Raw genomic sequence first — 57,671 nt, 5'->3', positions numbered from 1 at the left:
TGCGACCGAGCTTTCGGGCTATGTGGAATACCGCCAGCCCTCGGGGGCAGGTGGCGGGCGCCTGTATGCACGCATGGCGCGGCTGGCGATTGCGCAAAGCACCGCGCAGGATGTAGAGAGCTTGCTGGATGAGCAACCGGCCAGCATTCCAGCGCTGGATATCGTGGTCGACGACTTCGAGCTGCGCGGAAAAAAGCTGGGGCGCCTGGAGATTGACGCTGTCAACGTGGGTGGTGGTGGCGCGCGCGACACGCAACGCGAATGGCGCATGAACCGCTTCAATATTGCGACGCCCGAGGCCACGCTGACGGCCAGCGGTAGCTGGGTGCCGATCAGCGCGCTGCCCACGGCACCACGCGGCAACATCAAGGAGCGCAGGCGCACCGCGATGAACTTCAAGCTGGACATTGCCGACAGCGGTGATTTGCTGAACCGCTTCGGCATGCCCGGCGTGCTGCGCAAGGGCAAGGGCAAGATCGAAGGCCAGGTGGGCTGGGCTGGCTCGCCGATCACGTTGGATTACCCCAGCCTCACAGGCAGCTTCAATGTGAACGTGGAGAACGGACAGTTCCTGAAAACCGACCCCGGTATTGCCAAGCTGCTGGGCGTGTTGAGCCTGCAGTCCTTGCCGCGCCGCCTGGCGCTGGATTTCCGCGATGTGTTCAGTGACGGCTTTGCGTTTGACTTTTTGCGTGGCGACGTGAAGATTGAGCAGGGCATTGCCCGCACCAACAACCTGCAGATGAAGGGCGTGGCGGCGGCGGCTCTGATGGAGGGCCAGGCCGATATTGCGAAGGAAACGCAGGCGATCAAGGTGGTGGTGGTGCCGGAGATCAATGCGGGCAGCGCGTCGCTGATTGCGTCGGTGATCAACCCCATCGTGGGCTTGAGTACGTTCCTTGCGCAATTGATCGTTCGTTCGCCGCTGATTGATGCGATCACCCAGGAGTTTTATATTGATGGCACCTGGACCGACCCGCGTGTCACGCAAGTGGAGCGCAAGCGGCCCGTTAACCCCACGCTAGAGGCCGCACCATGAAAGTCGCCGCAATCCAGATGGTCTCCACCGGCAGCGTGGAGGAAAACCTCGCTGCTGCGGGTGCGCTGTTGCAAGAGGCTGCCCGCCAGGGCGCTGAGCTCGCTGTGCTTCCCGAATACTTTTGCCTGATCGGCCAGCACGACAGCGACAAGCTGGCGATCCGCGAACCCTTTGGTAGCGGGCCCATTCAGCAATTTCTGTCGGACACTGCGAAAAAGTTGGGCTTGTGGATTGTCGGCGGCACGCTGCCGCTGGAGGCGAACGCACCCGACCGCGTGTTCAACAGCAGCCTGGCTTTCAACCCGCAAGGTGAATGCGTCGCCCGCTACGACAAGATCCACCTGTTTCGCTTTGACAATGGCACAGAGCGCTACGACGAGTCCCGGGTACTGGAGCGCGGCAACAGGCCTACGCAATTTGCGTTGCCATCGAAGGACGGGCATGTCTGGCAAGTGGGCATGAGTGTTTGCTACGACCTGCGCTTTGCCGAGCTGTACCGCGGTTACGCGACATCGGGCTGCGATCTGATTCTGGTCCCTAGTGCGTTCACGCACATCACCGGCCAGGCACATTGGGAAGTGCTGCTGCGTGCGCGCGCGATTGAAAACCTGGCGTTTGTTTGCGCGGCTGCGCAAGGGGGCACGCATCCCAATGGTCGACAGACCTGGGGCCAGTCGCTATTGATAGACCCGTGGGGCGAGGTGCTGGCGCAGAAAGCCCAGCTGGCGGGTGTTGTGTGTGCCGAGCTGAACACAGACGCCTTGGGTACCCGGCGCACGCAACTGCCAGCGCTGGAGCACCGTGTACTCTGAGTTGCCGTTTCGAAATGCTATAAATTCAGTAGCTGCTCACGCACGTTTCATGCGCATTTCAGCCCAATTTAATCACTTTTTTCGTCGGACGGCGGCGTTTCGTCGCGCGGCGGTTCTCCTCCCTTGCGCCCGGCAAACATGGTCCACCAGATGATGGCAACGAAGATCAATCCGGCGCCAAGCGCTTCTAGCAAGAGGAGTGTCATGGGCAGGGTGTGTGCGTGGGCGGGGAGTCTGGCGATTGTAGGAATACTGGCGGCCTGCGCTAGCCCACCTATGCGCCTGCCGCCGCCGGTGAGCGCGCCGCGGCCCTCGGTAGCTCCCCCGGTCCCAGTCGCCAAGCCCGCAGCGCCTGTCCGCACCGATTCGGCCGGCGCCATTCAGCGTGGCTCCAGTCGCTGGATTCCTACATCCTGGGAGGATCTGCCCGGCTTTGCCGAAGACAACCTGTTCGAGGCCTGGAACGCGTGGATCAAGAACTGCGAAAAACCGGTGGCACCGTTTGCCGTACTGTGCAGTGACGTGCGACAACTGAGTATCGCTACCGCCGACGAGCAGCGCGCCTGGTTACAGTCGCGTTTGCAGCCGTACCGCGTGGAGTCTTTGGCGGGTGAAGCCAATGGCCTGTTGACCGGCTACTTCGAACCGGCGCTGGAAGCGAGCCGCCAGCCCACCAGCAGCTTCGCCGTGTCGCTGTACCGGCCGCCGGAAGGCCTGGCCGCACGCAAGCCCTGGTACTCCCGCCAGGAGATGGATACGTTGCCGCAAGCGCAGGCCGCGCTGCAGGGCAAGGCGATTGCGTATTTGGCTGATCCGGTGGACGCTTTATTGCTGCAGGTGCAAGGCTCGGGGCGCCTGCGCATCACGGCGCCTGACGGCAGCGCGCGTTGGGTGCGGGTGTCGTATGCCGGTACCAACGACCAGCCGTTTCGCAGTGTCGGGCGCTGGTTGCTGGACCAAGGCTTGGTGCGCGATGCGTCGTGGGCGGGCATCCGCGCCTGGCTCGCACAAAATCCGCAGCGCCAGCAGGAGTTGCTGTGGAGCAATCCGCGTGTGACGTTTTTCCGGGAAGAGGCGTTGAGCGATCTGGACGCCGCGTTTGGGCCGCGCGGTGCGCAGGGTGTGGCGTTGACGCCGGGGCGTTCGATTGCGGTCGACACCAGCAGCATTCCGGTAGGCACCCCGCTGTGGCTGACGTCTGCTGGGCCGCAGGTGAACCTGCGGCGGCTGGTGCTGGCACAGGACACGGGTGGTGCGGTGCATGGCGCCGTGCGCGCCGATTATTTTGTGGGCTGGGGCGCGCAAGCGGGCGAGACCGCGGGGCGTTTGCGCCAGCCGCTGCAGTTGTGGGTCTTGTGGCCCAAATAGGACGGTAAATTCTGCGCCGAGCAGAGACCGGCGCAGCGTGGGGGAAACAATTTGCCGCCGGGCCGCCCCAAGGGAAGTTACGACCCCGCTGGGGGCAGCGACCCGCGCAGCGGCGGAGCGTGGGGGCAACATCAACTAGGCTAAATCGCGTTACAAAGTCTGCGGAATCACGGTACCATGATTCCCGAGACAAATCCTCGTGCGACGCAAATCTAACGGACGGACCCATGAATACATCAACAATGCGGGATATCGACGAGCGGACAAACCTTGCGAGTAACAGCATGTTCGAGTTGTTGCTGTTCCGTTTGGGGGAAGCGGAGCACACCAACCGGCGTGAGCTGTTTGGCATCAACGTGTTCAAGGTGCGTGAAATCCTGGTGATGCCGGAAGTCACTGCCATGGTCAATTCGCCACCCCAGGTGATTGGCGTGGCCAATATTCGCGGACAGATGATTACCGTGATCGACCTGCCCAAGGTGGTGGGCTGCAAGCCGACCAAAGGCCTGGGCATATTGCTGGTGACTGAATTTGCCCGTACCACGCAAGCGTTTGCCGTGGAAGAAGTCAACGAAATCGTGCGTCTTGAATGGAAGCACGTACTCTCTGCCGAAGGCAGTGGCGGCGGTCTGGTGACCAGTATTGCCCGTCTGGACGGTGCCGCTGAGAACACCCGCCTGGCCCAGGTGCTGGACGTCGAGCAAATCCTGCGCGACGTGTTCCCGGAGGAGCACAAGCCACTGCCGGACGGCGCCAAGATGGACAAGCTGACGCTGCCGCCGGGCACCGTGGTGCTGGCCGCAGACGATTCTGCGATGGCACGTCTGATGATCGAGCAGGGCCTGAAGGCTATGGGCATTCCCTACATCATGGCCAAAACCGGTCAGGAAGCCTGGGATGAATTGGCCAACATCAATGAACGCGCAGTGGCCGAAGGCAAGACCATTCGCGACAAGGTGGCGCTGGTGTTGACTGACCTGGAAATGCCGGTGATGGACGGCTTCACGCTGACCCGCAATATCAAGCAGGACCCACGCTACAAATCCATCCCGGTGATCATCCACTCCTCATTGACGGGGACCACGAATGAGAGCCACGTCAAGAGCGTGGGCGCAGATGCGTACATCGCCAAATTCCACGCGGATGAACTTGCGGCCACGATCCGCAGCGTGTTGACCCGATAAGCAAACATGAACCGACGGCATTTTCTCGTACTACAAACAGCGGCAATGGCAGGCCCCGTATTCGCCGATACGCCCAAGGTGCAGTCGCTGGACGACGTGTTGCACTGGCTGGATCGGCTTGACCAGGCGCCCCGCGTGGCCAGCAGCTCTACCTGGGCCATGCCTGCGGTGTTTTCGCATATGGCGCAAAGCATTGAAATGAGCATGGACGGTTACCCGCAGCAGCGCAGCGCGCTGTTCCAGTCGACGCTCGGTTCCTCCGCGTTTGCCTGGTTCAAGTTCCGTGGACGCATGAGCCATGACCTGGTGGAGCCGATTCCCGGCGCGCCGGCCCTGGTGCAGTCCGGCGAATGGACGCCCCACGCCATGCGACTACGCCACGCGGTGCAACGCTTTCAGGCTCACACAGGCCCCCTGCAGCCGCACTTTGCGTATGGCGCACTGGACTACGGCCAGTACACCGCGGCGCATGTGATGCACATCGCCAACCACCAGGATGCGATCGAGGTGGGCTGATGTGTGTTCGGCAAAACGCCACTACACTTCATGTCTGACCGCCAAAACCGTACCCCGGTTGCCTGGCATTGAGTGCTGCCCACAAGGCGGCCACCTACCCTTTGGAGACTTCACACCATGAACGCCCCGCTCTCTCGGGAATTGCCCGAGCACATCCGTAAATCCCTGGAATCCGTCACGCTCGACGACAAATACGCCCTGGACTCTGGTCAGGCGTTCATGAGCGGCGTGCAAGCCCTGGTGCGTCTGCCCATGCTGCAGCGCACACGCGACGCCATCGCCGGCTTGAATACGGCCGGTTTTATCAGCGGCTACCGCGGCTCCCCCTTGGGCAATTACGACCAGGCCCTGATGCAGGCCAAAAAACACCTGGCCGCACAGAACATTGTTTTTCAACCCGGTGTCAACGAAGAGCTGGGCGCCACCGCCGTCTGGGGCACGCAGCAGCTCGCGCTGTACCCCGAAAAGGCGAAGTTCGATGGCGTCTTCGGTATCTGGTACGGCAAGGGCCCAGGCGTAGACCGCAGCCTGGATGTGTTCAAGCACGCGAACATGGCCGGCACGGCCCAGTACGGTGGCGTGATCGCCATCGCCGGCGACGACCATGTTTCCAAGAGTTCTACCGCGCCGCACCAGAGCGACCACGTTTTCAAGGCCTGCGGTTTCCCGACCTTCTTCCCGTCCAGCGTGCAGGACATTCTGGACATGGGCTTGCACGCGTTTGCGATGAGCCGCTTCGCTGGCGTGTGGACCGGCATGAAGACTATCCAGGAAGTGGTCGAATCCTCCAGTAGCGTGGACGTATCGCCGGACCGCGTGAAGATCATCACGCCGGAAGATTTTGTGATGCCGCCCGGTGGCTTGCATATCCGTTGGCCCGATCCACCGCTGGAGCAGGAAGCCCGGTTGATGGACTACAAGTGGTACGCCGCGCTGGCCTATGTGCGCGCGAACCGGCTGAACTACAACGTCATCGAAGGCCCGAACGACCGCTTCGGCATCGTGGCCAGCGGCAAGGCCTATAACGACACGCGCCAGGCGCTGGCCGATCTGGGGCTGGACGATGCGACTTGCCGCCAGCTCGGTATCCGCCTGCACAAGGTCAACGTGGTGTGGCCGCTGGAAGCGACGATCACGCGCGAATTCGCCAAAGGTCTGCAAGAGATTCTGGTGGTCGAAGAAAAACGCCAGGTCATTGAATACCAGCTCAAGGAAGAGCTGTACAACTGGCGCCCTGATGTGCGCCCCAATGTCATTGGCAAGTTTGAAGACGAAGAGGGCGACAACTCCGGCGGCGAATGGAGCCGCCCCAACCCCAGCGAGAACTGGCTGTTGCGCGCCAAGGCCGACCTGACGCCCGCCATCATCGCCAAGGCCATTGGCAAGCGCCTGAAAAAGATGAACATGCCGGCCGACATCGTCGCCCGCATGGACGAGCGCCTGTCGGTCATCGAAGCTAAGGAGCGCCAGCTCGCCGCGCTGGAACTCAGCACTGGCGATCGCACGCCGTGGTTCTGTGCCGGCTGCCCACACAACACCAGTACCCGCGTGCCCGAAGGCTCGCGCGCAGTGGCCGGCATTGGTTGCCACTACATGGTGACCTGGATGCCCGGCCGCCAGACCAGCACCTTCACGCAAATGGGCGGCGAGGGCGTGCCATGGGTTGGGCAATCTGCGTTCACCAACGAGAAACACATCTTCGCCAACTTGGGCGATGGCACGTATTTCCACTCCGGCCTGCTGGCGATTCGCCAGAGCATTGCCGCGGGCGTCAACATCACCTACAAGATTCTGTACAACGACGCAGTCGCGATGACCGGCGGGCAACAGGTCGGTGAACGTCCGGAAGGCCACTCCGTCGTGCAGATCGCCAACAGCGTGCGCGCCGAGGGCGCTGCGAAGATCATCATCGTGACGGACGATCCCGAGAAGTACGAAGAAGTGACCGGATTGCCCGAGGGCATTGCGATTGAGCACCGTGACGAGCTGGACCGCATCCAGCGCGAGTTCCGCGAGCTCACCGGCACAACCATCATCATTTACGACCAGACCTGCGCGACCGAAAAGCGCCGCCGCCGTAAGCGCGGCAGCATGGTCGATGTGGAAAAGCGCGTCGTCATCAACGAACTGGTCTGCGAAGGCTGTGGCGACTGCTCCGTACAAAGCAATTGCGTGGCCGTGGAGCCACTGGAAACCGAATTTGGCCGCAAGCGCCAGATCAACCAGAACAGCTGCAACAAGGACTACTCCTGCACCAAGGGCTTTTGCCCCAGCTTTGTGACCGTCGAAGGCGGCAAGCTGAAGAAGCCCAAAAAGGGCCAGGGTCCGGCACTGGACCAACAGGCGCCGATTCCGCTGCCCGTCGTGCCAGCGGCGGACAAAGCCTGGGGCATCGTAGTCGCGGGTGTGGGTGGCACCGGTGTGATCACCGTGGGCCAGCTGCTGGGCATGGCGGCGCATCTGGATGGCAAGGCAGTTATCACGCAAGACGCCGCGGGCCTGGCACAAAAGGGCGGCGCCACCTGGAGCCATGTGCAGATCGCCGAGCGGCCCGAAGCCATCTTCACGACTAAGGTAGACACCGCCAAGGCCGACCTGATCATTGGTTGCGACGCCATCGTGGCTGCCAGCAAGACCACGCTGTCGGCGATGCACCCGGAGCGTACCTTTGTCGCGCTGAACAACCACAATACGCCCACAGCGGGCTTTGTGACCAACACTGAATGGGCTTTTCCCGGCGGGGCTTGCGAATCTGCGATTGCCCAAGCGGTAGGTGCCGAGCATTTCGCCAGCTTCGATGCCGAGCGCATTGCGACTGCGGTGCTCGGGGATTCCATCTACACCAACCCGTTGCTGCTGGGTTTTGCGTGGCAGAAGGGGCGTATTCCGCTGAGCCAGGCCGCGCTGATGCGCGCAATGGAACTCAACGGCGTACAGGTTGCCAATAACCAGGCGGCGTTTGAATGGGGCCGTCGCTGTGCCCACGATCTTGCTTCGGTACAGGCGCTGTTCAAGGCCACGCAGGTGATCGAGTTCGTCAAGCGCCCATCGCTGGACGAGACCGTCGCCAAGCGCGTCGAGTTTCTGACGGGTTATCAGAATGCGACCTATGCTGAGCAATACCAGGGCTTTGTGCGCAAGGTGCAGGCCGCGGAAACGCCGCTGGGTGGCGATTTGGCGTTGACCAAGGCGGTGGCCAAGTACCTGTTCAAGCTGATGGCCTACAAGGACGAGTACGAAGTGGCCCGTCTGCATACCGATGGCAGCTTCCGTGCCAAGGTGGAATCCATGTTTGAAGGTGACTTCAAGCTGAACTACCACCTGGCGCCGCCGCTGCTGGCCTCGCGCAACGACAAGGGTGAGCTGCAAAAGTCGCAGTTTGGACCCTGGATGTACCGCGCGTTCAAGGTGCTGGCGCAGTTCAAGGGTCTGCGTGGAACGCCGATGGACATCTTTGGCTACACCGAAGAGCGCCGTGAAGAGCGTGCGCTGGTGCGTGATTACCTGCGCGATGTGGAAAGCATGCTGTCCACGCTGAACGCGGATAACCGTGGCGCGGCAGCCGAGTTTGCCCGTCTGCCGGAGCAGATCCGCGGCTACGGCCATGTCAAGGCCCGCAATCTGCACGCGGCGCGCCTGCAATGGAAGGAATTGCTGGAGCGCTACAGCCAGGGCGTGGTGGCCCTGGACAAGGCGGCTTAGTAGCCTCCACGCTCCACCGTTTTGCGGTGGTCGCTGCCCTCGAGGGGGCCGTCGCGCCTTGGGGCGGCCCGGCGGCGAGAGAGCCTTTACAAACCCAGCCTCAGAGTTTGCGGGGCCATTCCGGGACTCCCGGGTGGCCCACTACAATACCCGGTTGTCTGCCTTGGCCAGGCGCTCTTTCGTGCGCCCGGCTTTTTGGGGCTGATTCCGGTTTGTTTTCCCCTAATTTGTGGAGTTCCCTGTGTTCATTTCTTCTGCCTTTGCCCAAACTGCTCCCGCCGCCGCCGGAGGAAGCATGCAAGATTCACTGATGGGCATGTTGCCTCTGGTGCTGATGTTCGTCGTGCTGTATTTCGTGATGATCCGCCCCCAGATGAAAAAGCAGAAAGAGCACAAGGCGATGATCGAGGCTATCGCCAAGGGCGATGAAGTCGTAACCGCAGGTGGCATCCTGGGTAAAGTCAGCAAGCTGGGTGAAGGCTACGTCGGTCTGGAAATCGCCAATGGTGTTGAAGTGCAAATCCAGCGCAGCGCAGTGGTACAGGTTCTGCCCAAGGGTTCCATCAAGTAAGGACCTTGTGGGACAGATATCTGTCCCCAACTGTTCAGAAGCATTTTTCAGCCTCTTTAGTTAGCGACAGATCATGAACCGTTACCCGGTATGGAAATACGCGATCCTCGTGATCGCATTGCTGGTGGGGGTGCTGTACGCCTTGCCGAATCTCTTTGGCGAAGCGCCTGCGGTGCAAGTGTCGGTCGCGAAGACTGCTCTGAAACTGGACGCCAGCTCGCTGGTCCGCGTGGAAGACGCGCTGAAAGCTGCCGGCATTACCGCTGATGCAGTTGCCTTGGATGGCAACTCCATCAAAGCGCGCTTCTCCAGTACGGATGTACAGCTCAAGGCCAAGGATGCGATCCAGAAGGCGCTGAACCCGGATGGCGGTGACGCCAACTATGTCGTAGCGTTGAATTTGTTGTCGCGTTCCCCCGCCTGGCTCACCGCGATGCATGCATCGCCGATGTACCTGGGGCTGGATTTGCGCGGTGGCGTGCACTTCATGTTGCAGGTGGACATGCCCGCGGCATTGAACAAGCGCGCTGAAGCCCTGGCGGGTGACCTTCGCACTGCGTTGCGCGAGAAGAACGTGCGCCACAGCGGCATCACGCGCAATGGGCAGACCATTGAAGTCCGTTTCCGGGATACGGAAACCATGGAGGTGGCGCGCCGCGTGATTCAGGACCAATTGACAGACCTGGATACGGTGCAGACGCCGGACGGCGCCGAGTTCAAGATGGTTGCCACGATCAAGCCTGTTGCTGCGAGGGAAGTACAGGACCAGGCGATCAAGCAAAACATCACGACGCTGCACAACCGGATCAACGAGTTGGGCGTCGCTGAGCCGGTGATTCAGCAGCAGGGTCTGGACCGCATCGTGGTGCAACTGCCCGGTGTGCAGGACACGGCGAAGGCTAAGGATATTTTGGGACGTACTGCGACGCTTGAAGTACGCATGGTCGACAACAGTGCGGAAGCCAGTGCCGCTGCGACGGGTGCTGGCCCGGTGCCATTTGGTACGGAGCGTTTCCTGGAGCGCAACGGCAACCCGGTGATCGTCAAAAAACAAGTGGTGATCACTGGCGATCGGCTCAACAAAGCCAATGCAACGTTCGATCAGCACCAGCAACCGGCCGTAAGTGTCGAGCTGGACAGTGTTGGCGGACGCGTCATGCGCGACATGACGCGGGAGAACGTTGGCAAGCTGATGGCCATGGTGCTGTTTGACCGCAACAAGGGCGAAGCCATCTCGGTGGCAACGATTCAGGGTGAGTTTGGCAACAGCTTCCAGATTACCGGGCGCTTCACCTCTGAAGAGACCACCAGCCTGGCCTTGCTGTTGCGCGCCGGTGCGCTGGCTGCACCAATGGAAATCATTGAAGAGCGCACGATTGGCCCGAGCCTGGGTGCAGAAAACATTGCCAAGGGCTTTAACAGTGTGACTTGGGGCTTTGCCGCCGTTGCAGTCTTCATGTGCCTGTACTACATGCTGTTTGGCATGATTTCCAGCATCGCTCTGGCGTTCAACCTGTTGCTGCTGGTGGCCGTGTTGTCGATGCTGCAGGCGACGTTGACGCTGCCCGGCATGGCGGCGATGGCGCTGGTATTGGGTATGGCGATTGATGCCAACGTGCTGATCAACGAGCGTATCCGCGAGGAGCTGCGCAACGGCGCTTCGCCGCAGGCGGCAATCCACGCCGGGTACGACCGTGCCTGGGCCACCATCATCGATTCCAACGTCACCACACTGATTGCTGGCCTGGCTTTGTTGGCCTTTGGCTCCGGACCGGTACGTGGCTTTGCCGTGGTCCACTGTCTCGGTATTCTGACAAGCATGTTCTCCGGAGTTTTCTTCTCGCGGGGTGTGGTTAATTTGTGGTACGGTAGGCAAAAGAAGCTCAAAAGCGTATCCATTGGCACAGTCTGGCGTCCGGATTCCGGTTCGCAAGTGGCACCAGACTAAAGGGAAAGAGGCATGGAATTCTTCAAAATCCGCCGCGACATTCCGTTCATGCGGCATGCGTTGGTGTTCAATCTGATCTCTTTCGCCACCTTTGTGGCAGCGGTCTTCTTCCTCTTCTCCCGTGGTTTGCATTTGTCGGTGGAATTCACCGGCGGCACGCTGATGGAGGTGAGCTACTCACAACCGGCCGACCTCAATTCCATACGCGCATCGGTCGCGGCGCTGGGCATTCAGGATGTGCAGGTACAGAACTTCGGTACCGCGCGCGATGTGTTGATCCGCATGCCGGTACAAAAGGGCAATAGCGCCAGCCGCCAAAGTGAACAGGTGATGGCCACACTCAAGGCCGCTGACGCGAGTGCGAATATGCGGCGGACCGAGTTTGTCGGCCCCCAGGTGGGCGATGAACTGGCGACCGATGGTCTGAAGGCGCTGGCCTTTGTGGTGGCCGGCATCATGCTGTATCTGGCGATCCGTTTCGAATGGAAATTCGCCGTCGCGGCCATCATCGCCAACTTGCACGACGTGATCATCATCTTGGGTTTCTTTGCGTTCTTCCAGTGGGAGTTCTCGCTACCGGTGCTGGCTGCGGTGCTGGCGGTTTTGGGTTACTCGGTGAACGAATCGGTCGTGATCTTTGACCGGATCCGTGAGAACTTCCGCCGCTACCGCAAGATGAACACCGAGGAGATCATCAACAACGCGATCACCTCCACCATCAGCCGCACCATCATTACCCACGGTGCCACGCAAATGATGGTGTTGTCGATGCTGCTGTTTGGTGGTGCCACACTGCACTACTTTGCGCTGGCACTGACCATTGGCATCCTGTTTGGTATTTATTCGTCGGTGTTCGTGGCGGCTGCCATTGCCATGTGGCTGGGCATTCAGCGCGAAGACCTGATCAAGGGCGGTGGCGTCAAGAAAGAAGAAGACCCTGCAGACCCGAACGCGGGCGCAACCGTTTAAATTCTCTGCCTGAACCATGGCTACCGCCCGTCCCAACATGACCCCCCGTCTGCAGCTGGGCCGCGCCGTGCGCGAGCGCTTCCTCGCAGAAGCGGCGCAGGCCATGACTGAGGTTGGTGGGTTGGTGCAGGAGCGACTGACTGCCTTGATGGACGAGCCGTCCAATGCCAAGGAAAACCAGGCGCGACGCGACAACTGGATGGCCTACAAGCGCTGCCGTCCGGGCTGGGTGGACAGCACGATCAAGATCTGGCGCGAATGCCTGGAGCCTCCTAAAGGGAAAAAATCCAACGACCAGGATGCGGCTGGCTTGGAGCTGGTCGGCACCGAAGTCGTGGAGAACAAGATTCTGGCGTCCCGCATGGTGCTGGCCGTCAATGACAAGGTGCTGCCACAGCTGGATGACCTTCGGGTGCGTATCAAATTCCTGGAGTCGCTGGAAGACCTGGAAGGCAACGATATTTTTCGTCCGGAAGTGTCCGTCCTGCTGATGGTTGAGCAATGGACCAAGTCGGGTATGCCCGGTGAGTCTTGGGCTGGAGTCAGTGAGGTGGTGCAAGCCAAACTGATTGAGCGCTTCAAGGACGCCTACAAGAATGCCAATGACGCACTGATCAGCAAAGGCGTCATGCCGACCATTGAGTTGAAGGACCGCGTCAAGTCGCCGGTACGGGCGGCCGGACGTGCCGCGCCCATGCCTCCTCTGCCGAATCAACCGCTGGATTTGCCGCAGGGCGAAGGTGACATGGGCAACGGCTTTCAGCCCACGAGTTACCAAGGTTATGCGCCGCAACAACAAGGTCAGCCCATGCCCCAGGGCCGTGGTGGCTCAGCGCCCGGCGGCGGCAACCACGACTCTGGTCAGGGCGGAATAGGCCCAGCACAGGGCGGCTCACCAGGCCCTAAAGGCGGTTTCTTTGGTGGACGACTGGGCTGGGGTGCCGGTGCAGCGCAACCGCAAGGACAGCCGCAAGCGCCTGCGGGTGGGGCACCACAAGGCCCATCGAGTGGGCCTAGCGGCTCCGGTAGCGGGTCAACACCATTCTGGAAGCAATCGGCTGGCGCCCCTGCCAGTGACTCCGGACAAAACTACGGTGCGTCGGAAGAGACGCGCATGTTGACGGGCAACACGCCATTGGCACGCGCGCGTAGCCGTGCCCAGGGCGTCATTGGCCAGATCCGACGCCTGTTTGTCAGTCACGGTGGGGGTGACTTTGTAGGCACTTCCCACCAAGCGCCATCGCCTGCCTTGGCAGCTGCCATCTCGCCACAAGCGATGAATGTGGTGTATGCCGCGGGCGGCACGATGTACGAGGATTACAGCCCCGCGGGCATGGCGCGGGTCGCAGACAACATCCGCGAAAAAACGACTGAGCTGAAGAAAAAGGCCGAAACCAAGGGCGAAAAGGCGACGATTGAGATCGTCGCCTTGATGTTCCAGGCGATTTTGGCGGAAGACCGCATTCCGCCCGGCATCCGTGTCTGGTTTGCCCGCCTGCAAATGCCCGTGTTGCGCGTGGCGCTGGAAGACCCGGACTTCTTCGGTACCACCACGCACCCAGCGCGCTTGCTGATTGACCGCATGGGTTCATGTGTGATGGGCTTTGACTCCTCCGGCGTGCAAGGCAACGCCATGGAGAACGAGATCAAGCGCATCGTGCAGGTGATCGAGCAGTATCCCGAAACGGGCAAGAAGGTCTACCAGATCGTTTACGACGAATTCCAGAAGTTCCTCTCCAAATACCTGACCGGCAAGGACGCAACCAAGAAGGTGGTCAGCGTTGCGCAGCAGGTGGAGCAAAAGGAAACGCTGGCGATCCAGTACACCATCGAGATGCGCAACATGTTGAAAGACATGCCGGTGCGCGACGAGATTCGCGACTTCCTGTTCAAGGTCTGGGCTGAAGTCCTGGCAGTTGCGGCTGTACGCAAAGGCCCACAGCATGCCGACACGTTGACACTGAAGAAATCTGCGACGGATCTGGTCTGGGCCGCCAGCGCCAAACCGAATCGCGCGGACCGCGCCAAGGTGATTCAGGATTTGCCCAATTTGCTGTTGCGTTTGCGCTCCGGTATGACGCTGCTAGCTATGGCACCCAGCGAGCAGGAAAAGAACATCAAGGTCGTCAGCGATACGCTGGCAGATGCCTTCCTGTCCAAGACACAGGCCATCCCGCAGGCCAAGATCGACGCGATGGCGCAACGCCTGGGCAATCTGGAAGACTTTGTGACGGAAGACGGTGTGGGCGACCTGCCGCTGGACTCCGAAACCATCGAAATGATGTTGGGCATCGATGCCTCCAACATTGAAGTGGTGGGCAATGGAGGTTCCAAGCCTACGGCGGCGATGCTGGCCTGGGCGCAGGAACTGCATCTGGGCTCCTGGTACACGCTGGACCACAACGGCCAGATTACGCAAGTGCAACTCGCATGGCGCAGCGACCGCAAGCACCTGAACTTGTTTGCTGCGAACTCGGGCAAGAGTTTCCTGATCCAAGCGGGGCGTTTGGCGGCTTATTTGCAGGCCGGACTGCTGTTGCCACAAGAAGAAGAAGCCCTGACTGTGCGGGCTACGCGGGATGCGTTGACCAAGCTGGAAGCGAATCCAGAGCGGTTACTCGCTTAACTCGGCTTTTGCTCTCTCTGCAAGGGCTTTTTTAACACCCGCTCCCCCCAGCCCCTCGCCCCGTCGGCGAGGGGAGCCTTAACAGCCGATTTGGCGGCTGTGCTCCGAATACGAAATTACTTGCGTAGCGTTGCCACTGCTATTACTCGGAGCGGCATAAACCTACGGTCGGAACTGTCTCCAGCAAGGTAGAGCGGAGCGGTCTGGCGCGCAGCGCCAGCAGCGAGACTTAACACCCGGAATCGTTAAGGGCCGCACTACTCCTCAGGAGGTTGCCCCAACCGCAGGTTCGCGCCGTGGCGTACTACATGCGGTGGCAACGCATCGCAAGTAGTCCCGTAGTCGGCGCGACGTAACAAAATCGGCTGTTGAAAGGCTCCTCTCGCCGACGGGGTGAGGGGCTGGGGGAGTGGGTGTTAAAAAAGCGAGAACTAAAAAAGCAAAAGCTAGTGCGCAACCCGAACCCGGTCGTCATCGTACAACTCATCCAGCACCAGCGCATCAGGCTCCAGCCCAAAACTCCAGTACACCATCAGCACAATCAGCTTGAGATCGTCCAAGGCAACAGGGGCACCGGGCGCCGCCATGGCGCGGTCAATGACAACCTCGCGCATATGCGCAGGCAGCATGCCGCTGGACTCCATGAAGCGGATGAAGCCCAGAGCTGCGGTACCCATATGAAATTGCTCAAGTGCCGGGTAGATGCGCATGCTCAGCGCGCTAGGCTGCAATAGCCAGGGTTGGGGTGGAATCGGGGGCGTGTCGTGGCTGGGCACCGTGATGGCCGCGCAGGCACTTTGGGATGCCAGGTTCAGGCCGGCAAGCCAGCGCATGGCATCGTCCACCTCATCGGGCTCGAAGCCGACGGCTCCGAGTTTTTTCTTCAGATGGGCCGGCTCGGGGCAGGCTTCTCCGGTGTAGTAGTTGTCGTAAACGAAGGCGAGCACTTCAAACATGGGGGCCAATATAGCCCAGATATTTCAGGCTTTTGGCGCGCGCCGGACTTCCCCCCTTTTTCCGGCGTTCAAGCTCTGAACACGCGCTGAAACAGCCCGCCAGGCAGGCGCACCAGAGTGCCTTCCAGTTCCATTGCCATCAGTTGCGCTTGCAAGTGGGCCGTGGTTAGCCCCGTGCGGGCCAGTAGTGCATCCAAGCCAATCGGATCGTGGCCGAGTGCCTGTTCCAATGCAAATTGGGCGTCAAATGTGCCATCGGAGTCCGAGGGCTGTGCGTGAGCAGCTATTAAAAGAGGAGCGTCTTCGGCGACCTCCAGCCCAAATTCCTCCAGTATGTCCTGTGCGTTTTCCACCAGCTTGGCGCCCTGTTTGATCAGCGCATGGCAACCGCGCGCCTGCGTCGAGTGGATAGACCCCGGTATCGCGAACACGTCCTTGCCCTGTTATCACTGCTTTGGAAAGCCTGATTCATGCTAACCCAAAGGCGTAGAAAGGCGCTAGTTCATCTGCAATATTGAATCTCAATATGTATCTATCTGCATGAATTTGGCAGTTGCAGCTAGCGCCGATAAAAAAGGATCCTCGATTCGCATTGAGCAGCTTGAATTGCGTATTCCGGTCTGACTGACCATCTGTTCCGCAAATCATTGACCACTTGTCTTTGATTCTCTGGTGTTGCCCACCTATGGACTGGTCTGCCTCCTTTGGGCCATAAGCCGTCTGTAGCCAATGTCCGCTTACTGGAAAGCCAGCTGGCCCAACCGGATTTCAGCCACGCCAGGGTCATTCAGGGCATTCACGGGCGGTGGGCAACTTCAAGAGATTTAGATAGACACGTAGAACACCTAGATTGACGCGCGAGGTATGAGACAAAAAAAAGCCGATTCACTCCTCAGTGAATCGGCTAATGACCACAAAGTAACGCGGTCAATTCCGACGCCCTAATCGTCGGAAGCAATTAACGGGTGCATTTCAACAAATGCTCGGATCGAACCCCTAGTTCTGAACTCGCTCCAGTTCCTCACAATTGCCATACCTGTGCACTCGTTCATCACTCAATACATTCGGACAGAACTATTGAAACAGCCTATAGGTACAGGTTGCTCAGCTCGCTGATTCCCAACTCACCGGCTTTGCCAATGCTGCCCTGAGTTATCAGTCCACGCACCAACTCCATGTCGGGCGCCAAGCTGCGATCTACCATCATGGCCGGAGACACCGAGCGCACCAGTGCAAGAATGCCCTCCAGCACATCCGAACTCTTAAGAGGGCGTAGGAACTCGATGCCTTGCGCTGCCGCCAGCAGTTCGATAGCGACGATATATTCCGTATTGCGCAGCATCTGTTGCAATCGGCGAGCTGCAAAGGTGGCCATACTCACATGGTCTTCTTGATTCGCTGACGTCGGCAGGCTGTCCACACTGGCTGGGTGAGCCAGTGATTTGTTCTCCGATGCCAGTGCGGCAGCGGTCACGTGCACAATCATGAATCCGGAGTTCAAGCCAGGCTCAGGTGTCAAAAAGGCTGGTAAGCGCGATACCACCGTGTCCACCAGCATCGCTATACGTCGCTCGGTGATGGCACCAATCTCGGCAATTGCGACAGCCAATGCGTCAGCGGCCAATGCAACGGGTTCAGCGTGGAAGTTTCCGCCAGAAAGCAGAGTATTGGTCTCGGCAAATACCAAAGGGTTGTCGGTGACAGCATTAGCTTCGCGCAGCAGAACCTCGGCGGCATATCGCATCTGGTCCAGGCAGGCGCCCATGACCTGGGGTTGGCAGCGCAGGCAATACGGATCCTGCACGCGGTCATCGCCCTCTAGGTGCGATTTGCGGATAGCGCTGCCAATCGCCAGTGCACGATAAGCTGCGGCGCAGGCGATTTGGCCAGGATGACCACGCACGGCGTGAATGCGCGGATCAAACGGGCCGTCGCTGCCGCGGGCTGCGTCCAGCGTCACGGCGCCTGAAATCACTGCTGCTTCAAAGAGACGTTCGGTAGCCAATAGGGCATCAATGGCCAAGCCTGTAGAGACTTGTGTGCCATTGATCAGTGCCAGGCCTTCTTTGGCTGACAGCTTGATGGGCTCCAGCTTGTTCTTCGCCAGTGCTTGGGCAGCAGGCATGCGTTGGCCTTTGAAAAACACTTCGCCTTCGCCAATCAGCGGCAGGCACAGATGAGCCAAGGGAGCTAGATCGCCGGATGCTCCAACTGAACCCTGGCAGGGGATGACAGGTGTGATGCCAAGGTTGTAGAAAGCAAACAGGCGGTCAATGACCACCTCGCGAATGCCAGAATAGCCGCGCGCCAGGCTTGCTGCCTTCATCACCAGAATCAGGCGTACCACTGGCTCAGACATGGGCTCCCCCACACCTACGGCATGGGATCGCAGCAGGTTGAGTTGGAGTGTTTCCAGGTCTGCCTGCGCAATGCGTTGATTGGCTAGCTTGCCGAAACCTGTGTTGACGCCATAGACGGCAGCTCCGCCATGCGCTGCCTTGTGGACTAGATCAGCGCTGGCACGTATGCCAACTCTGGCGGCTGGATCCAACTCTAGAGTCGTCGTGCTGTTGTGCAGGTCACGCAGCTGGGCTAGTGTGAAATGTCCGGGTTCAATGATCATATGTAGCCTCTTGAGTATGTTTTGTTAGTCAAAATGAATTACTTACCAGGCTGGGTCAGCATTGGTAGATTCAATTCGTTTCCTTTGGCGCATTGCAGAGCAATCTCGTAGCCTGCATCTGCATGGCGCATGACACCAGTTGCCGGATCGTTAAATAGAACGCGCCCCAGTTTGTCCGCCGCTTCGGAAGTGCCATCGGCCACGATGACTACGCCCGAATGTTGCGAGTAACCCATGCCGACACCGCCACCATGGTGCAGGCTGACCCAGGTAGCACCACTGGCTGTGTTGAGCAACGCGTTGAGCAAAGGCCAATCACTAACAGCATCGCTACCGTCCATCATGGATTCAGTCTCGCGATTCGGGGATGCGACAGAACCGCTATCCAGGTGGTCGCGACCAATCACAATAGGGCCTTTGAGCTCGCCGCTCTTTACCATTTCGTTGAATGCCAGGCCAGCCAGATGCCGCTGCCCCAATCCAATCCAGCAGATCCGAGCCGGCAGCCCTTGGAATGCAATTCGCTCTTCAGCCATGTCCAGCCAGCGGTGCAAGCCTGCGTTGGTTGGGAAAAGTTCCTTCATCTTTGCGTCAGTCTTTCGGATGTCTTCCGGATCACCGCTCAATGCCACCCAACGGAAGGGGCCAATGCCGCGGCAAAAAAGCGGGCGCACATACGCTGGGACAAAGCCGGGGTAGTCAAATGCGTTTGTCACGCCATAGTCCTGGGCCACTTGACGCAGGTTGTTGCCGTAGTCAACAGTCGGTATGCCCATGGCGTGGAATTCCAGCATTGCCTTGACGTGAACAGCACAGGATTCTCCAGCGGCTTTTGTCAGTGCTGCATGCTGTGAAGGATCCTTCTGTGCGAGCTTCCATTTCTCCACCGTCCAACCTGAAGGTAGATAGCCGTTAATGATGTCGTGTGCCGAGGTTTGGTCGGTGACGATGTCTGGGCGAATGCCACCGGCTTTGGCGCGTTTGACCAACTCCGGAACAATGTCGGCCGCATTGCCGCACAAGGCAATGGAGACCGCCTTTTTCTCGGCGGTGTACTTTGCGATGCGTGCCAAAGCGTCATCCAGATCAGTGGCTTGCTCGTCCACGTATCGGGTGCGCAGACGGAAGTCAATGCTGCTCTGCTGACACTCGATGTTCAGAGAGCAAGCACCGGCAAATGTGGCGGCCAAGGGCTGAGCGCCGCCCATGCCACCCAGCCCTGCTGTCAACACCCAGCGCCCTGCCAAATCACCATTGAAATGCTGGCGTCCGGCTTCTACAAATGTCTCGTAGGTTCCTTGAACAATGCCCTGGGATCCGATGTAGATCCAACTGCCGGCCGTCATTTGGCCATACATCATCAGACCTTTACGGTCCAACTCATTGAAGTGTTCCCAATTTGCCCACTTGGGCACCAAGTTGGAGTTGGCGATCAGCACGCGTGGTGCGCCTTCATGGGTGCGAAACACGCCCACGGGCTTGCCGGACTGCACCATCAGAGTCTCGTTGGGTTTTAGCGTGCGCAGGCTGTCTAATATTGCGTCATATGACGACCAGTTGCGTGCGGCTTTACCAATGCCGCCGTACACCACCAGTTCGTCTGGGTTTTCAGCGACCTCAGGGTCCAGGTTGTTTTGCAGCATGCGATATGCGGCTTCGATTTGCCAGTTGGCACAAGTCAGTTTGGGCCCACGGGGCGAACGCACAGGGCGGGCCTTGCTGTCCAGATAGGACTGGTTGGAAAGATCAGACATTTACGGCTCCGGAAAAGATTGGGTGGTGGATGGAACTTCTTTAATCCCCACGAGGCTGCAATTTAGAGGCTGTGAATGAAGTGTTCCGCGAATGGCAGCCTGCAAATCAATTCGCGGTTCGAAGGGGAATCATCGGCCTCCCCATCTCTTGCGAGACGGGGAGTCGATTCATACTGGGTGCAATAGAACGCTACCGCAACTACCAGTTCAGCAAGTGGTCAGAACGTGTAGGAAATTCCAAAGCCGAAACCGTTAACACTTGCACTGGTGTTTGTCGAAGGTGCGACAAGTGCGGGTGTATTAGTCCAGCCAGAGATTGGGGCAATGCTTCCCAGTGGATTTGCGGGGTCACTGTTCGCAACATTCATGAAACCGACGTAGGCCAGCGCGGACTTGTTGAGCTTGTGGTTATAGAGAACCGTGTATGCGGTGCCCTTTTGCGAAACCTCATTGCCACTCTTCAGTGCAGTGCCAGTCCCAACAGCGTACGAGACAACGACAGTTCCTGCAGAAGTCACTGGGACAGTTGCGCCAATGTGGTTGATACGGGTGTCGTATTGGGAGCTTGTTTTCCGAAGATTTTGGGTAGAAAGAAACATCTTTGCGACGCCAAAATCATAAGTCCCGCCCAGTCCCCAATCATCTTGTCCATCTTTGAACGTCTGAGCACCGGCTGTTGAGCACTTGGTCGCGGTCGTAGCGCTGGCTGCAGTACCGCATACACCTGTTGTATCACTTGCAGATCGAACGACTGCACTTATCGAAATCGGGCCATTGTCATAAGCCACCGAGAGATTATTGACCTTCTGACTGTGATTTGCGGCAACGCCATCGTCAATGTCGGAGTTGGACTCTTTGACAAAAGCCATGTTCGCTTTGACAGTTACACCCGACCAGTTTGGAGATGTCCATTGAATGGCATTGTTGACACGATCAGCAGCGTTGATTCCTGCCCCGGCAGCGGAGGCCAACGCGTAGAGCGAGCTGAAAGCGCCGCCCGATGGGTCATACTGAAATGACCAATCAAATGCTGGCGTTTGATGACGTCCGAGGGTAAGGGTACCCATAGATTGAGACGACAAGCCTACGAAGGACTTTCGCGTTTTCGTCAATCCGTTGCCCGTCGCAGCATTAGTTGTGGTGTCATTCAGAACCAACGGGCCCAACTCCAGAACGAAAAGCGCCTTAAGGTCTGTCGTTACATCCATGTTTCCTTTGAAGCCCAGTCGGCTTGCAGCCCAACCACCAGTACCAACACCAGAAAATGTTGTTTGGTTTGAGGATTCAGTGGCTGTTCCTGCATTGGCCACGTTTTTGCCTGTCATGTTTGCATAGAACAGGTCAGCGACACCATAGACGGTGACACTGGCGTTTCCAACGGTTGCTGTTTGAGCATACGCACCACCGGCGATTCCGGCCAATGCGATTGCGATCAAATGTTTTCTTTTCATGGTTTGACTCCTAAATGTTGAGCTGACGGGACGAGGGGGTTGAAAATTTCAAATTGAATTGGTGACGTTGCGCTACCAATGTTTTGTTGATTCGTTGCTTTTGACAACGGTATTTGCCAAGCACCTTCTTTTGAAGGCATCAAATTGAAGGGTCTATGGCAATTGGGTGAACGAGTCGCGCCGAATGACATCCAGGAGGTACATCTGGATGCGCGCTTTGTTACTCGTGAATCTTGGTCAGCCCCGGCACAACAAGTGGCCAGGTGCTCAATGCCCAGCGACTGCCACACATATAAGTGGTGGTGGCCCGGCGACATATCGCGGGGATCAACGCTAAGTAGCTTAGTTTCGGCTTGGGCTAGTTGAGTGTTCTTGCAACGAGAACATAGCGCCGCAACACCCTCTTGAATGCTCTTCGCAACAGCAAACGAGCGCAACTTGGCGCTCTGTAAGCACAGATCAGTTTCGCATGCATCCAGAAGAGTTCTTGAAACCATTGCTGCCGGCTCCGATACCCGTTACAGGTACCGTCTCAGTGAAGTAATGGCTCGAATCGTACACGAAATTATTCAGACTGTGTTGTTTATGAATAAATAAAACTATTCATTTTCTTTTTTTTGATTTATGATTCTTTCAAGGGCTAGCCGGACACCAGGGCAGATGCACTTCAGTTCAGGTGTCCAGTGCTCAGCAACTTTTGGGCCACAAGGCAAGTTTTAGGGTGCTGCGTATAAATAGCAACTTAGGGCATGCCAAAAGTGCTTGAGAAACGTTTAGGAAGTGTTAGTCATCTAGGGCAATTTGGATTTCATTCGTCATCAAATAGGAGATAGTTATGAAAAAGTACCTGATGGGGTTAGTGCTAAGCGCCATAGCGGCAACCGGGGCAATGGCCCAACCCAAGGAGTTGGTGGTGGCAGCCTTTGGTGGCGCCTACACTGATGCCCTAAAGAAGCACATGGGAGCATTTGAAGCTGCCAATAATGTGAAAGTACGGTTCTTGCCTGCATCTGGTGCAGAAGCCATTTCAAAAGCCAGGGGCAAAGAGGTAGATGTAATCCATGCCGACTTCGCGTGGGCATTCCGAGGAGAGGCGCAAGGGCTGTTCGAAAAACTTGACCCCGCCGTGATTCCCAATCTCGCGACTGTCTATCCAAGAGCGCGGTTCTCGGATTACGGTGTCGTGACGAACTTTGGTGAGTATGGAATTGCCTACAACAAGAAACTCGTCGCAAAACCCCCAACGTCCTGGAGCGACATGCTCGATCCTCAATATAAAGGACGGGTATCGACTGCTGGATTCGACGCAGCAAATGCGGAGATGCTGGTAATGTTTGCCAAGGCGAACGGTGGCAGCGAAGACAACATTGATCCAGGGTTCAAGAAGATGGCGGAGATGTCCAAGAACATCACCGTCTTCTACAGCCAACACCCACAGCTTTTGGATCTCTTTCGATCGGGTGAAGTTGTCATGGCGCGTTGGTTGAGGGGTCGAGTGAAATGGGCAAATGAAAAAGATGTCACGGATGTTCAGTTTGCGGTGCCAAAAGAAGGGGCCATTGCACTTGCGTCGACTGTCCACGTGGTGAAGGGCCGTCAAAACACACAACTTGCGATGAAGTTCATTAACTATCTCTTGAGCAAAGAATGCCAAGTGGAATACGCAAGAGACCTTGGCTACACACCATCGAGGTCTGATTTGGATCTCAAGGCCCAGAACATCAATGTTCCGTATGGAAATGAAATGATTAACAGCCTGATCATTGGGGACTGGCGCAAGATCACTCCCAAACTCGATAGCTGGAAAGAGCGTTGGGATAAGGAAATTGGACGGTAATCATCTAAATCGACAGAAATGTCAGTGGCAACCAATCGCATGGAGCAATCAGACGATATATGTTCGATATAAATATCCGCGGCGTTAGCAAACAGTTTGATGGAACGACGGTCTTGAATGACGTGCACCTAGACGTTCGGGCGGGAGAGTTCCTCTCCATTCTTGGCCCAAGCGGCTGTGGCAAAAGCACCTTGCTCCGAATCATCGCTGGCTTGGAGGAACCAACCAGCGGCAAGATCGTTATCGCGAGCCGGGACGTGACCGACACGCCGGTGTGGAAGCGAAAGATTGGATTTGTCTTTCAGAGTTTTGCACTTTGGCCTCATCTCACTGTTTTGCGAAATGTCTCAATGGGATTGGAGCTGCAAAAACTGAGTGCTGACGTATGTAGGCAGCGCGCACTCGAAGCATTGCGTCTTGTTCAACTGGAGTCATTTGCAGATCGCATGCCAAGTCAGCTATCTGGCGGTCAGCAGCAGCGCGTTGCGATTGCGCGCGCTATTGTGTTGAAACCGTCTGTTCTTTTGTTGGATGAACCCCTTGGTGCGCTGGACAAGAATCTGCGACAGGATATGCAGGTCGAAATCAAAGAGCTGCAAAAGAAGCTCAACTTGACTACGATTTTCGTAACGCATGACCAGGAAGAGGCAATGTCCTTGTCAGACCGAATCCTCGTAATGAACAAGGGAGTTGTTGATCAACTTGACACCCCGGAAGCCGTCTACAACAGACCAACCTCATCCTATGTCGCAAAATTTGTAGGGGAGGCAACGTTCTTTGAGGGTGAAATCGTCCAGAGAGAGCACGGTTCATTTCTCAAGACGCCTAGCAAATCGCTGATTCAACTCGACCCAGCACCATCCACCGGAAAGACGAATGACATCTGTTTTGTCCGACCAGAGTGGATAACTCTTGCAAAGAGTGGTGATTGGGACGATGACTCGGCAATCACGGGCGTCATCGATGAGGTCATGTTCTTCGGCGCAACTGTTGATTACCTCGTCCGTTACGAAGGAGGTCTGATTCGTGTGAAAGTCCCGGCAACGTCCAGCACCAATGACCGCTATCAAACTGGTAACAGAGTCGTACTGAAGTTCGTCGCGAAACTGCTGCCAAAACAGTAACAACCGTCATGACAGCCGCATCATCCGAAAAATTCCGGGCCCACGCCTTTGTACTACCTGCCATTCTGTTTCTGGCGGCATTCTTCCTATTGCCACTAATCTGGATTATTTTGGTTAGCTTCAGTCCTCCCGGCGAGGCTGAATTTGCCTTCAAAAACTGGACGCTAGAGAACTACAAGAACTTCCTCACGGATAGTTACTATTTGTACGATCTGTTATGGCGAACGGTTCGAATCTCGGTGATTGCGACCGTGCTCTCAGTAGTAATTGGGTACATCGGAACTCTGGCCATTATTCGAGCGCAACCGAAAACGCAAACTTGGCTTCTCTTCCTGTGTATGTGCCCTCTTTGGGTCAATCTCGTTGTAAGAACACTGAGTCTCATGCTGGTGTTGGGTAGGGACGGGGCACTGAATAAATTGATGCTTTGGCTGGGAATGATCGATAGTCCAATGCAGTTGCTCTACAACGAGACGGCTGTAATCCTGGGAATGGTTCAAGTTTCTGTTCCATTCGTTGTTTTGTCTCTGTACGGCGTGTTGAAGTCGATACCGCGCGAACTTGAGCAGGCGGCGATGTCTGTAGGTGCGGGTCCCGTCGCATCCTTCATGCGCGTCACGCTACCGCTGAGCATTCCTGGGTTGCTTGCCGGTGGGGTGCTGGCACTGGGCATAAACATTGAGTCATTCGTCGTTCCGATTCTCTTGGGTGGAGGTCGAGTTCGATTCATGAGTGTCGCCGCTTACGAATCCGCAACGATTTCAAACAACCTGCCCTTCGCGGCAACGATTGGTGTCGTTCTTCTTATCGTGACGCTTTTGATTCTAGGTATCTACCAGTTCTTGCTGAAACCGAGACGAACTGCTGTCGCGCCATTGCGTGCCGTCTAACCTCAAACTGTGAAAGCGCAACAATGATGCCCAACGTCCGTTTTCGGTCAGTAATTTGGTTTACGACAACTTTCTTGTTCTTCGGATTCTTACTGCTGCCACTATTTATTCTGGTATCAGTTTCATTCAATCCGGTAAGCATGGTGTTTCCACCAAAGGCCTTCACACTCCATTGGTATACGGTCATTTTTGACAAGCCAGAATTTCTGTCTGCTGCATACGCGAGTGCACAAATTGGTGCCCTCACGGCACTGTTAAGTACAACTTTCGGGGTCATGGCAGCTTTGGGGATTCACAAGCTATCAGGTCGAAGTCGCGCAATTATTCAAAACATGTTGTTGTCGCCACTCTTCTTTCCTGCAGTCATTGTTGCCTTGGCTACGTTTCAACTGATGATGTCAATCGGCGTCATGACAAACCTTGCTGGTCTCGTTGCTGCACACGTTGTTGTAACGATGCCGTACCCGATTCGCAACGTGATTGCACACCTTGCGGGCTTTGACAAGCGACTAGAGGAAGCGGCAATGACAGTTGGAGCCAATCCACTTCAAACGCTCTTTCGAGTGACGCTGCCGATGTTGAAAGCCAGTATTGTTCCTTCGCTGATCATTACTTTCATCATGTCCTGGAACAATTACACGATCTCCGTTTTCCTGGCAAACGCGGATTGGACAACTCTACCGCTTCAACTGCGTGCGTATCTGCAGTACGAATATGAGCCATTTGTCGCGGCAATGTCCACCATTCTTTTGGTGCTGTCTGGGGCCTTGCTGTATGTCTCTGATCGAATCTTCGGTGGAGCTGCGAAGCAGCATTAGCCCAGAGACAAGGTTTCCTTTTTCTTATTTAAGCAACTTCGACGCGCAAGCGATATCGATGATTACATGGCTGGATTTGGTATGTAGTCGGGCTGTTGGAATGAAGGTGCCGATTTCATGATTGTGTCTTGCAGTGATAGTTCGTATAGCAGAGGCACTTCTGCTTGCCTTTGGCGTTCGTCCTCAACAACAAGGAGTCCTCGGTCATGAGTTKGAATACCGTGCGACTGGGCGACGCAACTGCAGTACCTTGGCGCAACGGTGGGGGGCTGACCCGTGAATTGGCCTCCTCATCTAAGAGTGAAGACTGGATCTGGCGTATGTCGGTGGCAGAAGTGACGACCGATGGCCCGTTTTCCTGTTTCGACGGTGTGACTCGCTGGTTCGCGGTGTTGCAGGGCGCAGGTGTGGTTCTAAATTTTCCCGCTGCTGCGGAAGAATTCCAATTGACCGTGGAAGCCCCCCCGTTTCGTTTTGACGGGGCCGTTCAAACGCAATGCAGGCTATTGGATGGCCCTACCCAAGACTTCAACCTGATGGTGCGTGACGCATGTCTTCCAGCTCATATGGTGAGGGTACGAGGCGAGTACCAAAAAGTATTGCTGTCTACCAAGTTGGTCGCGGTCTATGCAATCGAATCGGATACACGCGTTAAATTTGATACCGAGGAGATCATCCTCCCACAGTCCACTTTGGTATGGCGTACTGTCAACAAGGCTGCAACCGTACATATTGAAAGCGCCCATGCCCTGTGGGTTGCGTTGACCGTATGAGCCTTCGCCTCTGGTCCAACTGCTGCGTCGCAACGATGGCGCCACAGTCCGAGAGCCCATATGGCTTGGTGGAAGACGCTGCCTTGGTTGTAGATGGTGCACACCTTGCTTGGGTTGGTCCGCGATTCAAACTGCCATCAGACCTGCTGGCTCGCTGCTCGGCGCATCACGATGCCGGAGGTGCACTCATTACTCCTGGCTTGATCGACTGTCACACACATCTGGTGTACGGGGGAAATCGTGCGCACGAGTTTGAGCTCAGGTTGAACGGTGCAAGCTACGAAGATATTGCACGTTCCGGCGGTGGCATTTCATCCACCGTGCAGGCTACGCGCGCTGCCAGTGCTAATGAGCTAGAGGCCGTCAGCAGACGGCGCTTGCGCCAATTAGTAAATGAGGGCGTGACAACCGTCGAAATCAAGTCCGGATATGGCCTCGCTTTGGAACACGAGCGAAAATGCCTTCAAGTAGCACGTGCGCTTGGCCAAACGCATCCTGTGGATGTGCGGACCACTTTCCTGGGCGCGCACGCCGTGCCACCAGAGTTCGTCGGGCGAACAGATGACTATGTGGCTTCTGTTTTGAAGATGATGGCCGCGCTGCATGCCGAAGGCCTGGTGGATGCGGTGGATGGTTTTTGCGAAAACATTGCATTCAGTACAGCGCAGATTGAACGCGTATTTGCTGCAGCACATAGACTTTGCTTGCCCGTCAAGCTGCATGCCGAGCAACTAAGTGACAGCGGTGGTGCGCAGCTGGCTGCACGATTTAACGCCCTGAGCTGCGACCATTTGGAGTGGCTCTCACCAGACGGTGTGCGGGCCATGGCCGCAGCGGGCACGATAGCCGTGTTGCTACCCGGAGCTTTCTACTTTCTGCGCGAAACCCGGTTGCCACCGATCGCACTTCTACGACAGCACGGCGTGTCCATCGCCATATCTACGGACAGCAATCCAGGCAGCTCTCCATGCAGCTCATTGCTACTGATGATCAATATGGCCTGCACGTTGTTTCGCCTAACACCCGAAGAGGCGTTGGCCGGTGTTACCCGCCATGCTGCAGCGGCTCTGGGTCTATCGGATCGTGGCGTTCTAGTTCCCGGAAAACGGGCGGACTTCGTGTTGTGGGATGTGCAGCATCCAGCTGAACTTGCCTATGCGCTGGGAGCAAATCCGCACTTGCGAACTATTTTCAAAGGGCAACTTGCATGATTCAGAATGAGACCTACGTCTTGCTTCAAGGCACCGCCCCCTTGCTCGTGAGCATGCCGCATATTGGCACGCATATCCCCGTGGATTTGCGCGCTAACTATGCATTGCCTGCATTGGAAATCGAAGACACCGACTGGCATCTGGAAAGGCTCTATAACTTTCTAGGTGAGCTGGGCGCCAGCGTTCTGATGCCCAAGACATCACGATACGTCATAGACTTGAACCGCCCGCCGAATGACGAGCCGATGTACCCTGGCGCTGCCAACACTGAGTTGTGCCCCACCCGTTCCTTTACGGGTGAACCGCTATACCGGTTTGGGATGAAACCCGATATCAAGGAACGCGGTCATCGCCTCACCCATTACTGGCAGCCCTACCACTCTGCACTCCAGGCTGAACTGAATCGCTTGAAGGAATTGCATGGCCAAGCCTTGCTATGGGACGCACATAGTATTCGTTCCGAGATTCCACGGCTGTTTGAGGGCCGCCTGCCGGATCTAAATATTGGCACTGCCGGTGGTGCCAGCACAGATCCCCGGATCACAGAGGCCGTAGTGAGAGCCTGTCAAACACAGCCTGAAGTCAGCATGGTGGTTAACGGCCGATTCAAGGGTGGCTACATTACTCGCCACTATGGCCGCCCGGCAGACAATGTGCATGCCATCCAATTGGAAATGTGCCAGAGCCTCTATATGCAGGAGGTAGCGCCATTTCGCTACGAGGAATCAAAGGCCAGTGCTATTCAGCCGTTGTTAAGAGATATTGTTACCAGCGCACTATATGCCAGCAGGAGCTGCAATGAGAAGTGAATCGCGTCTGTTCTTTGCGCCCCAGGCATGGGTTGCTGGCACCTGGATGCAGAATGTATTGCTGGGTGTTTCGGATAAGGGATTGTGGACTCTTGTGGAGCCAAACTGCAACAGCGAAAAGCAAACGGCAGCTACCCATCTTGACGGTCCAGTGTTGCCTGGTGTCGTCAATACACACAGCCATGCCTTTCAGCGTGCCATTGTCGGTCTAACGGAACGTCGCAGTAGTGGTGCTGGTGCGGCAGATGATTTCTGGAGCTGGCGTGACCGCATGTATTCGGCGGCCAACTGTATTACTCCACAACAGTTGGAAACCATCGCAGGACAGCTCTACGCCGAACTCCTGGCTGGTGGCTTCACCCATGTATGTGAGTTCCACTATTTGCACAATGCCTTGAACGGGGCTCCCTATGCACAGGTAGCGGAGATGTCGCAAGCCTTGGTGCGGGCTGCGCGGAAGACTGGCATCGGCCTCACCTTGCTGCCCACGCTTTACATGCGTGCTGGATTCGCCGACAAAAATCTTCGCGAGGACCAGCGACGCTTTGCGTCCACCCCCGACAGCATCATGCGCATTGTCGAGCAACTACATCGCTACACCGCAGAGGATGCCAACATCAATGTCGGCGTGGCGATCCACTCTCTTCGCGCGGTCAGTCCAGGCGCGCTCAAGGAGCTAGCTTCCTATGCGCATGCGGCGGCAATGCCAGTGCATATTCACATAGCTGAGCAGACGCAGGAGGTTGACGACTGCCTGGCCCATGTTGGCCAGCGGCCCATTGAATGGCTGCTGAACCATGCAGAGGTGGATGGGCGCTGGAATCTGGTGCACGCCACGCACACCACGCCGGAAGAACTTTTGGGGGTGCAAGCTAGTGGGGCATCCATCGTCATCTGCCCTGCCACCGAAGCCAATCTGGGCGATGGTGTGTTTGATCTCCCAGGTTACGCCGCGGTCAAAGGTACGTGGTCCATTGGATCCGACAGTCACGTGACGCGACGCTGGAGTGAGGAACTCCGCCTGTTGGAGTATTCGCAGCGCCTGACACGGCGCAAACGCAATATGGCGGCACAGTTGTTGAACTATGAGAGCAGTGCGGCCGCGTTATTGGAAGGTGCGCTTGCTGGCGGCGGCCATGCCACCGGCTTGGCGCTTGGTGGCATCTCCGTTGGCCAGCGTGCTGACTTCTGCGTTCTCAACCCGCAGTCACCTTCGCTTCAGGGAATTCCGTCTGACTATTTGCTGGACGCGCTGGTGTTTTCCAGCCCTGATGCGCACTTTAGATCTGTGCATGTGGCTGGAATTCCAGTCACATTGGATAGCGACCCCATTTTTGCATCTGCTATGAGGTCACTCTGGGGTAGTTAGCCTATGAGTTGGAGCTGAGTTTTTTCAGGCGCCATTGATTTAGGTCATGGGTCCGAACTAGTTCAAGGTTTCATTTGACCTCGGTGCGGGTCTTTCGAGAAGTGAATCCCTAGTCATCCAATTGTTAGACAAGTATTTCTGCAGCTCGCCTGTATCAAAGCGTTTTGCAATCAGCTTGGCTTTTTAAGGCTTTCGAATCTCGCTCCAAATTCGTGACGTAGCTGACGTCTCACTTGCGCTGCGGCATGTCGCCGCAGTTGGTCTGGTGAAGATGGTTTCAAGGGTGTTACTGCCACCGGCTTGCGCTCTCCGTCCACGGCAACCATAGTAAAGAAGCAGGAATTTGCATGTCGCACAGATTGCTTTTGAATGTTCTCCGCAATCACTTTAATGCCAACTTCCATCGATGAAGTGCCTGTATGGTTCACTGAGGCCATGAAAGTTACAAGTTCTCCAACGTGGATTGGCTGTAGAAACATCACCTGATCAACTGACAGAGTGACAACATAACCCCCGGCATATCGGCTTGCGCAAGCGTATGCCACCTGATCCAGGAATTTCAACACCGTTCCGCCATGTACATTTCCTGAAAAATTAGACATGTCAGGCGTCATTAGAACGGTCATGACGAGTTCATGAGATGTTTGGTTCATTGAGGCGCGTCCATCGTTGGAGATTTTTAAACGGTTTGAGTGGGCAGCAAAAATCTAAGGCTGTTCTCACAGCGCTCTTGGTATGTGCATGATTGTTTAAATTGGGTATGTCCCCGTTAAAGGGTAAGGACTCCATCCAATCGTTTGTTTGGAAACGATTAAATTGATTCGCCAAACTGACTTACTGTTTTGCAGTAAGTCAGTTTGGCGATCAAGATTTTTTGAGACAGTGTCTCGTTAGAACTTAAGCGTCATTTCGCGATTTGAGAGATTGACGTTATTTCTGACGGCGTGCGGTGAGGGAATGCAACGCCGAGATTCCAAGGGAAAATGTAATGAATCCAGCGGTGCATCCGGATGACATACGTCATCATTGCGCCCGTTAGCTCGACATACTCATCCTTGCTGCTCAAGGTGTCGAGGCTGTCCGCCCAACGCTGTCCAAGCGCATGCATGCCTGTCAGGCCAAGGTCTTCCAGGAACTCGAACGTGTTGAACGTCCCGACCACGAATTCGCGAGACATTTTCACGACTCCCTCGAGGGTAGTTTCTGGGTATTGGGACACCTTCAGAAAGCGATACATGATGTCCGCTCCAGTCAGCATCAGATAGGCCTCGAGATGAACGAGGACACTGAAAGACTGGCTGCCACTTCCCGCGCCGCTATCGATCACGCCCCAACGAATTTTTTGAATTTCCTCAGGCTCTTTGATCCAAATTCGATCGATCTGTTGCTCGATCTCAGCTTTGGTTTCTTGCCAATTGCGATGTTCGATTGTCTTGCTCATTTTTAAGCCTTTTTGATGGTTACGTGAACGAGGTTCTTGCGGGGTTGAGCGACTGTTTGATCCCAGACGTGCTCGCCCAAACGCTTGAGAAGTGGAAGGTCTTCATCTACTACTTGTCCAAACTTGTTCACCAATGCGCTTTCGGTAATTGCACCGTAGGTGAGACAAATGGTTTGACCTGGGGCATAGAGATACACGGCGCCAGGTGAACGTTTGACCATGTTGGTCTTTCCCAGGTGGACGATCTTTGTAGGCACCCAAACAGCCTCACCCGAGATCACTACATGCCCAAGCACACTCTCCAGCGGCAATTGCTTTAGCACTTGCGCAATTACCTCAGGGTTATCTTTCGCAAGCAAATTGACCCTGAATTTCAGTTCAATGCTTGGTACGTGAAACTCAAGCTGTTCGATAGAAGACATAGGTTTCTCTTTCATAGAGTTAGTTGAACAAACATGTTTTGGACAGACCTAGTTCTGGGCGACTAGGCAATATTTCTTTGTGCTTTTGCAATGAAAGCCAATGACTGGAAGTAACCGGATAGGCAAGTCGAGCTGCCGAATCCGCGAGTCGGCCATCGCCTGGACAAAAGCGCCCCACAAAGGGGAAATCAACTTCAAACATTTGCGGCCTTCCATCCTGACTTCGCAATTCCCATTGGCCTCTCAGGTCAGGATGATTGAGAGACCACATGTCACCGGGTAGCACCACTGCATTGACTGGAATCAAATACTCGTTGGGATGTAATATATCATCAAATCGCATTTATGCATAAATATATTCATGCGGTCGGCGCGATGGCTTATCTATTCGCCATACCTCCAGAGGGGGGCGTCGGGGGTGGCGGTATGTCCGCTCCAATGACGTGCAAGCTTCTGACTTCAACTTGAATTGGTCGTTGCGCACAAATGAGGCCGGAGCCGGAGTGGTAGACGGCGTGGTTATGCCCGCCAGAGCTACTCTTGCGACCTATACTCAGCGACGATATTCGGCACCGCGCGAAAGCGAGTCCTAAGGAGAAAGAGATTGACAACTTCTAAGCCGTTGAACAAGCCCTCAAAGAATGGGCTCAACTCGAAGCAGCTTGCTGAGTCCAGGGTCGTCCGGCTCGAAATCGACGCACGACTAAAAAACAAACGGCTCACTCCGGGACTTAGAAGAATCATCCAATGTGCAATTGATCACGCGGGTGAAATTGGTGTGTTAACGAGTATGGAGTTGGCCGCTCTCGCAAATACAAGCCAACCGACCGTCTCTCGCCTGGCAAGTACTTTGGGCTACGACGGGTTTCTCGACATGCGGCGCTCTCTTCATGAGGCAGTTTCAAAGCCTCTGCCGAAGTCGGGCTCCCACCAAAATCGATATCAGTCAGCAGCTGTCGCTGAGTCTGCAAACGTTGCAGACCTTGCGGCAACACTTTCTGATATTTCAATGATTCGAAATCTTGGGACGATGCTGGCGAAATCGAAGCCACTAATCGTCCTGGGACTCAGAGCTTCTGCGGGCGTTGCGTCCACATTTCATTTTTTTGCATCGAAAGTCCATCCTGATGTGCGTTTGATAAATCAAGGTGGATCCATGGTGGAGGATTGCCTTGAGCAAGGCGCTTCAGCGGGTGCAACATTTGTACTGGCGTTTGCATTGCCCTTGTATCCAAACGAGACCATCAATGCATTGAAATTCGCCAAACAATTGGGACTGAAAATTGGGATTGTGAGCGATCCAGCTTTTGAATCCCATTTCAACGGTCTTGGGGATTTCCTGCTGCCAGCAAGGATAAATTCATCGCTTGTATTTGACTCTTCGGCCTCAACGGCTGTACTCACTTCAGTGATACTGGATGCTATGTGCGACGCTATGTCAGAGCACGCCGAGGCTCGACTGGAAGCTATCGACAAGTCTTCTGCTCGGAGAAAAGTCTTTCCAGTTACCTCACAAAAATAGACTTTTTTGAAAGAGGACTTCACAGTCTTGCGACTGTATTTGGGTTCATTCAATACCGTCAGCGCCCTATTGGCGACGCTCAATCGAAGAGCTTAGACATGACGTAGTCATCGATGTATTCGGACTCATGAGATCGTTTGTAAAACTTTCGCAGCTTTCCTTCGATTTCAAACCCGAGCCGTGTATAGAAGGCAAGTCCACGAAGATTGTCGGTCTCTACGAGGAGTTCAATCCTCTTTGCACCTGAGCTTCGAAGCTCGTCGATAGCCTCTGTGACCATGGCATGTGCTACGCCATGACCATGAAACTTCGGAGCTACTGCAAGCGTACCTATGTATGCAGCATGGCTCGAACGCCCCGGATGACAAAATGCTTTGTAGAAACCGGCGAGTTCACCAGAAACCTCATAGGCAAAGAAACACCGGCTCTCGACTAGCTCACGAAAAATAGGGCGGAACGTTTCGATCGACATAGGGTCATAGCCCAGGAAAGGGATGACAGTCGGGTCCATGTAGATTGAGAATATGGATTCAAGATCACTCAGTTCGACAAGTCGGCGCATCGTTCCTCCAACGCACAATGAAAGAATCCAATTCTGACGTATTGCACTTGCGCCAGAGGAATCCAGTTGGGCCAGTTGCGGTCACTCGCTTGTGACCGCTTTGCAGAAGATCCAGTTCGCGCAGTCCGGCACAGGAACTACTTGTTGCATCCCACTCTTCGTGCCGCAGAGGTACGTCGCCAACGGCCGCACCATAGCAACCCAATTTACTTCTGGTGTGCGACGGCCAAGCGGCGCTTCTGACTCACTTCGGGTGAGCCCGTCCGTGCAGGCGGCAACAGCAATGAAAGCAAAAGTAGTAGATCCCAAACACCACTTTGCCGTATGAATCTTCGGTGATCTGCTAATATTGTGCACATGAACACATTTGCACTAGCGCTACTACTAATCCCCTCCGGGCGGAGATGGTAGTACACGCGTAAGCGCAAACACCACGGCCCGTAGCTACCAGCAACGGGCCGTTTTTCATTGGGTTGCTGGTTCCTCTTTTTTCCACCCAGGAGTTCCCAGCATGTTGAAACAACCCAGCCACAAGTACCCCACCTTTGCGCCCATTGGCCTGACTGACCGCACCTGGCCCAACGCCGTGCTGACGCAAGCCCCGATCTGGCTCAGCACCGATCTGCGCGATGGCAACCAGGCGTTGATTGAGCCCATGGACATGGCGCGCAAGTTGCGCATGTTTAGCCACTTGCTGGAGATTGGCTTCAAGGAAATCGAGGTCGGCTTTCCCGCCGCGTCGCAAATCGAATTCGACTTTGTGCGCCAGTTGATCGAGCAAAAGCTGGTGCCCGATGACGTGACCATCCAAGTCATGACCCCGGCCACCGAACACCTGATCCGCCGCACCATGCAAGCCCTGGTGGGCGCTAAGCGCGCCATCGTCCATGTGTACAACGCTACCTCGCCAATCATGCGCCGCGTGGTGTTGGGCATGGACCAGGACCAGATCGTGCAATTGGCTACTGTCCACGCCAAGCTGATACAAGACCTAGCATGCGCGCAGCCCGACACACACTGGACCTTTCAGTATTCGCCCGAGCATTTCTCGGGCACCGAACTGGCATTTTCAAAACGTGTGGTGGATGCCGTCACTGCCGTGTGGCAGCCTACGCCTACTCGCCCGTGCATCATCAACCTGCCGACCACGGTGGAGCACTCCACGCCCAATGTGTTCGCCGACATGATCGAGTGGATGCACCGCAATATCGCGCGGCGCGAAAGCGTGGTGCTCTCTGTGCACCCACACAATGACCGCGGCACCGGCGTGGCGGCGGCCGAGTTGGCGATGATGGCCGGCGCACAGCGCGTGGAAGGCTGCCTGTTTGGCAACGGCGAGCGCACCGGTAATGTGGACCTCGTCAATATTGCACTCAACCTATACACCCAGGGTGTATCTCCCCGACTGGACTTCTCGAAGATTGACGATATCCGCCGCATGGTGGAGCACTGCAACCAGTTGCCGGTGCACCCGCGCCACCCTTACGTGGGCGAGCTGGTTTACACATCCTTCTCCGGCACACACCAGGATGCAATAAAGAAGGCCTTTACCCAGCGTGAGAACGCCTCATCCGAAGGTTTTTGGGCTATCCCCTACTTGCCGATTGACCCCATGGATCTCGGGCGCAGCTACGAAGCGGTGATCCGCATCAACAGCCAGTCGGGCAAGGGCGGCATTGCCTACCTGATGGAAACCGAATACGGCCTGGAGTTGCCACGGCGTCTGCAAATTGAGTTCAGCCGAGTAGTGCAGGCCGTCATGGACATCGAGGGTAAGGAGCTCACCGCGCAAGACCTGTGGGACTTGTTCCAACGAGAATACGGCACCGCAAGCAGCAGCGCGCCGCAGGTGCAGCAAACCACGCATGACGACGGTGTAACACTGACGGCGCAATGGAACGGGCAGCAGATCCAGGGACATGGCGCAGGACCGATCGAGGCTTTTGTCAATGCGCTGAACGCCGGGTCTGAGCGTACGGTGCGCGTGCTTGACTACCACGAACATGCCATAAGCGCCGGGGCCGACGCGCAGGCGGTGGCCTATCTGGAACTACGCATCAACGAACAGCACACTGTGTTTGGCGTGGGCATGGACTCCAACATTGTGTCCGCTTCGCTCAAAGCGATTGAGTCGGGTGTGCGACGAGTGGATTTGCGCACCACAGTAGCCGACCACGCGCAGCACCCAGACCTGACCAATGTTTAAGCTGACCGCAATGCGCGTTGCCGAGCGGGTCGGTATTCGGGGTGATCCGCGCGCCTGTAACGGGCCAAGAGCTGCTTGTCGTCCGTCAAGAATGCAGTCGTTCTACATCCGAATTAAGGGACATCTTGGGACCTGCCGCTAGATGTTCCTTTGACTTATGGCTTAGACCGTGCTTTTGGGTTGCTGCGGTGGTAGCGGCTGGCGCTCAACCCGCTCCAGCGCGGAGTCCAAGCAAGCCCAGGTAGGCGCGCTAGCGCTCCAAATATTGGCCGTTGGTCTGATCAATGACGGATTGTCGAGAGTTCCGAGGCGAACGACTGTCAAACCGGGACGACCCGTCGAATCTGCGAAGAGATGGCTTCCACAGCGAGCGCAGAACCGACGGTTAATTTGGTTGCCACTATCCGCAGCGCTGATGTACTCGCTCGGAGTCCCCGAGATATCAATTGCCTGTGTCGGAACGACTGCGTTGACGGTTCCGTTTGACGAGATACGTTGGCAGTTCGCGCACCAACAGACTCGCGAGGCGGCAGGCTCTGCAGTCAATCTGTAGCTGATATCGCCGCAAAGGCAGCGTCCGGTGTATTCAGTCATAGTCGCTCCAACCAGAGAAACACCCCAGTATCGGGGCGGTCTGAATTGTACGGTTTGGTGAAATTTGTACGGTCAGCTTTGCGGCAAGCAATTCAAGGATCTAGGGGACCGCTTTGTCTCGATTGCAGCCGCCTGCAAAGGGCGGCCTCAGATAGGGAGCAGCACTTGCGCACTCTGTAGTTCGAGCCAATGTTTCAATTTTTTCTAGTCCCTGACCAAAAAGCCGCATAAAGTGATACCGTTTGCAAAAATCTAGAGATAAGAATCAGGGAGTACATATGTCGGCACTTAGGGTCAATCAGATCAAGGCAAAAGTATTAGCAATGTTTGAGACGTTGCTAGACCTCTCTGACATTGGAACGACCGATAAGGAGCGAGAAGTAAAGATACTTTCGCGTGCTCTAGCTGCACTGGCCGTCTATCTCGAGACCGGTTGTTCTCTGAAAGAGGCTGCAGAGTCGGTTTGGGATGGAAGTGATGACAACGGTATTGACGCAGCTTTTTTCGATGCATCGAATCAAAGAGTTCTATTCGTGCAATCGAAGTGGATTTCAAAGGGGTCGGGTGAACCGGAAGCCAAAGAGCTTGGCGTTTTCGTCGCCGGGGCTAAAGATGCTATTGAGCAAGACTCCACGAACTTCCACTCTCGACTACATGCGCGATTTAGCGATATCGCGCTTCGGACTTCAACACCTGGCACCTCAGTTGACTTGCTAGTAATTACTACTGGGGCCAGTGCCTTAGCAAAGCACGGCCAGGGTGTGTTGGACAAGTTCACAAATGAGCTGAACGGTGCTGATCCAGAAGAAATCGCGCACTCCATCATCTATGGGCTAAGTGAGGTCTATGCTGGATTAGCAAATGATCTAGGCTCAAACACGGTTACCCTTGATGCAACAATTTTGGACTGGTCGTACATATCCAGTCCGCATGCAGCGTACTCGGGTGTTATTGATGGACTATCACTGAAAGAATGGTGGAAAAAGCACGGCAAGAGCCTTGTGTCGTCCAACATTCGGTTCGCGCTAGGTAGTACCGAAGTCAATAATGAAATTAAGAACTCTGCCGCAACGGCGCCACAGAGGTTTTGGTATTTCAACAATGGAATAACCCTCGTTGCAAATGAAGCTGTTAAGGCGCCTGCTGGAGCTGCTTCCCGGTCAGCCGGTGTTTTTTCATTCAAAGGCGCATCGATCGTAAATGGAGCTCAGACAGTCAGCTCGCTTGCAAAAGTCGATGACTTGTCCCTAGGTCATGTCCGGGTTCCGTTTCGTGTCATTCTCTTGAAGGATGCCCCTGCTGGATTCGGTCAGGAAGTAACAAGGACAAACAATCTACAAAATCGAGTGGAACCTCGAGATTTCGTTGCGCAAGATCCAGAACAGAAGCGATTGCGTCAAGAAATGGCGATTGAGGGTATTGATTACCAGTTCGTTCGCAGCGACGATGCGTTAGCCACCGCAACCTCGTGCGAGCTCGTCGAAGTGACAACTGCACTAGCGTGCGCGATGGGGGACTCAAGCTATGCCGTTCAAATTAAGACTGGTATCGGACGCTTTTTTGCGGATCTAAAGAAACCACCATACAAGACCATATTCAATCCGAGTATGAGCGGCGCGCGAGCGTTTAATGCGACGCTACTTCTGCGAGAGATCGATCGTTGGATAGACCATAAAAAGCAGAATATTTCAAAACGAAGTGGCCCAAAATGGGGTGTATTGGTACACGGAAATAGGGTGCTTGCGGCAGTTGTCATGATGCGATTCGGACTCGACAAGCTCTCACAACCAATTGCCAGTTTTGGAAAGGCAATTGATAAGAAGGCGATTGACGCGCATTGCGATGCGGCTTATCTGAAAATGGTTGCCAAAATTGAAGCCGCTTACTCTGCTAAGTTCTTAGCGGTTCTCTTCAAGAACCCGACGATGAGTAAGGCATTATTTGACGACGCGGTTTAGAGGCAGTCCCGCACGCGCCTCCAGATATTCGAAGTGAGCAGGCGCACTGATATAAGTCTGGGCTCGAATTGCCAACTAAACCCGAGTGTGAGATGCCTGCTTCCGAGCAGGTCATTTTTTCATCACATGTCTGCTTCGTCTCGAAATAAGACGTCTGCGTGGAGTGTCTGTATAGCTCACTATGATGCTTGCACCATGAAGCATGACTCCGTTAAATCCACACTTCCGCTGCTCTTGGCAGCAATCCTCGTATTTGTGCAATCGCCAGTTTTCGCCTGGGGGTCCCAGGGACACCAAGTTGTCGCCGGCCTAGCGTTGGCACAGCTAACCCCTGCGAGTCGAAAGGAAGTCGACAAACTACTAGCTCTTGAGCCGGGAGCCACACTAGAGTCAGTCTCAACTTGGGCAGACGAAACTCGGAACCCAGCGACTGCATCCTGGCACTACGTGAACTTTCCGCGTGACAGTTGCACCTATGACGCCAATCGCGATTGTGCAGATGGAAAGTGCGTCGTCTCGGCGATAGACGCCCAGACCGCCATCCTTAAAAGTGACCCCTCTGACGAAAAGCGGCTTTTGGCCCTTAAGTACTTGGTTCATTTCATGGGTGATGTTCATCAACCCTTGCACGCGGGTTACCTGGATGACAAAGGCGGCAATACCTATCAGTTGCAGGTCTTGATGCGCGGCACGAACCTGCATTCTCTTTGGGACTCAGGTTTGATTCGTCAGCTAGAGGAGGATGCTCCAACGATGACTAAACGCTTGCTGTCAAAGTCAGTTGCGAGTGGTCCGAAAGGAGCACATGCGTCCTTGGCTGCTGAAGAGTCCTGCAAGATCGTCGGCATGCCCGGCTACTATCCTGAGCGAAAGGTTACGGCAGATTACTTCGAACAATTTACGCCCATCATGGAGGTGCGATTGGCTCTGGCGGGTTCCAGGTTGGCAGAATTACTAAACAAGACACTAGCCAAGTAGACCGGACCCACGCGGACCGTGGGCGACAAAGAGGGAGAGCATATGAAGAAAGTTATTGTTGTGATTGCAGCCTGCGTTCTGTCCTTTGGGGCGATGGCCAAGAGCGGCGGAAGCGGCCACTCAAAGGGCAGTAGTAGTGGCAGCGGACACGTCAACTCCAGCAGCCATGCCGTGCGTGGGCACGTTACAAAAAAGGGCACTTATGTCGCACCTGCTCGCGCGACCAATCCCAATAAAAAGAAATCGGACAACTACTCTCAAAAGGGCAATACCAACCCCAACACCGGCAGGCCCGGAACCGTCACAAAGCCGTAAAGCCCAAGGCCTTTTCACACAACCCGCCCAGGCGGGTTTTTTGTTGCCCTCCTTTGAGGTGCCAATACTTGGAGAAATACTGCAAATATTGGCATCGATTGCGGTCACCTGATGCGCCTAGATGCATCGGGTGACGTCAATCGCTGCAATGCGGTAATAAATTAGCATCCTGATTGTCGATAAATTGAACGCAGGCTAAAAAGGTGCGCCTGCGCATATTTGAGGGGCTCACCTTGCGTGGCTAATCGTTCTGCTGACTCAGCCTTTGGTATTTCCGAGTCCAGTAATTTGCACCTTCTTTGCAGATCAGGTGCAAGTTTCATGCGTTGACCAGCTGTGTCGAGCTGCTTCGCGTCCATTCCAGTTAGAGGGCGCAAAACGTCCGCGAACGCCTCTTGGAATTGCTCCCGCTGCACATCTTTTCCAATACGTGTCTTGCCACTAGATGCATTGAGTCCTCGCGTTGGCTCAACGTCAACTTTGGTCGCCCCCAGGCAAGGAGAATCTGAATAGTGAATCTTGTCTCCCTCACCGCACTTGTAAACCGTACGGGAGGGGGACGGTAGTTTTTGCGCTGAGGCAGTGGTGCACAGGCATGAACAAAAAAACAAAAATGCGATGAGCTTCATATCTTGTCATTTTGATATTCACCATATGACTTGCCTATCCCCCATTTGGGGGATTTTTCGTAAAAAATATGTGGATTCCGCTGTCGGCTATGCGGCAAGGCGCTTGCACCTTTTCATTTCTTCTTTGGGTGGCGGATTCAACCGGTCGACGCAACAAGTTGTCTTTGATATGGCTATCTACGCGAATAACACCGAATCAAGATTCCAACCTTTTTCTGCTTCATATTTGAGCAATAGCCATGTCTTTTCTCGCTGGCCAACGTAATGCCGACGCAAAACTACTGACCCTGTCCATATGCATTTCGGTATGAGTTGCCGGACAAAACTTTCGGTCTCTTCATCCGCATATTTGATTGCTGCTAGAGCGACGTCGCTAGCTTGCTCGGGAGTGAACCCGAGACTCTCGAGTGTGCTAATGATCTGATCACTGCTAGGGCCAAGCTGCACTTGCAATATTCGTCCCCGCAATGGTGATTTCATGCAAGTACCTCAACGGTGAAAGTCCAAGTCCTCATCATTTCCCAGATTGTTTCCTAGCTTCTAGGCCAAGCAGAAGTAGGGCCCGCTATGTGTTCTCAGCGTCCGATTCCTCCCCCACACACAAGCAGCCGATTCAACTCACACATTAGTAATCGTAGATTTAGATCAATCTCGCTGATTCCTCAACACCAGAGGTAAATACTCCGTTGATATAAATGTATCACATGGTGACATTTGTGAGGTGTCTGTAAAACCTGTACCGCCCACCGAATTCCCTGCGACAGATGACCTTCTCGGGATCATCGCTTTCCGTGTTTGTATGCTTCGAAATCGAAAAGGCTGGAGTCAGGAAAGGCTCGCCTTAGAGGCGGATCTCGATCGCACCTATATTTCTGGGGTGGAGCGCAAACGCTGGGCCGTAACGGTGACTTCTCTTGACCTGATGGCAAAGGCGTTGGATAGCGAAGCATGGGAGCTATTAATCCCAGTGGATAAAAGTGAGTTCATCGAGGCCACTCGCTAGGCTATGCGGTTTGTGCGCCCAATTTGACTGACCAGGTGTCGTTTCCGGCCGCTTCGCTCTATGGCGCCATACCCTTTTCGCAAATCCCCCAATTGGGGGATGGTCAAGTGATCAAATTACAGGTATGAAGGCAGCATCGCCTATCTCCGCGACTGAGTAGAGAGTCAGGCGCAAAACGCTCCCATCCCGAACTGTGGAATTCGAATTGACGACCAGTGCCAAAAGAGCCGTAAAAGGCAGAAAGCAAAAAACGCCGAGATCAACCGGCTCGGGCGCTCCAGCAATTGCTGGTTACGAATATCAAATTGACGTTTCTGTCTGGTTGGCACTTGATTTGGTCCTTGCTTCGGGCATGACTTCCAACCTGATTCTTGAGCCCGCATCTCAAGAAGACTTAGAGGCCACGCTGTCCGAATACGAACCTGGCCGCCTCGCCAGCTTGGCGTCGATGGGTGATTACGACCTGATTGTTCAGGCGAAATTGGACAATGGTGATGCTTGGACACAAACAACGCTCGTTTCTCTTCTCCAGTACGGTAGTGAAGCTAGGGTATCTGCTGCCGCACGCCTGGAAGCCAGTACGAAGAACAGGTACCTGCTTGTCACGAGCGCCGGAGTAAACGGACCTGCAAAGGCGCTTTGCAAGAGGTTCTTCGGTACATGGCCCGGATTAGATGCAGTTCCCGAGGTGATCTCAAAGAGACTTGAATTCGACATTTCGAGTCGATTCGCAGTCATCGCGAACCAAGATGCGGAACGATTAGTAAACGACATTGAGAACCTACTCACCAACAGGTTTCGCGTGCCGAATTCAAAGCTTCAGTCCTGCCGCAAACAACTTCGTGAAGATGCGAGATCAAGGATTGGCGGTGCAAGCGGCGGTCGCTGGACTCGCGCGGAGCTTGAAACTGTTATTCGGGCACATGACGGAATATTGGCGAGTACGCCAGAGCTTGAAAACTACGTGCATCCAACAAACTGGAACGATTTGCTGGATGCAATGAAACGGAAATCGGCTGCGATCATCGTCGGACAATCTGGAACCGGAAAGACTCTGGCAACAAAAAAACTATACGACGAACTCCGGCAATCGATACCTGGACTAACACGCGTACCCATTCGTTTTGGCCCCTATGAACTGAGAGACAATGTCACGCCTGCCCCGGTACTCTTTGACATCGAAGACCCGTGGGGACGTTTCGATTTCGACCCAAAAAGTCGTCCGTGGAATGACCAGCTTGCGAGCATACTGTCGTCGGCCCGACCCGATTCGCTCATTGTCGCAACCTCGAGGCTGGATGTTGCTAAAGCCTCGGGAGCATTTAAGGCAATTTCCCCTTGGGTTGTCCCACTTGAGTCTGAAAACTACGGTAAGCCGGAGCGGCAAAGGCTCTTCCGCACCAGGCTAAGCAGCCTACCGCAAGACGTTCAGGAATTGGTCAGGGATTCAGAGCAAGCTGTTCTCAGCAAGTTGGCAACTCCACTTGAAATTCAAAAGTTTTTCGATGCAATTCGTACCGCTGTGCACGAGCCAGGAATTGATTCGAACGATCTGGTTGATATCGCCATTGACATGGCGCATGAAGATTCAATTGAACGTACAGTCATTGAGCAGATCCAGGAACGAAACGACGTTCGAGCGGCTACGGTCATTTGGGCTCTTCTCGACGTCAATCAAAAAGTGACGAGAGCACTCCTACGTGAAATCGAGGCTGGTCTTTCAGACATCGACTCGGAGATGGCGAGTGGAATATCTCCATTGATAGATTTCTTTGTCTCGGCCCGGAATCTGCGCCAAAGTGATGATGGAGTGGTGACCTACTACCACCCCCGGGTTGAAGCGGGCATTACCACAGCACTAAAAGAACATGAACTGGTTGTCCGAAAAACTCTGCGCAACCTCATAGAGTTACTTGCAGCAAGTAACGAGCTTGGCCTGGAATGGGGACCCGGAGTTGCCGCCCGGTTGGTTGCTCGAAGTCGCAAAGAGTTCAACGTGTCCCCTGGCCCCAATGCCTCATTGAAGATTGACGCATGGCTTGAACGCAGGCTTGAAGGCGCCGGTTCAGATTTCGACGCATATCTCAAACTCACCTCCGCTGCAGGGTCTCCAGCTTGCAACGTTGCAGAAGTCGCGCGATTCCTCATGCATCGTGTCACTGGCGATTTCGCGGGGTTGTATATGTGGGCCGATCCAGAATACACGCCGGAGTGGTTTCGTCATCGACAGGAAGCGCCCTCTACCAAGCCGCTTATTGAGCGGTTCATTCGGGAAGTCATGGCCGGAGATCAGGTTTATTACCCACGAACATTCGCGGATGATCTTGGGCGACTAGCAAGCGGCTTGGATAGCGCATTTTTGGACGCAGCCGTGCGATCAGTGGGCTATGGAGTGATCTCTTCAGATGACGCCATCGCCTACGGTGCCCTGAAGGACGTAGATGACTTCGGCGCAGTTGTAGATCTTGCGGTCGAGGCGCTCACCCCATCCGCATCTCAAGTAAAAAAGGCGAAAGCAACACTGCTGGATATTCAAAATGAGGTTTATAGCGAAGACTACGCATCCTATCTCTCCGAAAATGATGAAGGATATACGGCCAGCGAATATCTAAAAGCTTTCGTAAGACGAGCCCGAGAGACGAAAGGTTGGCTCTATATCGTTAAGCATAAGCATGCAGATCACATGCGCAACTACTGGGTGAGCGATGTCTCGGAAGCAGGTCGGACTTCAAACGAGGCGGAGTTTGACGCTGCATTTGAGGTTGCGTTTGGAACGGAAGATGAACGAGATTTGTGGATCGCTTTACGAAAGGATTGGAGCCCGAAATTCTCAGACGCCTTGCAGTTCCGTGTCGTAGAAGGGAATGAGAGACCTGGAATATCAATAGCCGCACTCACGTGTATTTTGGAGCACGATATCAGCGCGTTTCGAAAAGTCTTGGTCAAGCTGGAGACTGAGAGTGCCTCAAATAGATTGATCGAAATTTGCCGGGAGATTTTGGAAATGCCAGATCTCATGCCTAGCGAAGAAGAGAGTCATATTCTTGATTTGGCAAGAGGCGCAGCCTCAGCATTGCCTTCACCTTTCCACGACTTTGTCGTAGCCGAAACTGCGACTGCCCAGAAAACTGTTCCGACACTTTCAGACGAGGCAGTTGAGGTACTTAGCGAGATATTAAATCCAAGCGAGCATGTGCGAGAGCTTCGCCTCATGCTTGATGCCCATATCCCACTGCCAGTCGAGAGCGACATTGAACATGCGCTTTCGCGAAGTGAAGATTCGGCAATCGCAATTCTGGCCATACAGGCCGCGATTCGACACGGCATGACAACGGTCGTTGAGGCAGCATTGGATCATCGCTTCGCGCATATTGCTGCACTGGCGCTTACAGCCGTGGCTGATTCTCTAAGCGGCCCATTCCCACATCGCATCCTAATACTCTCGACGCATCGTGCAAGTCCCGTACGGCTTGCACTAGCAGTTGCGCTGAAACGTAATACCAGCGTCGCCCACACGGGTACTTTGATGGCGCTTGCCAATGATCATTGGTCGAAAGACTCTTTTCATTATTACGATCAATCGAGCCACTGTCCAATTGCAAGAGTCGCCGTTGAAGCCCTCGCAGACCTTGCTCCGTTTGGTCCGGAATATGACACGCAGATGCAAACCATTGCTAAGAGTACAACCGACCTCATCGTACGGAGCACTATGCTCGAGCTGATGGCGGCGTCGGGACCGCCCACTCAGCAATTGCTATTTGATCTTGCAGTTGACCCTGGACGCGCTGCTGTCCATGCGGCTGCGGCAAACGCATTGCTTAGCCGGGAAGAATATATCGATGACCAAATGTTGGCGCAAATATCAAGCGAGCATCTGAATCTAGGCAATGAAGAGATTGCCCTCATATTTGCATTGTTACTGGGGCACAGAGGAACAATTGCCGTAGTACAAAGCGTGGCTGAGGCTATTTCGGCTGACAAACGCCGACGTGTATTACTCCTCCCAATACTCGTGTCCTTGAGAGATCGAGATATGGAAACTGCCAAGAAAGTCGCCGATCTACTTCCAAAAAATCACCCCGCGGTTCGAGTTGCGCTAGGTATTGAAAGTCCAGTTCCAACTTATGAGACCTTGGCTGACTTGGGAGATCCAGCTCTCTGCGATGAGGTCCTTAAGGTTCTTTTGATTGGCAACCGAGGGTTGCCTGCTGAATCACCCGCCACTACGCCGGGATCGACTTAAACGTCTATGCACTTCCTGTCGTTGGTTTGCTTGTTTCAAGCGCAATGTCATTTGCCTCAATCCACGACTCAAGAGCGGTAAAGGCGTCGGGCCATTCGTCATCGTACTCGCTACAAAAAACTGAGATGCATGCGCTTATGTGTGCCGGATGATATTTGCCATACTGCTCGGACCACCGGCTGCTGAAGGTCGTCACATGGCTTGTCTGATCCGCAGTTGAATATCCGCGGACCATGCCTTCGTAATTTGGATGAGCACTTTCCGAAAGCGCAATGTAGCTCGACTCCAAGCCAGGATAGCGCTTGTCCGCCTTACTCAGAATAGTAAGGATGTTGATGGAATCATAAGGAGTGGATTTGTCCCTTGATCCTAGGACAAGTTTTGTAGTGGTTTCAGAAAATCTATGAAAGTCAAGATCACCAGCAACAACACTACGCATGGCTTGATTGAGATAGACGAGTAACGCAAGCGTCTCATATGCCGAGCGGAGAAGTATTCGCGCTCCCAATATGCCGTCTGAGGCTTGCAATGTAAGAGATTGACTCAGAAGATCAATCGTTCGCCACGCAACCGCTTCACGTAGCATCAATGAACGCCAAGGCGCCTTCCATTTGTGTGCAGTGGCATTTCGTGAAAGCAGCCCCCCCACTTCGATTGACAGGCACAAGTTATCGCGCAGATGTTTCAAGATACCAGCGACGTCATTCATGCTTGAAACGAATAGTGAACCGTTTCCGATACCGACTTCGCGATACTTTCCGGATGAAAGATTGGGACAGGACCATCGTGGTGTACCTTGCTTGCAACTTTGTTGAGCATCTCAAAGTCAACCATATTTGCGGTGCAAATTGGTGCAAAACAGTTTCTTGCTGTCGCATGTATCAGCGCATCGAGCGAGTACTCTTTTTTCGCCTTACCTGGGCGCATTCCGGATGAACCTATATGCGAAAGCAGCCTGGTGCGAGCGGTCCACCATTCGTCGTAGCCTGGATTGACGACCATGAATCCGGTTGAAGCAAGTTGCCTGCTTCGACTAGCGAATCTGTAGGCCACCAAGTCAATAGCGCCACCCGGGCTATGAAATTGACTCCATATTTGCTTTTCGTTTTCGCCTGCAGAGCCATCTGGGCCAAAAGCCAACTCATACATTACTGGAGTCGGGACGAGCACTCGATACAGAGAAATAACCTCTTTCAACACTGTCATCCGTTCGTCAGACTCCGCAAACCATGTAAATGCACAGGTATCAAAAATCAACGAGTTGGTTTCAAGATACCCGCTGCTTCGCGGAACGTCAGTGGAGATCGGCATTTCGGCAGTTTAGATGGCCCCGCTTGCTTTGGGAATATGCGATATCGGTTATCCCATTTGCAACACATGAGGTAAATACTACGCATATAGAATTGCGCTGATGTATCTTTGACTGTAATCTTCGACCATGTTCTCGATTCAACTCCATTCCATAGCGATATGCATACAGCCAATGATGGTCACCATCATTTCGGCGAGGGGTGCGCGCACGATTTGAGTTGAAGCGTAGTCCCCTCCAATCTTTTGGAGTCGGGTCTACTAGTGGTTGCCGGGCTCCGCATTCAGGAGCCTTTATGCAACGCAATGATTCCCAAAGTACAAACCCGCCAGGCGAGTTTCTGCCCGCAGTGCCCATTGGTAAACAGCAGCCGTGTGTACTATTCCTCGATCTGGATGGAGTAACCCACGCTGAGTTTCCTAGACAAGGCTATCCTTTTGGCCAGCTACCGCTGATTGAGGGCGTTTTGCGGGACTTCCCGACCGTCGAGATCGTCATCAGCAGCACCTGGCGCCTTCACCATGACCTGGTAGAACTCCGGGGCAACTTCGCGTTAGACATCGCTCCCCGAGTGATTGACGTAACCCCACATGCATGGCGTTTTCGAGACGGCGTAAGACCATCCGGCCATCGGCAGCGCGAGATCGAGGCATGGCTGGAAGACAACCGTCCTGGTGGCGCACCCTGGCTAGCCATCGATGACCGCCCCGAATGGTTTGATGAGGACTGTCGCAATCTCTTCCTGACGAACTCGTTATACGGATTTCAACCAATTCAGGTTGAGGACTTGCGGCAGACATTGCTTCAGCTTGTGGGAGAAGAAGAATGATGCTACGTGATACAGAAGCCTTTGACGCAACCCACGCCGATGCGTTGCGCAAGATTTGGTTCTTGGGTGATGTTCACTCCAGTTTCAAGCACATCGCTAGAGCATTGGAGCGTGCAGTTGAGCCGCCGAAGTGGTTGGTCTTCCTGGGGGATGTGGACATTAGCGATCGCCCTTTCAGGTCAGTCCTGGAGCCGTGGTATCGGCAGTTTCCTTCCGTCCGGTTTGCCTTCATCCACGGAAACCACGATGCCGACTCCTATGCGCATTGGGAGATGCTGCATGACTGCGGAGGAGCGGTGCCGCTGCACGTGAGAGTTGTTGAACTGAATGGAATCAGAATTGCAGGCTTAGGCGGAACTTTTCTCGGCCGCGTGTGGAGCCCGCCGGCAACGCCGACGTTCCAGAGCAAGGAGGCCGCCATGAACCGTGGTTCATACCAATGGCGGGATGGCCAGCGGCCCAATCCAGGGCTGCTCGCAGCCATCTACCCAGATGACATTGCCAAGCTGAGTAACCTGCGGGCCGACATCCTGGTTACCCACGAGGCACCCTCATGCCACCCTTACGGTTTTGAGGCCATTGACGAGCTTTCATGGGATATGCAGGTGGTCCGGACGTTCCATGGCCACCACCATGATGACCTGAGTGATGAATACGCCCTGGTGCGTGACCAACTTGGCTTTGATGCCCGTGCGGTTAACTTCCGTGCCATCAAGAACGGTTTGGGCGAGCATGTGCTCGAAGTGCCAAACAGGCCAGTGGCTCCCGAAGAAGATTGATAAAGGCTCGCACCATGAAGATTCAACTAGCTTCCGATCTACATCTTGAGTTCCTTCAGCAACGGTGGCCTGGCGAGCGCCTCATTGATCCGGTACGATTGATATGGGCTTCCCCTCTCAGAACAAGTTGATGAAAAGTTTGACCTCTCCATCGTGGCACTGAGTTGCCGTAAACCGCAACCCTCTGGGCGCGCGGCTTGCTCGGGACGGGGAAGTCCCTTTCATTCAAATGGGGGATATGACTCGGCATGGTTATGGCTTTAATCCCGCCTTCCACAAAAAGTAGGCGGGGTTCTCGTGAATGGCTTTCCTGTATTCGGTGAAGTGCTTGTATCCCATGGCGGTAGCGGCGATCCCCGCAAATAGACCGGCTCCCGAGGATGCGATCGTGCCCGCAAATCCAGTTCCAACCAAAACCGCATCAATTGCCAATCGCTTTCGGAGGCCTGCTATGGCTTGACCCACTCGAGTGAGCTGAACTTCAGTTAGCTCGTGCATTGCGTTCTCGGTTTTGGTTTTAAGTCTTGCCGGATCCTGCTCAGTTCGAAGATCCCGAAATTGCTTCTCGAGTTCTCGCCGGAACAGTGCAAACGCTTCCGTGTCCATGCGAGCCGTCATAAGGTCTTCAATTGAAAGCCCTTCAAACGACTGGAGATCCAGGCGAAACACGGCATCCAAAGTGCTTGACTGAATACTCTGCCCGCTAGCGACGGAATTTTCAGAGCGAAGTATCTTCGCCTCGAACTCCGACCCAGTTAAGAAGCTGCTCCCACTGATCGAGGAGATAGCCACATTCTTGGACAAATCACTAAAGTGCTTTGCTGCGGCTTGGTTCACACTCTGGTTTACCCAATGCTCGAATTCTTCTTTAGGCGGAGCTACGCTCGATTGAGAAAAGCCAAACCGAACGGTTCTACTTTCTTCATCGAGCCCAAGTATTTCTTGCAGTGTGTACACATAACCCGAGCTCGACGACGGCGCGTCAAAATCGATGGCAATTGCTCGACAGGGATAGAGCTGATTTTGGTATTCCAACCCTGCTGCGGTTTGCTTGATGCTCACTACCTTGGCGGCCGCCTTGTACTTAGCAAAAACCTCAGGTGCTAGGACGTCACTGAACGCGGTGGGTGAATATACGACTGGAATTTGAGTTGGCGACTCTCTGAAGAGACTGGCTGGGAAAACCCGCACGTAATCCACGGCCACCATCGGGCGACATAGCCGCAACAACCTCGCCGCCCTTGCGATGCCATTTCGATCGGGCATATCGTCGCTAGATAACGTCAAGGACGCCGACAGCGCCTTCGAAATATCGCTTTGGGTAGCTGTATATGGAAATAGCGGGTCTGCAATTACAACGGCATCAAGATAAAGCGCCGCTTGCTTAAGCATCCGAAGATTGGGTGCCTGTGCCCCTGCGAAAAGCCGAAGGCTCGAAGATGCGCCAGATATTTCTTCTTTTAAGGTATCTAGATACTTGAGGCAATGTTCTCGGTAAAGCGATAGCTCATTGACTATTCGAGAGTCCGGAACTGACTTGTAGCTCTCCGCGATCTGTGTTGGATCGAACAGGAAGCTCTCATTGAGAAAATCGTAGATTACCGAACCCATATGTAGATAGCCGTGTCCAATTGCTCAGTGCCTTCTGAAATCAAAAGAGACCCAGCGCTAGCGCTGGGTCAACCCTTGCGGGCTCCGTCCAGGGAGGCAAAGACGGAGGGCTTGCGCCGGAGCCAATTTAGCACTTCCGAGAATTGCGTATCTAGAGCTTTTGTTCACAAAAGCTGATGCAAAAGCACTAAAGCACTAAAGCGCTAACAGCACAAGAAAATCCCCCAAATGGGGGATGCCGCCGCACCTACAGTTGATGCCTAATTGTGCAGCTATGCGCAGCGAGAGTTCAATTCCGGGATCGGGACGATCTTTTTGATTCATCAGTTCTCTCTCAGTGTCGACGAAAGAGCGCTTACTCTTAATAGGCGCTGGTCATGCACTGGCGTCGATCCCATGAACAAAAGCCTGCACAGGACCAGAGGCATTGGCCCTCGTCGATTGAGCAAATTTCTGCAGATGAGCAATAACGCGGACGAAGTCCCAGATATCCCCATCCACGCGCCAGGTTCTGTGCCGATGGAGCGACACAACAAGAATGCCATAGCGACGGTTGGCCGGACGCAGATAGTCCTTGACTAGTTGCCCGCGAATAGCCTCTTCAAGTTTCACCACGGTCCATTTCTTGTTTCCATTTTTGACCTCGATCGCCACTTGTACGTCGGCAGAAGTCGAGGAAATGATGATGTCGGGCTCGTTGCGTTCTGCGACTTCAGGTTCGCGGGTTGCGACGTATCGCCCTCTGGCCCGCTCATTGAGGCGCTCGGCGAGCCATCCTTGGACTTCTTCCTCATCCTCGGCTCGAGCAAGCAACTGCTGACTGGTTGCATCGGCGGTTGTAAAGGAGGCGTGTATATCGGCAAGCACGCCCAGAACAAGGGTCAAGAGTTGAGCTCCCGTTTTAACTGGTGCGGAATGTGTCTGCTCAAACTTCGCGACTTCGACTGCGAGCCACGCGGGCAAGTCGCAATCAGCTTCAGCCCGTGCATGTGCGATCTCTCTTAGGCGCAGTGAGCTCTCGGAAAATAGTGGGTCTACACTGAGCGTCAGGAGCGCGTTGAAAGCCTCCGCGCCGGGGCGATCAGCAACAGCACTAAAAAGCGTGCCCCTAGCGCTCTCGGCCTTTTCGCCCCGCGACCTGACGGGACTCCTGCGACGTGCAGTCCAATCAGGTGCTGGAATGTACTTGTACGCGAGACGCAAGAACTGAGCAATATGAGCGAGCGGCATTCTTGCCAGAGCCACGGTGGCGACGCCATGCTCACCTTGACCAGCAAAAAGTTCGCCTAGCCAATGCGAGACTCGAACACTGTAATCCTGGTCGAATTCTGAGTCACCTTGCTGCAATTCAAGTAGTGCGATTTTGGCTAGTGCCTCGGAATCTATCGCGGCCAGCACACTAAGGTACCCGAGAGCACGTTTCTCATTTCCCGTTGCAAGATGAAGCTTTAGACGCTTAAAGACGAGCGCTCGAACTCGCGGCTCCGGAAGACCGACAAGTCCCCTACGAATAATCTGTATCGAACGATCCAGCGTCACATCGTCTGTGGGCTCTGACTTCTGCAATAACCTGAAGATTTCTGCAGCAATTGTCGGAAAGGCCGGTGTATCAGCGTGGGTGGCACTGACAATCAAATTCGAATATGTGCCATTTGATCGGTATTCAGTCGCTACAGCAGCAGTGATTTCCGGCAGGGTTGCGCTCGGGCGCCCTACGACGAGACGGTCTACCCATTCGGATCGAATCGTGCCGGAAAAGCATGCGTGACGGATTGCTAGAGCAGTTTCATTGTCAGAGAGTAACTGCTCCCAGCCAGGCGTCAGGCTATCCAGCTCCAACCCACTCACTGCCAGGGCATTGTCCTTTTTGCTGGTGGTCTGGTTGTCACCAACCCGCTTGGGCCGCTCGGGAGAAACGTTGCGCCATGTCAATCGCATCGCAGAACTGTAATGCTCCGCCACTGCTGGGCCAAATGCTAGAGATAGCGTTTCCCACTTGGCAGACCCTTCGATGCCGTCATGGCGCGCCTTCATTTCGATCCAATTGGTCAGGTCGTAGAGTCGATGAAGACCCGTCTTCCATGATCTGACAGAGTCGGGAGCGTCCAAGATCTCCGGTGCCGCCTTCAAGAAGTCACGGAAGTCAGTCCACGACTTCTTGGCTTTTTGAGTCTTCTTAGCGGCGTTTTCTCTGCGGGCTGGAGCGTCTACGTCATAGGGATCAATCGGCGCTGGCTTTCGGTACTCATCGAGATCAGACTGCAATGCTAGATCACCTGCAGCAATCTGATCCAGCATCTCCCGCCTCGATTCGCTGAGATCGGCCCTATGCAAAGCAGAAATGATCGCGCTAAAAGCAATGCGGCGCTCGTACACTTCCGGCATTTGGCGTGCATCCTCCTGAAGCCATTCGAGATCGCTCATATCGGTTTGCCAAAATGCGACCCCTGTAATCGGTCCAACTTGCCAGATGTTTACCGGTGGGGACTCCCTAGAGCGCCCATTTCTGTCTATCAGAGCGTCGGCCCAGATCAGCTGTCGGTTTAGAGTCTTGTCTTGTCGCACACGCGCGGCAATTCCACCTAGCTCTTCGTCATGCACACTACCAAATCGCTCGCATGCTGTTAATAGACTGATTAGTCCTTCTTCCACGTCTCCAATGGGTCTTCTATCTAGCTCGGCCTTTGCTAGAGAGGCAAGCCCTTTTCCCAATTCGACATGCCGACGTGAGATTTCCCCGTGCTCTACATGGGGAGCTTTCATACAAAGTGCGGCGACGCCGAATGCAAATGTCCGCTGTGCCTCGCGACTTGGAGCCAGTGCATGAAGAGACGCTAGCTGAGTGCCGAAACCTTCTGACTGGTAAGGCTCTGGTGACTCCGACCGGTCTACGAGGTCTAAAAGGTCGTCGGTGGTGAGGTAAATCGGGTAGAGCAGGGCAGCTAACTGTGGAGCCAGTTGAGCGCTGAGGCGATCCGGAGCGTTGCGAACGACCTGAGCAAGTGCTTTGAGGCCTTTTGCGTCATTGCAAGCTCGCATCGTACGCGCCGCGACTAGTCTATGCCATTGGTTTGCAGAAGGGTTGAGGGCCATGCTGCGCGCGAGGTCAACGCATTCATTGATGCCTCCCTCTTCGATGAACTCCAGCAAATGCATCCGGAACTCTTGTCGGTCGTTCATCTCCCAAGCGCGCCGCACTGCTCCAGCTAGAGAGGATGAAGAGAACATCCAGGCGGCACGATAGTCGATCGTATTGACGTTGATGTCGCCCTTCGCATCAAGCTCTGCATAGACATTAAGCAGCTTCTCACGGAAATCGAGGGGTAGCGACTTGGGATCTCCGTAGATGATTAGTGATGCAGGCTCTCGCTTGATAACCTGATCACGCACTGACGGAAGCCATAGTGACAACCATGCGGCTACCGAGCGAAGTGCGGGTACGACGGTGGGAACTCCATATGGTTCGGCAAATAGCAATCGATGAATTTCTGCGATCGGGCAATTGTTCTGCTCGACCAGCCGACGTAGCCAGCAGGCTGCCAAGTACTCCTGCGTCGACCGATGATGAAATCGAATTCTTCCATAAGAACCTGGTGCGAAAAGGCCGGTGCGCAGGAGAGCATTGATAGATTCCTGGTCCCAATCAGGAAGCACGTCACGCGAGTCCAGCGCTCCGATGGCGAGTGTGTGATCGGCGTCTTGCCCGGGCGCTTTGACGGTAAATGTCTTTGCGAGGACCAGTGCGGCGGCCATCCGTTCGGCACCTCGGCGGACGAATTCCTCGCTGAGAGTAGCTGCTTGAGGTCGATAGACATCTTCCTCGCGCAACTTACGCCTGACGCCATCTTCTGTCATCTCCTCAAGCGTGCCGAACTTTCCATGCTTGATCCAATAACCAATGAGATCAATGAGATCTCCAGGGCGTTCACTCATTGTCTCAAGGCCAGAGCGAACAATTGCTTGCAGAAATTCCGGTGCGTTAGGTACCGAGGCGGCAGTTGCCATAAGCTCTTGCTGATGGCGATTCAGTGGAGCCAACTGAATAACCAATAGCTCGCTTGTATTGGCTTCGGTCTGCGGCCTCTTGGTTTCGGTTTTTCGGGACTCCCTGTTAAACATGGGAGACAAAAGAATCTCGTCAGGATCCGTGACTGCTGAGTCGGACTTTGTCGGTGGGATGTAAGGCAGCTCTTTTTGAAGTGAATCCCGATCTGCCTTTCCCTTCCAGTCACTGACTCTGCAGCTAACGATAATGTGCGCGCGATTTAGGTTGCCGCCGGAAATTGCCGCGCGGAAGGCTCGAAGCGCTGTCACCAATTTCTTTCCGTTTAGCCTAGCCTCATCGACTGAGTCCAGGAAAAACCATGCTTCGCCAACTTCAGCGGCGGCCCAAGAGTGAAAGGCAGCCTTGTCTTCGTCATCGAGCGCGGCTTCAAACGTATCGTCAATAAGGTCTTCGATGCGCAAAAAGAATGCGGGCTTTCCCTCACGTTTCAATGCCTCAGCCCGATGCTCCAGTTCTTTCGTCTTCCCACTCAAAGCCTCAGCGAGTAGCGCAACGCGCCAATGTTGCAGGACGCTCGACCAGTCGAACCATCCTCCATATTTTTTCCCCCAGTGCGGTCCCCATTCAAGCGTTGCATCTGCATCCCGCTTGAGCGGTACAAAGAGCCGATCCAAGTCGACGAACTTCATTAGTACTTACCTCATACACCGTTATGCCGACCGCAGAGGCGAGAGTGGCACTTTCTCGCAGAAAACTCGAGCAGCGAGAATCCTCTCCGATGCTTTGTGAATTCGATGCTCAAGGAACATCATCGTAGTTTCGGGCGAAGGATGCGTTGCTTCCTAGTGTGTGACAGTCTTAGCCAAAGAAAAAGAAGCGGTGTTCCATGCCCCTTCTTCAGTATCGCAGTTGCCTCTGAAAATTTCTTTTGTGTTTGAATTTAATCTGCTTTATACCTTGGGACAAGGTTAGTGGACTGCTCCCGGTGCGGTAGACAAACCTGACCTTTCATTTGAGCATAGGAGGTAGTCAGTGAGTACACAGAGGTTTTCACCAGAATTCAAGGAAGAAGCAGTGAAGCAGGCACCTTACACCGCGGAACTTCGTGGTCCGAATCATGGGACGATATCTTTAGCCCTGAAAATCGAAAGCACGGTCTGAATACCGCCTCCGGCCGACAGGCTTAGGCTTCGCCACATGCCGCTAAAGGGGCATCAGAACCGGACTTGAGGAACACCAAGCTCCCGCAGTTGCGGGCGCTTTGTTTGTCAGACTGCGCGGCTAGCGACCAAAAATGCCCATTCCATAGACGTTGTAAAGGACGAAGGCATTTCCAAGTGCGTGCCCAGCGGCTACCACCAGGAACGGGTGCTGACCTTCATACGACTTCGCAACATATACGCTGGCAAAGCAGATCCCGATGGTGAACGACGCATAGGCGTAGGCAACTGAGTGCGGGTGCTCTAGTGCAAATGCAAATGCACAAATGAGAATGGAAACAAGAGTATTGAGCTTCAGTAGGCGTCGCAACAGATAGAGCGCAACCTTAAACAAGAAAGTTTCAATGAGGGGTGCGGCCAACAGCGCGAGAACCAGTTTCGCCGACATGGGCACAGTGGCAGCAAAAACTGCATTCGGCGCAAATGCATTGACCGCATTGTGTCGAACTAGCCAATCTACCGCGAATGAGTTTATGACTGGAACTGCCGCCAATGCCGCAATGAAAATCCAGCTATTGAGTGCCCCTATCCGGATTAAAAATTCGTCAAATTTGACGACCAATCTTTGGGTTGGAACGATCACCATCGTGCGTTGTTGAAAGATCTAGCTAGATAGCTTTCCATGCGTTTGAAGAGCTCAGTCTCTTGCGCATTACTTTCGAGTAGCCCCGTTTTGACTTCAGTTTGGACATTGCTGACAATGCCGTTCTCACCCAGGGTACCGTGAACATCCATACCTCCAAGCGTCCCTTCAAAGCGGCACGAATTGCTGCCTTTGACCAAGACGACCGTGTTTGTGTAGGTCTTCTTCTTAGACATATAGGCTTCTACAACTAGGCTGTAGCAGCTCCCGAAGCGGTCATAAGGCCCCAACGAGGCAGACCGCCCTCGACCATCGAGTAAGTGCCTCTCAGGCCGACGCGATTTCTCAGTTCCTCGAATGCACCAGGACTGGTCAGGTCCAACATGGGCATTGGCAGCTCGTACGCCCGGCCATCTCTGAATTCAATTCGTGCGTGGAAATAGACATGTTCCGCGCGCGCTGCCGAGACAAGATCCATAGACACAATGTCCGAAATGGACCCTTGATACAAGACGGTGGGCAAACCCAGAAACGACTTCGATATTGTGAAATCGCCGGAGTCCGAGATAGTCAYGCCAATGCTCGAAAACAGGCCACCAAAAGAAGTGCCATTTGTCGAGTAGCGTCGGTTGAAATCCGAACTCGTATTTTCAAATTTGGACATATGCCCTCCCCGTCTGTTTTAACGAAATGTAATCGAACTCTGAGACTGCTACCAGCCTAGGCAACTGCTACCTTTAGAGGTACTACATTCCCGCCAACTCGAAGCGAGTCCAAGTAGTCCGCCCATTCCTGCATCATCTTCGCCCGTTCGACCAGGAATTGTGTCCTGTCATATGCGCCGCCCAACACCTCATCACTTCCGTTTGAGTGCTGACGCTCGATTACTTCGCGGCTGCAGTGTAGGGCTTAAATCAGGGTTCTAACCGATGAAGACGGAGCCATTCAGGTGATCATCTGGACACAGGTGCGGGAAAAGAATGTGTGCAATCAGATTGGCAGGTGGTTTGCGAACCTGGCGCCTTTGTTGGGGCGGCTGGTGGCGCCAAGTCGGAACCTCCACTGAGTACAAACCTGAAATCCAAAAGGGAAGAATTGCTTCCAATGAAGG

The 57,671-nt window shown here is 54.8% G+C and carries 45 protein-coding genes and 1 pseudogene (1 of these 46 only partly in view); 27 read left to right on the top strand and 19 right to left on the bottom strand.

Annotated features, from left to right (window positions below):
• Both AC1DV6_RS06210 and AC1DV6_RS06205 read left to right on the top strand, forming a co-directional pair.
• Nucleotides 1–1,039, top strand: partial view of a YhdP family protein gene (locus AC1DV6_RS06210; RefSeq protein WP_477976178.1) — the final stretch only. Its footprint begins 3,080 nt before the window's first position; only the last 1,039 of its 4,119 coding nucleotides appear in the window; its start codon lies off the left edge, out of view; it ends in the stop codon at nt 1,037–1,039.
• Nucleotides 1,036–1,851 carry a carbon-nitrogen hydrolase family protein gene (locus AC1DV6_RS06205; RefSeq protein WP_477976176.1) on the top strand — a complete coding sequence of 272 codons (816 nt, stop codon included), beginning with the start codon at nt 1,036–1,038 and terminating at the stop codon, nt 1,849–1,851. Before AC1DV6_RS06210 ends, AC1DV6_RS06205 begins: the two co-directional genes overlap by 4 nt.
• A gap of 68 nt (nt 1,852–1,919) precedes the next feature.
• On the opposite strand, the gene AC1DV6_RS06200 is transcribed toward AC1DV6_RS06205, so the two are convergent.
• Nucleotides 1,920–2,057, bottom strand: a complete 138-nt coding sequence (locus tag AC1DV6_RS06200; protein ID WP_477976174.1) for a hypothetical protein — start codon at nt 2,055–2,057, stop codon at nt 1,920–1,922.
• 70 nt (nt 2,058–2,127) lie between these two features.
• On the opposite strand from AC1DV6_RS06200, the gene mltA reads away from it, so the two are divergent.
• The 8 genes from mltA (at nt 2,128) to AC1DV6_RS06160 (ending at nt 14,735) form a co-directional block, all read left to right on the top strand.
• Nucleotides 2,128–3,219, top strand: coding sequence for a murein transglycosylase A (gene mltA, locus AC1DV6_RS06195; protein ID WP_477976172.1), 1,092 nt, complete (start codon nt 2,128–2,130; stop codon nt 3,217–3,219).
• Nucleotides 3,220–3,446: 227 nt separating this feature from the next.
• On the top strand, nt 3,447–4,403 hold the full coding sequence (locus tag AC1DV6_RS06190; RefSeq protein ID WP_477976170.1) for a chemotaxis protein: 957 nt from the start codon (nt 3,447–3,449) through the stop codon (nt 4,401–4,403).
• A gap of 45 nt (nt 4,404–4,448) precedes the next feature.
• The gene (locus AC1DV6_RS06185) at nt 4,449–4,919 is read left to right on the top strand and encodes a DUF1569 domain-containing protein (protein ID WP_477976168.1); all 471 of its coding nucleotides are present in this window, start codon (nt 4,449–4,451) and stop codon (nt 4,917–4,919) included.
• A gap of 117 nt (nt 4,920–5,036) precedes the next feature.
• Complete coding sequence (locus AC1DV6_RS06180) at nt 5,037–8,621, top strand: indolepyruvate ferredoxin oxidoreductase family protein (RefSeq protein ID WP_477976166.1); 3,585 nt, start codon at nt 5,037–5,039, stop codon at nt 8,619–8,621.
• Nucleotides 8,622–8,862: 241 nt separating this feature from the next.
• Nucleotides 8,863–9,192: a preprotein translocase subunit YajC gene (gene yajC, locus AC1DV6_RS06175; RefSeq protein WP_477976164.1), complete on the top strand. Its 330-nt coding sequence runs from the start codon at nt 8,863–8,865 to the stop codon at nt 9,190–9,192.
• A 73-nt stretch (nt 9,193–9,265) separates the two neighbouring features.
• Nucleotides 9,266–11,140, top strand: coding sequence for a protein translocase subunit SecD (gene secD / locus AC1DV6_RS06170; protein ID WP_477976162.1), 1,875 nt, complete (start codon nt 9,266–9,268; stop codon nt 11,138–11,140).
• 12 nt (nt 11,141–11,152) lie between these two features.
• Nucleotides 11,153–12,109, top strand: coding sequence for a protein translocase subunit SecF (gene secF, locus AC1DV6_RS06165; RefSeq protein WP_477976160.1), 957 nt, complete (start codon nt 11,153–11,155; stop codon nt 12,107–12,109).
• A gap of 16 nt (nt 12,110–12,125) precedes the next feature.
• Nucleotides 12,126–14,735 carry a DUF1631 family protein gene (locus AC1DV6_RS06160; RefSeq protein ID WP_477976158.1) on the top strand — a complete coding sequence of 870 codons (2,610 nt, stop codon included), beginning with the start codon at nt 12,126–12,128 and terminating at the stop codon, nt 14,733–14,735.
• Between the two features lie 446 nt (nt 14,736–15,181).
• Here the strand turns inward: AC1DV6_RS06160 and AC1DV6_RS06155 are convergent, their stop codons facing one another.
• The 5 genes and pseudogenes from AC1DV6_RS06155 to AC1DV6_RS06135 form a co-directional block, all read right to left on the bottom strand.
• A complete protein-coding gene (locus AC1DV6_RS06155) occupies nt 15,182–15,691 on the bottom strand; it encodes a Smg family protein (RefSeq protein WP_477976156.1) in 510 nt (169 codons plus the stop codon).
• Nucleotides 15,692–15,759: 68 nt separating this feature from the next.
• Nucleotides 15,760–16,134, bottom strand: a pseudogene (locus AC1DV6_RS06150) (DprA-like winged helix domain-containing protein); the annotation flags it as partial.
• 644 nt (nt 16,135–16,778) lie between these two features.
• Complete coding sequence (hutH, locus tag AC1DV6_RS06145) at nt 16,779–18,314, bottom strand: histidine ammonia-lyase (protein ID WP_477976154.1); 1,536 nt, start codon at nt 18,312–18,314, stop codon at nt 16,779–16,781.
• 38 nt (nt 18,315–18,352) lie between these two features.
• Nucleotides 18,353–20,068: a urocanate hydratase gene (hutU, locus tag AC1DV6_RS06140; protein ID WP_477976152.1), complete on the bottom strand. Its 1,716-nt coding sequence runs from the start codon at nt 20,066–20,068 to the stop codon at nt 18,353–18,355.
• A 218-nt stretch (nt 20,069–20,286) separates the two neighbouring features.
• Nucleotides 20,287–21,519: a porin gene (locus AC1DV6_RS06135; protein ID WP_477976150.1), complete on the bottom strand. Its 1,233-nt coding sequence runs from the start codon at nt 21,517–21,519 to the stop codon at nt 20,287–20,289.
• Nucleotides 21,520–22,354: 835 nt separating this feature from the next.
• On the opposite strand from AC1DV6_RS06135, the gene AC1DV6_RS06130 reads away from it, so the two are divergent.
• The 8 genes from AC1DV6_RS06130 to AC1DV6_RS06095 all read left to right on the top strand — a co-directional run bounded on the left by AC1DV6_RS06130 (nt 22,355) and on the right by AC1DV6_RS06095 (nt 30,350).
• A complete protein-coding gene (locus AC1DV6_RS06130) occupies nt 22,355–23,356 on the top strand; it encodes an ABC transporter substrate-binding protein (protein ID WP_477976148.1) in 1,002 nt (333 codons plus the stop codon).
• 59 nt (nt 23,357–23,415) lie between these two features.
• Nucleotides 23,416–24,480 (top strand): ABC transporter ATP-binding protein, encoded by a 1,065-nt coding sequence (locus AC1DV6_RS06125; protein WP_477976146.1) that lies wholly within the window; start codon nt 23,416–23,418, stop codon nt 24,478–24,480.
• A gap of 8 nt (nt 24,481–24,488) precedes the next feature.
• On the top strand, nt 24,489–25,370 hold the full coding sequence (locus tag AC1DV6_RS06120) for an ABC transporter permease (RefSeq protein ID WP_477976144.1): 882 nt from the start codon (nt 24,489–24,491) through the stop codon (nt 25,368–25,370).
• A 140-nt stretch (nt 25,371–25,510) separates the two neighbouring features.
• Nucleotides 25,511–26,188: an ABC transporter permease gene (locus tag AC1DV6_RS06115; protein ID WP_477976142.1), complete on the top strand. Its 678-nt coding sequence runs from the start codon at nt 25,511–25,513 to the stop codon at nt 26,186–26,188.
• Between the two features lie 206 nt (nt 26,189–26,394).
• Nucleotides 26,395–26,961 (top strand): HutD/Ves family protein, encoded by a 567-nt coding sequence (locus AC1DV6_RS06110; protein WP_477976140.1) that lies wholly within the window; start codon nt 26,395–26,397, stop codon nt 26,959–26,961.
• Entirely contained in the window at nt 26,958–28,172 is a 1,215-nt protein-coding gene (gene hutI, locus AC1DV6_RS06105) for an imidazolonepropionase (protein WP_477976138.1), read from the top strand. The genes AC1DV6_RS06110 and hutI overlap by 4 nt, the downstream gene beginning before the upstream one ends.
• Nucleotides 28,169–28,981, top strand: coding sequence for an N-formylglutamate deformylase (hutG, locus tag AC1DV6_RS06100; RefSeq protein ID WP_477976136.1), 813 nt, complete (start codon nt 28,169–28,171; stop codon nt 28,979–28,981). The genes hutI and hutG overlap by 4 nt, the downstream gene beginning before the upstream one ends.
• A complete protein-coding gene (locus AC1DV6_RS06095) occupies nt 28,953–30,350 on the top strand; it encodes a formimidoylglutamate deiminase (RefSeq protein ID WP_477976134.1) in 1,398 nt (465 codons plus the stop codon). The genes hutG and AC1DV6_RS06095 overlap by 29 nt, the downstream gene beginning before the upstream one ends.
• A 170-nt stretch (nt 30,351–30,520) precedes the next feature.
• Here the strand turns inward: AC1DV6_RS06095 and AC1DV6_RS06090 are convergent, their stop codons facing one another.
• The 3 genes from AC1DV6_RS06090 to AC1DV6_RS06080 form a co-directional block, all read right to left on the bottom strand.
• The gene (locus tag AC1DV6_RS06090) at nt 30,521–31,003 is read right to left on the bottom strand and encodes an acyl-CoA thioesterase (RefSeq protein ID WP_477976132.1); all 483 of its coding nucleotides are present in this window, start codon (nt 31,001–31,003) and stop codon (nt 30,521–30,523) included.
• 251 nt (nt 31,004–31,254) lie between these two features.
• Complete coding sequence (locus AC1DV6_RS06085) at nt 31,255–31,791, bottom strand: cucumopine synthase-related protein (RefSeq protein ID WP_477976130.1); 537 nt, start codon at nt 31,789–31,791, stop codon at nt 31,255–31,257.
• A 2-nt stretch (nt 31,792–31,793) separates the two neighbouring features.
• Nucleotides 31,794–32,213, bottom strand: a complete 420-nt coding sequence (locus AC1DV6_RS06080) for a hypothetical protein (protein ID WP_477976128.1) — start codon at nt 32,211–32,213, stop codon at nt 31,794–31,796.
• A 604-nt stretch (nt 32,214–32,817) separates the two neighbouring features.
• Between AC1DV6_RS06080 and AC1DV6_RS06075 the strand changes: the two genes are divergently transcribed.
• A complete protein-coding gene (locus AC1DV6_RS06075; protein ID WP_477976126.1) occupies nt 32,818–33,735 on the top strand; it encodes a MurR/RpiR family transcriptional regulator in 918 nt (305 codons plus the stop codon).
• A 79-nt stretch (nt 33,736–33,814) separates the two neighbouring features.
• On the opposite strand, the gene AC1DV6_RS06070 is transcribed toward AC1DV6_RS06075, so the two are convergent.
• Nucleotides 33,815–34,297: an N-acetyltransferase family protein gene (locus tag AC1DV6_RS06070; RefSeq protein ID WP_477976124.1), complete on the bottom strand. Its 483-nt coding sequence runs from the start codon at nt 34,295–34,297 to the stop codon at nt 33,815–33,817.
• Between the two features lie 511 nt (nt 34,298–34,808).
• Here AC1DV6_RS06070 and leuA point away from each other — a divergent pair.
• A complete protein-coding gene (gene leuA, locus AC1DV6_RS06065) occupies nt 34,809–36,503 on the top strand; it encodes a 2-isopropylmalate synthase (RefSeq protein ID WP_477976122.1) in 1,695 nt (564 codons plus the stop codon).
• A 162-nt stretch (nt 36,504–36,665) separates the two neighbouring features.
• Here the strand turns inward: leuA and AC1DV6_RS06060 are convergent, their stop codons facing one another.
• Nucleotides 36,666–37,097: a GFA family protein gene (locus AC1DV6_RS06060; RefSeq protein ID WP_477976120.1), complete on the bottom strand. Its 432-nt coding sequence runs from the start codon at nt 37,095–37,097 to the stop codon at nt 36,666–36,668.
• A gap of 278 nt (nt 37,098–37,375) precedes the next feature.
• On the opposite strand from AC1DV6_RS06060, the gene AC1DV6_RS06055 reads away from it, so the two are divergent.
• From AC1DV6_RS06055 to AC1DV6_RS06045, 3 genes are all read left to right on the top strand, one after another.
• The gene (locus tag AC1DV6_RS06055; RefSeq protein WP_477976118.1) at nt 37,376–39,055 is read left to right on the top strand and encodes an AIPR family protein; all 1,680 of its coding nucleotides are present in this window, start codon (nt 37,376–37,378) and stop codon (nt 39,053–39,055) included.
• A gap of 126 nt (nt 39,056–39,181) precedes the next feature.
• Nucleotides 39,182–40,033, top strand: coding sequence for a S1/P1 nuclease (locus AC1DV6_RS06050; RefSeq protein WP_477976116.1), 852 nt, complete (start codon nt 39,182–39,184; stop codon nt 40,031–40,033).
• A 42-nt stretch (nt 40,034–40,075) separates the two neighbouring features.
• Nucleotides 40,076–40,348: a hypothetical protein gene (locus AC1DV6_RS06045; protein ID WP_477976114.1), complete on the top strand. Its 273-nt coding sequence runs from the start codon at nt 40,076–40,078 to the stop codon at nt 40,346–40,348.
• Between the two features lie 161 nt (nt 40,349–40,509).
• Here the strand turns inward: AC1DV6_RS06045 and AC1DV6_RS06040 are convergent, their stop codons facing one another.
• Nucleotides 40,510–40,977 carry a hypothetical protein gene (locus tag AC1DV6_RS06040; RefSeq protein ID WP_477976112.1) on the bottom strand — a complete coding sequence of 156 codons (468 nt, stop codon included), beginning with the start codon at nt 40,975–40,977 and terminating at the stop codon, nt 40,510–40,512.
• Between the two features lie 721 nt (nt 40,978–41,698).
• On the opposite strand from AC1DV6_RS06040, the gene AC1DV6_RS06035 reads away from it, so the two are divergent.
• Both AC1DV6_RS06035 and AC1DV6_RS06030 read left to right on the top strand, forming a co-directional pair.
• Entirely contained in the window at nt 41,699–41,980 is a 282-nt protein-coding gene (locus tag AC1DV6_RS06035) for a helix-turn-helix domain-containing protein (protein ID WP_477976110.1), read from the top strand.
• Nucleotides 41,981–42,173: 193 nt separating this feature from the next.
• Complete coding sequence (locus AC1DV6_RS06030; RefSeq protein ID WP_477976108.1) at nt 42,174–46,223, top strand: nSTAND3 domain-containing NTPase; 4,050 nt, start codon at nt 42,174–42,176, stop codon at nt 46,221–46,223.
• A gap of 4 nt (nt 46,224–46,227) precedes the next feature.
• Here AC1DV6_RS06030 and AC1DV6_RS06025 read toward each other — a convergent pair whose 3' ends face one another.
• On the bottom strand, nt 46,228–46,932 hold the full coding sequence (locus tag AC1DV6_RS06025) for a hypothetical protein (RefSeq protein ID WP_477976106.1): 705 nt from the start codon (nt 46,930–46,932) through the stop codon (nt 46,228–46,230).
• Nucleotides 46,929–47,534 carry a hypothetical protein gene (locus AC1DV6_RS06020; protein ID WP_477976104.1) on the bottom strand — a complete coding sequence of 202 codons (606 nt, stop codon included), beginning with the start codon at nt 47,532–47,534 and terminating at the stop codon, nt 46,929–46,931. The genes AC1DV6_RS06025 and AC1DV6_RS06020 overlap by 4 nt, the downstream gene beginning before the upstream one ends.
• A 293-nt stretch (nt 47,535–47,827) precedes the next feature.
• Here AC1DV6_RS06020 and AC1DV6_RS06015 point away from each other — a divergent pair, with 293 nt between their 5' ends.
• Nucleotides 47,828–48,361, top strand: a complete 534-nt coding sequence (locus AC1DV6_RS06015; RefSeq protein WP_477976102.1) for an HAD domain-containing protein — start codon at nt 47,828–47,830, stop codon at nt 48,359–48,361.
• Nucleotides 48,358–49,140, top strand: a complete 783-nt coding sequence (locus AC1DV6_RS06010) for a metallophosphoesterase family protein (protein WP_477976100.1) — start codon at nt 48,358–48,360, stop codon at nt 49,138–49,140. The genes AC1DV6_RS06015 and AC1DV6_RS06010 overlap by 4 nt, the downstream gene beginning before the upstream one ends.
• 252 nt (nt 49,141–49,392) lie before the next feature.
• On the opposite strand, the gene AC1DV6_RS06005 is transcribed toward AC1DV6_RS06010, so the two are convergent.
• The 5 genes from AC1DV6_RS06005 to AC1DV6_RS05985 all read right to left on the bottom strand — a co-directional run bounded on the left by AC1DV6_RS06005 (nt 49,393) and on the right by AC1DV6_RS05985 (nt 57,224).
• Nucleotides 49,393–50,751 carry a hypothetical protein gene (locus AC1DV6_RS06005; RefSeq protein WP_477976098.1) on the bottom strand — a complete coding sequence of 453 codons (1,359 nt, stop codon included), beginning with the start codon at nt 50,749–50,751 and terminating at the stop codon, nt 49,393–49,395.
• A gap of 375 nt (nt 50,752–51,126) precedes the next feature.
• On the bottom strand, nt 51,127–55,446 hold the full coding sequence (locus tag AC1DV6_RS06000) for an NACHT domain-containing protein (protein ID WP_477976096.1): 4,320 nt from the start codon (nt 55,444–55,446) through the stop codon (nt 51,127–51,129).
• A gap of 592 nt (nt 55,447–56,038) precedes the next feature.
• Nucleotides 56,039–56,563, bottom strand: a complete 525-nt coding sequence (locus tag AC1DV6_RS05995) for a CPBP family glutamic-type intramembrane protease (protein WP_477976094.1) — start codon at nt 56,561–56,563, stop codon at nt 56,039–56,041.
• Nucleotides 56,557–56,796: a hypothetical protein gene (locus AC1DV6_RS05990; RefSeq protein ID WP_477976092.1), complete on the bottom strand. Its 240-nt coding sequence runs from the start codon at nt 56,794–56,796 to the stop codon at nt 56,557–56,559. Before AC1DV6_RS05990 ends, AC1DV6_RS05995 begins: the two co-directional genes overlap by 7 nt.
• Before the next feature lie 14 nt (nt 56,797–56,810).
• Entirely contained in the window at nt 56,811–57,224 is a 414-nt protein-coding gene (locus AC1DV6_RS05985; RefSeq protein ID WP_477976090.1) for a hypothetical protein, read from the bottom strand.
• Nucleotides 57,225–57,671 lie beyond the last annotated feature (447 nt).

The organism is Rhodoferax sp. P2_H8_2 (assembly GCF_056403235.1).
This window is presented reverse-complemented; position numbering and strand designations above follow the sequence as displayed.

Coding starts and splice junctions, on each gene's coding strand:
- AC1DV6_RS06205 (WP_477976176.1), top strand. CDS start 1,036: ATGAAAGTCGCCGCAATCCAGATGGTCTCCACCGGCAGCGTGGAGGAA.
- AC1DV6_RS06200 (WP_477976174.1), bottom strand. CDS start 2,057: ATGACACTCCTCTTGCTAGAAGCGCTTGGCGCCGGATTGATCTTCGTT.
- mltA (WP_477976172.1), top strand. CDS start 2,128: ATGCGCCTGCCGCCGCCGGTGAGCGCGCCGCGGCCCTCGGTAGCTCCC.
- AC1DV6_RS06190 (WP_477976170.1), top strand. CDS start 3,447: ATGAATACATCAACAATGCGGGATATCGACGAGCGGACAAACCTTGCG.
- AC1DV6_RS06185 (WP_477976168.1), top strand. CDS start 4,449: ATGGCAGGCCCCGTATTCGCCGATACGCCCAAGGTGCAGTCGCTGGAC.
- AC1DV6_RS06180 (WP_477976166.1), top strand. CDS start 5,037: ATGAACGCCCCGCTCTCTCGGGAATTGCCCGAGCACATCCGTAAATCC.
- secD (WP_477976162.1), top strand. CDS start 9,266: ATGAACCGTTACCCGGTATGGAAATACGCGATCCTCGTGATCGCATTG.
- secF (WP_477976160.1), top strand. CDS start 11,153: ATGGAATTCTTCAAAATCCGCCGCGACATTCCGTTCATGCGGCATGCG.
- AC1DV6_RS06160 (WP_477976158.1), top strand. CDS start 12,126: ATGGCTACCGCCCGTCCCAACATGACCCCCCGTCTGCAGCTGGGCCGC.
- AC1DV6_RS06155 (WP_477976156.1), bottom strand. CDS start 15,691: ATGTTTGAAGTGCTCGCCTTCGTTTACGACAACTACTACACCGGAGAA.
- hutH (WP_477976154.1), bottom strand. CDS start 18,314: ATGATCATTGAACCCGGACATTTCACACTAGCCCAGCTGCGTGACCTG.
- hutU (WP_477976152.1), bottom strand. CDS start 20,068: ATGTCTGATCTTTCCAACCAGTCCTATCTGGACAGCAAGGCCCGCCCT.
- AC1DV6_RS06135 (WP_477976150.1), bottom strand. CDS start 21,519: ATGAAAAGAAAACATTTGATCGCAATCGCATTGGCCGGAATCGCCGGT.
- AC1DV6_RS06130 (WP_477976148.1), top strand. CDS start 22,355: ATGAAAAAGTACCTGATGGGGTTAGTGCTAAGCGCCATAGCGGCAACC.
- AC1DV6_RS06125 (WP_477976146.1), top strand. CDS start 23,416: ATGTTCGATATAAATATCCGCGGCGTTAGCAAACAGTTTGATGGAACG.
- AC1DV6_RS06120 (WP_477976144.1), top strand. CDS start 24,489: ATGACAGCCGCATCATCCGAAAAATTCCGGGCCCACGCCTTTGTACTA.
- AC1DV6_RS06115 (WP_477976142.1), top strand. CDS start 25,511: ATGGTGTTTCCACCAAAGGCCTTCACACTCCATTGGTATACGGTCATT.
- hutI (WP_477976138.1), top strand. CDS start 26,958: ATGAGCCTTCGCCTCTGGTCCAACTGCTGCGTCGCAACGATGGCGCCA.
- hutG (WP_477976136.1), top strand. CDS start 28,169: ATGATTCAGAATGAGACCTACGTCTTGCTTCAAGGCACCGCCCCCTTG.
- AC1DV6_RS06095 (WP_477976134.1), top strand. CDS start 28,953: ATGCCAGCAGGAGCTGCAATGAGAAGTGAATCGCGTCTGTTCTTTGCG.
- AC1DV6_RS06090 (WP_477976132.1), bottom strand. CDS start 31,003: ATGAACCAAACATCTCATGAACTCGTCATGACCGTTCTAATGACGCCT.
- AC1DV6_RS06085 (WP_477976130.1), bottom strand. CDS start 31,791: ATGAGCAAGACAATCGAACATCGCAATTGGCAAGAAACCAAAGCTGAG.
- AC1DV6_RS06080 (WP_477976128.1), bottom strand. CDS start 32,213: ATGTCTTCTATCGAACAGCTTGAGTTTCACGTACCAAGCATTGAACTG.
- AC1DV6_RS06070 (WP_477976124.1), bottom strand. CDS start 34,297: ATGCGCCGACTTGTCGAACTGAGTGATCTTGAATCCATATTCTCAATC.
- leuA (WP_477976122.1), top strand. CDS start 34,809: ATGTTGAAACAACCCAGCCACAAGTACCCCACCTTTGCGCCCATTGGC.
- AC1DV6_RS06060 (WP_477976120.1), bottom strand. CDS start 37,097: ATGACTGAATACACCGGACGCTGCCTTTGCGGCGATATCAGCTACAGA.
- AC1DV6_RS06055 (WP_477976118.1), top strand. CDS start 37,376: ATGTCGGCACTTAGGGTCAATCAGATCAAGGCAAAAGTATTAGCAATG.
- AC1DV6_RS06050 (WP_477976116.1), top strand. CDS start 39,182: ATGTCTGCTTCGTCTCGAAATAAGACGTCTGCGTGGAGTGTCTGTATA.
- AC1DV6_RS06045 (WP_477976114.1), top strand. CDS start 40,076: ATGAAGAAAGTTATTGTTGTGATTGCAGCCTGCGTTCTGTCCTTTGGG.
- AC1DV6_RS06040 (WP_477976112.1), bottom strand. CDS start 40,977: ATGAAGCTCATCGCATTTTTGTTTTTTTGTTCATGCCTGTGCACCACT.
- AC1DV6_RS06025 (WP_477976106.1), bottom strand. CDS start 46,932: ATGAATGACGTCGCTGGTATCTTGAAACATCTGCGCGATAACTTGTGC.
- AC1DV6_RS06020 (WP_477976104.1), bottom strand. CDS start 47,534: ATGCCGATCTCCACTGACGTTCCGCGAAGCAGCGGGTATCTTGAAACC.
- AC1DV6_RS06015 (WP_477976102.1), top strand. CDS start 47,828: ATGCAACGCAATGATTCCCAAAGTACAAACCCGCCAGGCGAGTTTCTG.
- AC1DV6_RS06010 (WP_477976100.1), top strand. CDS start 48,358: ATGATGCTACGTGATACAGAAGCCTTTGACGCAACCCACGCCGATGCG.
- AC1DV6_RS06005 (WP_477976098.1), bottom strand. CDS start 50,751: ATGGGTTCGGTAATCTACGATTTTCTCAATGAGAGCTTCCTGTTCGAT.
- AC1DV6_RS06000 (WP_477976096.1), bottom strand. CDS start 55,446: ATGAAGTTCGTCGACTTGGATCGGCTCTTTGTACCGCTCAAGCGGGAT.
- AC1DV6_RS05995 (WP_477976094.1), bottom strand. CDS start 56,563: ATGGTGATCGTTCCAACCCAAAGATTGGTCGTCAAATTTGACGAATTT.
- AC1DV6_RS05990 (WP_477976092.1), bottom strand. CDS start 56,796: ATGTCTAAGAAGAAGACCTACACAAACACGGTCGTCTTGGTCAAAGGC.